The organism is Pseudomonas sp. KCJK8993, assembly GCF_046230915.1.
In the GTDB taxonomy this organism is placed as follows: Bacteria; Pseudomonadota; Gammaproteobacteria; order Pseudomonadales; family Pseudomonadaceae; genus Aquipseudomonas; species Aquipseudomonas piscis.
Genome location: NZ_JBJJLO010000035.1, coordinates 1 through 52,441, shown reverse-complemented (window position 1 = coordinate 52,441; position 52,441 = coordinate 1). Strand labels below are relative to the sequence as shown.

Genomic DNA, 52,441 nt, shown 5'->3' with positions numbered 1-52,441 from the left:
CTTGTCCGAAGGCACCCCGGACAGCGACCTCGCCACTCCCCCGCTCGATGCCGAGGGCCTGCTGCAGCTGATCGCCCGGGAATACGAAAGCCTGCCGCGCCAGCTCAAGCGTATCGCCAGCTACATGAGCCAGCAGCGCGACCGGATCATGGTCGATCGCATCAGCGACATCGCCCGCGAATGCGAAGTGCACCCCTCGGCCATCGTGCGTTTCTCCCAGCGCCTGGGCTTTCGCGGCTTCAGTGACATGCAGGCGTTGTTCCGCGAGGCCTATACCCACAAGGCCACGCCGGTGCAGAACTACCAGCAGCGCATCCGCAGCCTGATCGCCAACAAATCACAGAAGGCCAGTAGCGCCGACCTGGCCCGCGACTGCATCGGCGCCACCCTCTCGGGGATCGAGCGCCTGGAACGGGAGCTGGACGAGGCGGCCCTGGAGCGGGCCGTGGACCTGGTGGTCAATGCCGAGAACATCTACGTGGTAGGGGTGCGCCGCTCCTTCGCGGTGGCCGACTACCTGGTCTACAACCTGCAGCACACCAACAAGCGCATCCACCTGGTCTCGGGGCTCGGTGGCAGCTATCGCGAGCAGATGCGCAGCATCCGCCCCGACGACCTGGTGATCGCCATCAGCTTCACGCCCTACGCCAAGGAAACCCAGCACTGCCTGCGGATTGCCCAGCACCACCAGGCCAAGACCCTGATCATCACCGACAGCACCCTCTCGCCCCTGGCCAGGCGCGCCAACAGCGTGCTGCTGGTCAACGAGGGCAGCTCGTTCGCCTTCCGTTCGCTGAGCGCCACCTTGTGCCTGTGCCAGGCGTTGTTCATCGCCGTGGCCTACCGCCTGGAACTGAAGATGGATGAAATCCACGAGCAGAGCGGCTTCGAGGACTAGCCGCGCGGCGGGCGCCCTATTCGTAGATCCGTTCATGGGCATCGCCTTGTCGCCGATGCTGGCGCCACGGCTGGCCCGGCACGGCCTGCAGCCCCAGCCAGCCCGGAACTAGCGGCCGCGACGCGCCCGTGCGCAGCCTGGCGGCACGAAGCGCATCCACCTCGCACCATCCTGTAGCCGCGGTCGAGGCTGCGCCAAGGCCCGCTGGTCCTTCCAGCCCTGGGTATGCCACCGCGTGGCTACAAGGCATTTCCCGGCGCAGGCAATTGCGCGGTGAAGCGGGCGATGCGCCGGCAGGCTTCGGCCAGCTGCTGGCAATCCAGCACCAGGGCGATACGCACGTGCCCGACGACGCTGGGACCGAAGGCATCCCCGGCCAGCACCGAGACGCCATGGCCCTCCAGCAGGCCATCGGCGAAGGCCTGGGCACCCAGCCCGGTGCGGCGGATATCGACCAGGACGAACATGCCGCCATCGGGGCGCACCGGTTGCAAGCCGGGGCACTCTTGCAGCATCGAACACACCAGGTCGCGGCGCCGGCGGTACTCCTGGCGCATCAGCAGCAACTCCGGCAAATCGCTGGACAGCGCCACCACCGCGGCGTTCTGGATGAACTCGGGCAAGCCGTAGAGCATGCACAGGGCCAGGTTGCCCAGGTGCCCGGCCAACACCGGCGGCGCGATCACCCAACCGATCCGCCAGCCGCTCATGGCATGGGACTTGGACAAGCTGTTGATGGTGGCGGTGCGCTCGCCCATGCGGGGCAGGCTGCCCGGGCTCAGGTGCTGCCCCTCGTAGAGCAAGTCGCTGTAGACCTCATCGCAGATCAGCCACAGGTCGTGCTCCAGGCACAAGCGCGCCAGGGCCTGCCAGTCATCCAGGGACAGGCTGGCGCCAGAGGGATTGTTCGGGCTGTTGAGCAGCATGGCCCGGGTGCGCGGGCCGATCCGCGCGGCGACGTCCAGCGGGTCGACGCAAAAGCCGCGCTCGGCCCGCACCGGCACCGGCACCACGGTCGCGCCGCAGGCGCCGATCACCCCTTCGTAGGTGACGTACATGGGTTCGGCCACCAGCACCTCGTCACCTGGGCCCACCAGGCACTGGGCCACCGAGAACACCGCGCATTGCGCCCCCGGCAGTACCACCACATGCTCGGCATCCACCACCTGGCCACTGCGTTGGCGATGGCAACGGGCGATGCAACTGCGCAAGGCCAGGTTGCCGCGTACGTCCGAATAATGGGTATCGCCGGCCAGCAAGCTGTCGATGGCCGCCTGGACCACCGGGCCCGGAGTATCGAAATCCGGGTCGCCCACCGTCAGCAGCAGCACGTCGCGTCCCTGCTCGCGCAGGGCCAGGGCTCGGTAATGGATGTTCCAGGCCGCGGAACCTGCGCCGACGATCCGCTGGGTCAGGGCTGAGTAGCGCATGGCTTTCTCCTTGAAAGACGCCTCAGCCCAAACCCTAGGTGCTGCAACCCGACTCGTCGAGCGCCGCCCGCGGCGGCCTCAGGTCAGATCACGAAGCGCGCGACCATGGCGTTGAGTTCTACCGCCAGGCGCGACAGCTCATGGCTGGCGGCGCTGGTCTGGTTGGCCCCGGCCGCCGACTGGGTGGCCAGGTCGCGGATATTCACCAGGTTGCGGTCCACTTCGCGGGACACCTGGGCCTGCTCTTCCGAGGCGCTGGCGATCACCAGGTTGCGCTCGTTGATCTGGTTGATGGATTCGGCGATCTGCTCCAGGGCCTCGCCGGCGGCGCGAGCCAGGTCCAGGGTGCTCTGGGTGCGCTGGTTGCTCTGCTGCATCGACTCCACGGCCTGGCCGGTGCCGTTCTGGATGCCAGCCACCATCTTCTCGATCTCCTGGGTCGACTGGGCGGTGCGATGGGCCAGGGCCCGCACTTCGTCGGCCACCACCGCGAAGCCGCGCCCGGCCTCGCCGGCCCGGGCGGCTTCGATCGCAGCGTTCAACGCCAGCAGGTTGGTCTGCTCGGCAATCGCGCGGATCACGTCCAGGACCTTGCCGATGTCCCGGCCCTGGGTGGCCAGGCCCTCGATCATCACCGAGGTGTCCTGCACGTCGTGGGCCATGGTCTGGATCGCCTCGACGGTCTGCACCACCCGGTCGCGGCCGTCACGGGCAGCCTGGGTCGACTGCTGCGAAGCCTCGGAAGTGGACACCGCGTTGCGTGCCACCTCCTCCACTGCCGCGGTCATCTCGTTGACGGCGGTGGCGGCCTGCTCGATCTCGGTGTTCTGCTGCTGGACGCCACGGGAGGTTTCCTCGGTCACCGCGCTCAGTTGCTCCGAAGCCGAGGCCACCTGGGTCGCCGAACCGGCGATCTGCTCGATGGTGCGGCGCAGGCTGGCCTGCATCTCGGCCAGGGCCTGCAACAGGCGCGCCGGTTCGTCCTTGCCGTCGACCTCGATGCTCTGGCGCAGGTTGCCGCCGGCGATCACCTCGGCGGCGTTCAGCGCCTTGTTCAGCGGGAGGACGATGCTACGGGTCAAGAGCAACGCCAGGATGATGGTCAGCGCGGCAGCGATCAGCGCGACGATGACGATCCCGGCGATCGCGCTGCCATAGTGCTCGCCAGCGGCCTTGGAGGCGGCCGTGGCATCGGCGGCGTTGAAGGCGATCAACTGGTTCAGTTGCTCGCCCATCTGGTCGGTGCCGTCCTTGATCCGGGTGTTGATCAACTGGCGCATTTCATCGAGCTTGTCCTGGCGTGACAGTTCGAGCATCTCCTTCTGTGCCTGCAGGTAGTTCTCCAGGGTGGTGGAGAAGGTCTTGTACAGCGCCGCCTCCTGGGGCCCCGCCGGCAGCGCAGCGTAGCTGGCCTGGGCCTGGCGCACCTTGTCCACCAGCGCGCCGATGCGCGTCTGGGCTTCGGCCAGGCCTGCCGGCTCACGGTTGACCAGCACCCGGAACGACAGGATCCGCAGGCGCAGGACGTTCTCCGTCAGGTTGCCGAGGAAGGCGACGCTGGGTAGCTGGTTGCTCTCCATGTCGACCGACGCTTCGCGGATGATCGACATGCGATTGACCGCAAACACCCCCAGCACGATGACCAGCAGGGCGATAAAGGCAAAACCGAGGAAAGCTCGAGGGGCGATATTCAGGTTACGCAGGGTCATAGGGCGACTCTCGAAGGAGAACGGGATGATTGCATCCATGCCATGGGACCACCGGTGCATCGGGGGCTGTACCGGCGAGCAACACTGCGGCACCAAAGTCCGTGGGCCTATTGTGGATATCGGCCGACGTTGCGCTTTCATATGGCTGATCTGCAAAAAAAATCCTGAAAATGACCCGCGATTCAGGACGACAACGAAATAACGCGAAGTGAATCGATAAAGCACCGGCGAGCCGTCCAGGCGCGGGCAAAAAATCGCTGTTCCGGCGTTTTTGTTCCGGTTCGCGGCGGTTCCCTGCCACCCCATGGAAAGTGCAAGCCATTCGCCGAAAAAGCCATTTCTCCCCTGCTTGCCGCTGCCCATCATGGTCCCGGTCAATAAAAACAACGCCGAGACTGGATATGAAACCCGAAGACTTTCGTGCCTCCCCCGATCGCCCGCTGACCGGCTCCGAATACCTGGCCAGCCTGCGCGACGACCGTGAGATCTACATCTATGGCGACCGGGTCAAGGACGTCACCACCCACCCGGCCTTTCGCAATTCGGCCGCGTCCATGGCCCGCCTGTACGATGCCCTGCACGACCCGGCCACCCACGAACAACTGTGCTGGCCCACCGACACCGGCAATGGTGGCTACACCCACAAGTTCTTCCGTTCGGCCAGGAGCCCCGACGAGTTGCGCCAGCAGCGCGACGCCATCGCCGACTGGTCGCGCCTGACCTACGGCTGGATGGGTCGCAGCCCCGACTACAAGGCGGCCTTCGGCAGCGTGCTGGGAGCCAACGCCGAGTTCTACGGGCCCTTCGCCGACAACGCGCGGACCTGGTACAAGCGTATCCAGGAGGCCTGCCTCTACCTCAACCACGCCATCGTCAACCCGCCCATCGACCGCGACAAACCGGTGGACCAGGTCAAGGACGTGTTCATCTCGGTGGACCAGGAAGTCGAAGGCGGGATCATCGTCAGCGGCGCCAAGGTGGTGGCCACCAACTCGGCGCTGACCCACTACAACTTCGTCGGCCAGGGCTCGGCCCAGTTGCTGGGGGACAACACCGATTTCGCCCTGATGTTCATCGCGCCGATGAACACCCGAGGCATGAAGCTGATCTGCCGCCCCTCCTATGAACTCCAGGCCGGCATGAGCGGTTCGCCCTTCGACTACCCGCTGTCCAGCCGCTTCGACGAGAACGACGCGATCCTGATCATGGACAAGGTATTCATCCCCTGGGAGAACGTACTGATCTACCGCGACTTCGAGCGTTGCCGGCAGTGGTTCCCCCAGGGCGGGTTCGGCCGCTTGTTCCCGATGCAGGGCTGCACCCGCCTGGCGGTCAAGCTGGACTTCATCAGCGGCCTGCTGGTCAAGGCCCTGCAATGCACCGGCGCCCTGGAGTTCCGTGGGGTCCAGGCCCAGGTCGGCGAAGTGGTGGCCTGGCGCAACCTGTTCTGGTCCCTGACCGACGCCATGCACGGCAATGCCAGCGAGTGGCAAAACGGCGTCTACCTGCCCAGCGCCCAGGCCCTGCAGGCCTATCGGGTGCTGGCGCCCCAGGCCTATACCGAGATCAAGAAGATCATCGAGCAGGTGGTGGCCAGCGGCCTGATCTACCTGCCCTCCGGTTCCCGAGACCTCAAGGACCCTGTGCTTAACCAGTACCTGGGCACCTATTGCCGTGGTTCGGGAGGCATGGGCCACGAGGAGCGGATCAAGATCCTCAAGCTGTTGTGGGATGCCATCGGCACCGAGTTCGGCGGCCGCCACGAGCTGTACGAGATCAACTACGCCGGCAGCCAGGACGAGATCCGCATGCAGTGCTTGCGCCACGCCCAGGCCAGCGGCTCGATGCAAGCCATGACCGCCCTGGTGGATCGCTGCCTGGCCGATTACGACCTCGACGGCTGGACCGTGCCGCACCTGACCAACCCCGACGACATCAACATGCTCGATCGCATCCGCCAGTAGTCGTGCGCAGCGAGGGCCACGTGCCCTCGCCACCCAGGCCTTCGGAGAACCCTCATGTCCATACTCGACCCCAAGCAACTCGCCTTTCGCAACGCCATGGCGCACATGACCGCGGCGGTCAACGTCATCACCAGCAATGGCCCGGCCGGCCGTTGCGGCATCACCGCCACGGCGGTGTGCTCGATCACCGACAGCCCGCCGACGCTGATGGTCTGCGTCAACCGCAACAGCGCCCTGAACCCGGTGTTCAAGGGCAATGGCCGGCTGTGCGTGAACATCCTCAGCGGCGCCCATGAAGACCTGGCCCGGCACTTCGCCGGCATGACCGGCGTGGCCATGGACCAGCGCTTCGGCCTGCACCCCTGGCGCGACGGCCTGCAGGCCCTGCCGGTGCTGGAGGATGCCCTGGCCAGCCTGCAGGGACGGATCACCGAGGTCCAGGAAATCGGCACCCACTCGCTGATGCTGGTGGAGCTGGACGAGATCAGCGTGCAGGAGCGCGGTGATTCGCTGGTGTACTTCAGCCGCAGCTTCCACCGCCTGCCCCGGCCCTGCCAGGCCGCCTGAACTCGGCCCTCCCGGCCTGGACCTCATGCCGCCTCCTGCATCTGTAGGATGGCGGCCAACGGTCCAGGCGCCGATACTCGACCCAGGCCCTGCCCACGCCTGCCCTGGCGTACCGGCCGTCGATCCTTCAGTGACGAAAACAATAACAACGTCGCCCCGAGGTACCGCGCCATGAGTCGATCCCAGCCCCCTGCGCCCGGCCGCTTGCAGGCCTTCAGCGAACTGGTCCTGGCCTTGCAGCAACTGGCCCAGAACAAGGACATCGAGCAGCTGCACCCGCACGCCCTGGCCCGCATCGCCAGGTTGCTGCCCTTCGACAGCGCCTGGTGGGGCCGCTCGGCCCTGGTGAACGGCGTGCCGGACGAACACAGTTGCTACCTGTACCGCCTGCCCCCCAGCTACCTGCCGGACTGGCAATCGATCCGCCATGTCGATGTCACCGTGAGCCGGGTGCACCAGGTCCCGGGCCGCTCGGTGATCGTCGACATGGCCGATCCGGACAACGGCGCCGGCCTGAACTGGCTGGGGCGCCTGTACAACATCGGCGAACTGCTGTGCGTGGTGCACATCGACCCCCATACCCACCTGAGCAGCCACCTGGCCCTGTACCGCCAACCCGGCGCAGCGCGTTTCACTACCGACGACCGCGAGTTGCTGGACAACCTGATGCTGCACCTGGTGGCGGCGGTCTCGGCCAACCAGATTCGCACCCTGGTGGCCACCCGCGAGCAACTCACCCGGCCACGCAACCTGGCCCTGGCGGTCTGCGACCAGCGCGGCGTGCTGCACTGCGCCGAGAGTGGCTTCGTCGAACTGCTGCTCAACGAATGGCCGCACTGGAGCGGCCCGCAGCTGCCGCAATCCCTGGAGCTGGGCAACTACGAAGGCAAGTGCCTGCACGTGGAGTCCCAGGCGGTGGGCGACCTGTTCCTGCTGGCGGCCCGCAGCCGCACCTTGCTGCCCCAGCTCAGTCCCCGGGAAAACGAGGTCGCACAAAGCTTCGGCGACGGCAAGACCTACAAGGAAGTGGCGCGCGACCTGGGCATGTCGCCCAACACCGTGCGCCATCACATCCGCGCCATCTACAGCAAGCTTGGGGTCAAGGACAAAGCGCGCATCGCCCAGCTGCTGCACGCCCCGCCCGACTGACCCTCGTCGCGCCTTCCCACGCTGATTCGCGCCGTCACCCGTGACGGTCACGGGCAGCCCTTGCCCGGTTTCCAGCCCCTGCCGCCTGCCGGCAAGCCGTGCGCCGCACAACAACGCCAACACGAGACGCATCGCCCATGACCAGGAACCTCATCCGTACCGCGCTCGCCGTGGCCAGCACCCTGGCCAGCCTGTCGCCCCAGGCCGCCGATCTCAACGCCCGGGATTTCTTCGCCGCCCCGGTAGGCACCAGCCTCGGCGTGCTGTACCTGCCCGCCACCCGCGCCGGCAGCTTCCATGGCCCGGCCGACACCACCGGCAAGGCCGACCTGCGGGTCAATGCCATGGCCTACCGCCAGGTGTTCTTCAGCAACCTGTGCGGCACCCTGTGCACACCGCAGTTCATCGTGCCCTTCGTCGACACCGATGCGCGCCTGCCCGGTGCCGCGCGCCGTAGTCGCGAGAGCGGTTTCGGCGATCCCCAGGTGGGCGGCACGCTGTTCTTCATCAACCAGCCGCAAAGTCGCACCTACAGCGGCTTGCTGACCCTGATCACGTTGCCGGTGGGCGAGTACCACAGCCGCGAGCCCGGGGTCTCGCCAGGGGCCAACCGCTGGGGCGCGACCTTCGTCTACAACTACACCCAGGGCCTGGGCGAGAAGTGGGTCCTGGAGGCCAACCTCGAAGCCCAGTTCTACGCCACCAACGATGACTACCTGGGCAGCGACCTCAAGCAGGACCCGCTGTACCGCCTGCAAGCCTTCGCCTCCTACGACTTCACGCCCAGCACCTACGGCGCCCTGCGGCTGATCCAGGCCGATGGCGGCGAACTGCGCATCGACGACCGGCGCATCGACGACACCCACCGGCGCTACACCCAGGTCGGATTCGAGCTGGGCCACTGGCTGGACTCACGCAACCAACTGATGTTCAGCCTGTCGCGCAACGTCGCCACCGACAACGGTTTCGCCGGCACCGACGCCCTGTTGCGCCTGGTCCACGTGTTCTGACCCCCGCCCGAGGAAGCCCGTCCATGCATAGCCATAACCCTGCCCTGAGCGACACCGCGCCATCGGCCCGCCAACCCCTGGGGCTCCTGGCGGCCATCGTGCTGTTCGCCGCCATCACCCCCGCGGTGCTGCTGATGGCCCCGGCCATCGCCGCGCAACTGGCCAGTCAGTGGCAACTGAGCCCGACCCGGATCGGCGACCTGTTCAGCGCCGAGCTGGGGGCCATGAGCCTGGCCACCCTGCCCGCCATCTGGTGGCTCAAGCACCTGGACTGGCGCCGCGCAGCCTTGTGCAGCGCGGTGCTGTTCATCGCCGCCAACCTGCTGTCGATGCTGGTCCATGACTACTGGCTGTTGCTGGTGGCGCGTTTTTGCAGCGCCCTGGCCGGCGGCTCGCTGATGATCATCTGCCTGGCCAGCGCCGCCGCCAGCCCCAACCCCAGTCGCGCCTACGGCTTCTGGGTGATGGGCCAGCTGGTGTTGGGGGCCATTGGCCTGAGCCTGCTGCCGCTGCTGTTCGAGCACTTCGGCCTCGGCGCCTGCTACCTGATCCTGGCGCTGCTGATGGTGCTCTGCCTGCCCCTGGCCCGCTGCTTTCCCGCCGGCGCCGAACCGTCACTGGACGCCGCCACGCCAGCCCCGCCGATCTCCTGGCTCAAGGCCGGCCTGGGCATCCTCGGCATCCTCGCGTTCTACATCAGCCTGAGCGGGGTCTGGACCTTCATCGGCGCCATCGGCAGCCAGGCCGGGCTCTCGGCCCAGGCCAGCGGCGACATCCTGGCCATCGCCACCCTGATGGGCATCGTCGGCGCCCTGTGCGCCACCTTGTTCGGCGACCGCCTGCCCGGCAGCGGCCTGTTGTGGCTGGGCTACGGCCTGATGGCCGGCTCGGTGCTGGTGCTGTACGGCCAACCGCAACTGGCGCGCTTCGCCCTGGCGGCCCTGGTGTTCAAGTTCACCTGGACCTTCATCCTGCCGCTGGTGTTGGCGCGCCTGGCGCAGATGGATCGCAGCGGGCGCCTGATGAACGCCTCCAACCTGGTGATCAGCGTCGGCCTGGCCATCGGCCCGGCCCTGGCCGGACGCCTGATCGAAAGCAGCGGCGGCTTCCACGGCCTGCTGCTGGCCGGCGCCGCCCTCACCCTGCTGTCCCTGGCCCTGGTCCTGGGCTGCCGCCCCACCCGCTCGTCACCATTTTCTTGAACGATGGATGTCACCATGACCTGCAAAACCGCGTTTTTCTTCGATGAACTGTGCCTGTGGCACAGCGCCAGCCCCCACAGCCTGACCCTGCCGGTAGGCGGTTGGGTGCAGCCACCGGCAGCCGCCGGACATGCCGAGTCGCCGGAAACCAAGCGCCGGCTGAAAAGCCTGATGGATGTCAGCGGGCTGACCCGGCAACTGCAACTGCGCAGCGCCGAACCGGCCAGCGACCAGGACTTGCTGCGGGTCCATGGCGCCGCCTACCTGCAACGCTTCAAGGCCCTGAGCGATGCCGGCGGCGGCGAGCTGGGCGACCAGGCACCGGTGGGGCCCGGCAGTTATGAAATCGCCAAGTTGTCCGCCGGGCTGGCCATCGCCGCGGTGGAGGCGGTGCTCAGCGGCGAGGCCGACAACGCCTACGCCCTGTCCCGGCCACCGGGGCACCACTGCCTGGCCGACCAGGCCATGGGGTTCTGTTTCCTGGCCAACATCGCCATCGCCATCGAGGCGGCCAAGGCCCGCCACGGCCTGGGCAAGGTAGCGGTGATCGACTGGGACGTGCACCACGGCAACGGCACCCAGGCGATCTTCGAGGAGCGCGCCGATGTGCTGACCCTGTCCCTGCACCAGGACGGCTGCTTCCCGGCCGGCTACGGCGGCGAGCAGGACCGTGGGCGCGGCCCGGGCCTGGGCTACAACATCAACGTTCCGCTGCTGCCCGGCGGCGGGCACGACGCCTACCTGCAAGCCATGCAGCGCATCGTGGTGCCGGCGCTGGAGCGCTTCGAGCCGCAACTGATCATCGTCGCCTGCGGCTACGACGCCAACGCCGTGGACCCGCTGGCGCGGATGCTGTTGCACAGCGACTCGTTCCGCGAGATGACCCAGTGCCTGCGCGACGCCGCCGCGCGCCTGTGTGGCGGGCGCCTGGTGCTGGTGCATGAGGGCGGCTACTCCGAGGCCTATGTGCCGTTCTGTGGCCTGGCGACCCTGGAGGCACTGTCGGGCATCCGCACCGCGGTCACCGACCCGATGCTGGAGTTCGTACGCCTGCAACAGCCCAAGGAACCGGCCCTGGCCCTGCAACGCCAACTGCTGGAGCGCCAGGCCCAGGCCCTCGAGGCCTTCGCTCGCTGACCCCGCGGGCATTGCACCAACGACGCCACGACAACCAGAGAAACCGACCATGCCTGAAGCCGCCACCCGAGAGTTCTGGAAAGACCTGCAGCCCATCGCCGACTGCTTCAAGCCCGACGCCAGGCCCGAGGTCTACCTGCCCGACGCCGCCAGCGACGACCTGAGCCTGTACGTACCTTTCACCGAGACCGTGTCTTCGCGCCCGCTGTGGATCTCCCCCAGCGAGAACCGCTGGTGCGACATCCTGATGGCCCGCAGCGCCGGGCTGGTCAACCGCCACTATCACCCCCACGAAGTCTTCGCCTACACCCTGTCCGGCAAATGGGGCTACCTGGAGCACGAATGGACCGCCACCGCCGGCGACTTCGTCTACGAGCCCCCAGGCGAAGGCCACACTCTGGTGGCCTACGCACATGAGCAGCCGATGCGGGTGTTCTTCATCGTCAAGGGCCCGTTGATCTGGCTCGACGAACAGGGCGAGCCCGACGGCTACTTCGACGTGCACTCCTACATCGCCCTGTGCCGTGCGCACTACGAAAAGATCGGCCTGGGCGCGGCCCCTATCGACACCCTGTTTCGCTGATCACTGCCTCGACCTGCGTGCGGAGAACCACCATGGCTTGTAAAAACAACCAGGCCAGCGACGAGAACATCTTGCCGGGGGGCTGTTCCTGACCTTCGGCTTCGTATTTTTCGACCGCCTGGCGCTGTCCTTGCTGTACCCCTTCATGGCCGGCGAGTTGCAACTGGGCAACCGCCACCTGGGCTTGTTGTCTTCGGTGCTGGCCCCGACCAGGGTGGTTTCCGCGGCGCTGGTGGGGCCTGGCCGAGGCCTACGGCTGGCGCCATGGGTTCAGCATCTCGCCGGTGCCCGGTTTGCTGATCTGGCGCTACGTCCAGCCGGATGCACCCAGCCGCGCAGCATCTGCAGAGGGTCCGAGCGACCACGGCTTTGTCGTCGGCCTGCAAGTGGCTCTCGATGTCGCCTCGCTGCTAGGTTTGTGAGACGGACTTTCCCTGACTGCCATGAGGCAAGCGCCATGAACAAGACTGCGCCCCACAGCTACGACTACATAGTGATCGGTGCCGGCTCCGCCGGTTGCGTGCTGGCCAACCGACTGTCCGCCGACCCTGGCGTACAGGTGTGCCTGGTGGAAGCCGGTCCCAGCGACCGTACATGGCTGCCGGGAGCCTATGTCCGCACGCCAGCGGGCCTCATCCGCCTGATCGCCAACCCGCGCTGGAACTGGATGCACGCCTTCAGCGCCCAGGCCAGCAGTGGCGACCGACCGATTCCTTGTCCCCGGGGCCGGGTCTGGGGCGGGTCCAGCGCCATCAACGGCATGATCTACATCCGTGGCCACCGCCACGACTACGACCAATGGGCCGCCGCCGGCAACCAGGGCTGGAGCCATGACGAGCTGCTGCCCTATTTCAAGCGCTCGGAACACTTCGAGCCCGGGGACGCGCTCTGGCATGGCCGCGGCGGCGAACTCAACGTCGCCGAGCAGCGCAGCCCGAGTCCGGTCAACCGGGTGTTCTTCGAGGCCGCCGCGCAGTTGGGCTGGAGCTACAACCCGGACTTCAACGGGCCGGAGCAGGAAGGTTTCGGTCCCTTTCACGTTACCCAGATCAACGGTGAACGCTGCAGCTCGGCCCGGGCATTCCTGCACCCGATCCTGCAACGATCGAACCTCACGGTGCTCAGTTCCACCCTGACTCACCGTGTACTGCTGGAGGGCAAGCGCGCCACCGGCGTGGAAGTCAGCCAGGATGGCCAGGCGCGCCAGCTGTTGGCGCGGCGCGAGGTGATTCTCTGCGCCGGGGCGATCAATTCGCCGCAACTGTTGCTGCTCTCGGGGATCGGGCCTGCCGAGGAACTGCAGCGCCACGGTATTGCCCAGCGTCATGCCTTGCCCGGGGTCGGCCACAACCTGCAAGACCACCAGGACATTGTGTTGATGTACCGCTGCCGCCCCGCATTGAGCTATGGCCTGTCGCCCCGGGGCCTGCTGCCCCTGGCCCTTTCGCCCTGGCAATACCTGGCCCGGCGCCGGGGGCCACTGACCTCCAATACCGTGGAATCCGGAGCCTTCCTGCGCCTGGACCCAGACTCGCCAGTGCCTGAGCTGGGCTTGATCGTCGCCCCGGGCCTGAGAAACCAGCCCCAGCGCCTGATCCCGGTGGGCCATGGCATCAGCCTGCACATGGCGGTGATGCATCCACTGAGCCGTGGCCGGGTGCGCCTGGCCTCGGCCGACCCGCAGGCCAAGCCATTGATCGAAGCCAACTTCCTCAGCCATCCGCAGGACCTGCACAAGCTGGTGGAGGGCCTGCGCCTGGTACGCCGGCTGGCGGCGACCCGGGCCTTCGCCCAGCACCTGCAAGGTGAGCTGGTGCCCGGGCCACAGGTGCAGAGCCAGGAACAGATCGAACAGTGGATCCGGCACAACCTGGGCACGGTGTTCCACCCGGTGGGCACCTGCAAGATGGGCCATGACGAATGGGCGGTGGTGGACGACCAGTTGCGGGTCCACGGCCTGCAAGGGCTGCGGGTGGCGGACGCCTCGATCATGCCGCAGCTGATCACCGGCAACACCAATGCCCCGGCGATCATGATCGGCGAAAAGGCCGCCGACCTGGTGCTGGCCGCCCGGCGAGCCGATTCGCAGGCCACGGTTCTGGCACCTGAACCTGAAGCATTGCGATAACGCCAGGACCAGCCGGTGCCCGTGGTTCAGCCGGCACGGGTAGCGCCGCCCATGGACGGCATTCCCCAGGTGCCGGCCCCAGGTTGCCGGGCCTTGCTCTGGCGGTATTCGCCCGGGGTCATCCGTGCATAGCGCTGGAAAAACCGGCTGAAATAGGCCGGATCCTTGAACCCCAGCTGGTAGCAGATTTCGTTGGCCGAGCTGCCGGTGAACAGCAACAGGCGCTTGGCCTCCTGCATCAGGCGCTCGTACACCAGGTGCTTGGACGGCAAGTCGGCGATGCGCCGGCAGACATCGTTGAGCCGCGCCTCGGTCACCCCGATCTGCCCGGCATAGCGCCCCAGGGGCCAGTGCTCCAGGTAGTGCGCCTCGATCAGCTCGTTGAAGCGATGGAAGATCTGCAGGTCTTCGTGGCGCGCCGGGCGGGCTTCCAGGGAGTTGGCCGAGAGCCGCAGCAGGCTGATCAGCAGCAACCGGGTCAAGGCTTGCAGCGCCGGCTCGCGCCCGGCCCCCTGCCCGTCGATTTCCTGCTGCAACTCATGGAACAGGCATTCCAGGCGCCGCACCTCGCCGGCGAACCCGGCACCGAGCCGGCCCAGGGCCACGCACGCCGGCGGCACCTGGGGAGCCGGGGCCAGGGCCGGGTCCGCGCCGATCAACTCCCATACCAGTTGCTGGCGCACCGTGAGCACATGGCCCTCGGCATCGGCCTCGGTGACGAAGGCATGGGCGATGGTCGGCGGCGTGAGGAAGAACATCGGCCCGGACTCCAGGTATTGCCGGTCGTCGAGGTAGACGCGCACCGCGCCGCTTTGCACGTAGTGCACCTGGAAGAACCGGTCATGGCGATGCACCGGCATGTTGCGGCCGAAAAAACCGGCCAGGTTGCTCAGCTTGTCGTAGTGCACCTGGGCATCGGCGTAGCGCTGGTCGTAGACCTGGCCGATGTTGATGTTGGGGATCGGTTGGCGTGGGTGCATGGCGCCCCTCTCTTGTTGTTTTCAGCACGCGGGCCTGGGCCATCCTGGGTGATTCGCCGCGTCCCCGCCAGGGTGCGGCACAACAGGCAAGACAGCTGCTTGACGATCGTTAACATATTAAATATAACGTTAATACATTAACGAATTCATCCCGCGACCGGCAAGCGCCGCACGGGCCCGAGACCCGCAACCAGGAGACGCTCGATGAGCCGAGCCTTGAACGACCACGCTGGCGGCACCCTGTTCGGCGTGGCGCTGAACTACCAGGGGTTGCTGCACGAGCATCTGGAGAGCTTCAACCAGCCGCCCTACCAGAAGCCGCCAGTGAAGCCGGTGCTGTTCATCAAGACCCCCAACACCCGCAACCAGCACGACGGCGCTGTCGAGCATCCGGCCGGCGAACGCCTGCAACCGGGCCCGGCCCTGGCCGTGGTGATCGGCAAGCGCGCCAGCCGGGTCAGCGAGGCCCAGGCCCTGGAACACGTGGCCGGCTATACCATCGCCAACGAATTCAGCCTGCCGGAGGACAGCTACTACCGCCCGGCGGTCAAGGCCAAGTGCCGCGATGGCTTCTGCGCCCTGGGCCCGGTCCTGGTGCCGGCCGCCGAGGTCGCCGACCCGCAGGCACTGACCATCAAGCTGCTGGTCAATGGCCAGGTGGTGCAGGAAAACACCACCGCCAACCAGGTCCGCAGCGTGGCCCGACTGATCGCCGAGCTCAGCGAATTCATGACCCTGGACGTCGGCGACGTGCTGCTCACCGGCACCCCCGAAGGCCGGGTCGACGTGCGGCCCGGTGATCGGGTCGATATCGAGATCAGCGGCCTGGGCCGCCTCACCAACCACATCGTCGCGCCACAGGAGGCCCGCCCATGAAACACGCCCGCATCCTGTTCAAAGGCAAGGTTCACAGGGTTCTGGTCGACGACCAGCACAACGTGCGCCTGGCCGATGGCCGCGTGCTCGGTGAGCACCAGGTCACCTGGCTGCCACCCGCCACCGGCAACATGTTCGCCCTGGGCCTGAACTATGCCGACCACGCCCGCGAGCTGGCCTTCACCCCGCCCACCGAGCCCCTGGCGTTCATCAAGTCGCCGGGCACCTACACCGGCCATAACCAGCGGACCTGGCGCCCGGATGGCGTCGTCTACATGCACTACGAGTGCGAGCTGGTGGCGGTCATCGGCAAGCCGGCGAAGCACGTCAAGCGCGCCGACGCCCTCGACTACCTGGCCGGCTACACGGTGTGCAACGACTACGCCATCCGCGACTACCTGGAAAACTACTACCGCCCCAACCTGCGGGTGAAGAACCGCGATGCCACCACCCCGGTGGGCCCCTGGATCGTCGACGTCGGCGACGTGCCCGATCCCGGCAACCTGACGCTGCGCACCTGGATCAACGGCGAGCTGAAGCAGGAAGGCACCACCGCGGACATGATCTTCGACATTCCCTACCTGATCGAATACTTCTCCAGCTTCATGACCCTGCAACCGGGCGACATGATCGCCACCGGCACCCCCGAGGGCCTGGCCGACGTGGTGCCGGGCGATGAAGTGGTGGTGGAAGTGCAAGGCGTGGGGCGCCTGGTCAACCGAATCGTCAGCGAAGCCGAGTTCTTCGCCCATCCAGCACAAGGGGCAACAGCATGATCAAGCATTGGATCTACGGCCGCGAAGTCGCCAGTCGCGACACCTTCGTCAACTACAACCCGGCCACCGGCGAGGCCATCGGCGAAGTCGCCAGCGGCGGTGCCGAGGAAGTGGCCCGTGCGGTGGCCGCGGCCAAGGAAGCGTTCCCGAAATGGGCCAACACCCCGGCCAAGGAACGCGCGCGCCTGATGCGCCGCCTGGGTGAGCTGATCGACCAGAACGTACCGCAACTGGCGGAGCTGGAGACCCTGGACACCGGCCTGCCGATCCACCAGACCCGCAACGTGCTGATTCCCCGGGCCTCGCACAACTTCGATTTCTTCGCCGAGGTCTGCACCCGCATGGACGGCCACAGCTACCCGGTGGACGACCAGATGCTCAACTACACCCTGTACCAGCCGGTGGGGGTCTGCGCCCTGGTGTCGCCGTGGAACGTGCCGTTCATGACCGCCACCTGGAAGACCGCGCCCTGCCTGGCCCTGGGCAACACTGCGGTGCTGAAGATGAGCGAGCTGTCGCCGCTGACCGCCAATGAACTGGGACGCCTGGCCGTCGAGGCCGGCATCCCCAATGGCGTGCTCAACGTGATCCAGGGCTATGGCGCCACCGCCGGCGATGCCCTGGTGCGCCACCCGGACGTGCGCGCCATTTCCTTCACTGGCGGCACCGCCACCGGCAAGAAGATCATGCAGACCGCGGGCCTGAAGAAGTACTCCATGGAACTGGGGGGCAAGTCGCCGGTGCTGATCTTCGAGGACGCCGACCTGGAACGGGCCCTGGACGCCGCGCTGTTCACCATCTTCTCGCTCAATGGCGAGCGCTGCACCGCCGGCAGCCGGATCTTCATCCAAGAAAGCGTGTACCCGCAGTTCGTCAAGGAGTTCGCGGCCCGGGCCAAGCGCCTGATCGTCGGTGACCCGACGGACCCCAAGACCCAGGTCGGCTCGATGATCACCCAGCAGCACTACGACAAGGTCACCGGCTACATCCGCATCGGCATCGAGGAAGGCGCGACCCTGCTGGCCGGTGGCCTGGAGCGGCCGGCCGGCCTGCCGGCGCACCTGTCGCGCGGGCAGTTCATCCAGCCCACGGTGTTCGCCGACGTGGACAACAAGATGCGCATCGCCCAGGAAGAGATCTTCGGCCCGGTGGTGTGCCTGATCCCGTTCAAGGACGAAGCCCAGGCCCTGGCCCTGGCCAACGACACCGAGTACGGCCTGGCGTCCTACATCTGGACCCAGGACATCGGCAAGGCCCACCGCCTGGCCCGGGGGATCGAGGCCGGCATGGTGTTCATCAACAGTCAGAACGTGCGCGACCTGCGCCAGCCATTCGGCGGCGTCAAGGGCTCGGGCACCGGGCGCGAAGGGGGTGAATACAGCTTCGAGGTGTTCGCCGAGATCAAGAACGTCTGCCTCTCCATGGGCAGCCACCCTATCCCGCGCTGGGGCGTGTAAGGTTCAGGACCGTCCCGGATCCCCCAACAATAAGATGTTTCAGGAGAAGCACCATGGGCGAAGTCGTCATGGCCGCCAAGGTCTGCCACGTTCCATCGATGTACCTGTCCGAGTTGCCGGGCAAGCACCACGGCTGCCGCGAGGCGGCCATCGCCGGGCACAAGGAGATCGCTCGCCGGGCCCGTGAGCTGGGCGCCGACACGGCGGTGGTGTTCGATGTGCACTGGCTGGTCAACAGCGGTTACCACATCAATTGCGGCGAGGTGTTCAACGGCACCTACACCAGCAACGAGCTGCCGCATTTCATCAAGAACATGACCTACGACTACCCGGGCTGCCCGGCGCTGGGGGAATTGATCGCCGCCGAGGCCAACGCCGCCGACGTGCGCACCCTGGCCCATAACATCCCCAGCCTGGAGCTGGAGTACGGGACCCTGGTGCCCATGCGCTACATGCACATGGACGTGCCCGCCGCCGAGCATTTCCAGGTGGTGTCCATCGCGGCCTGGTGCGCCTGGCACACGCTGGCCGACAGCTTCACCTTCGGCGCCGCCGTGCGCCGGGCCATCGAGAAGAGCGAGCGCAAGGTCCTGGTGCTGGCCTCCGGTTCCCTGTCCCACCGGTTTTCCGATGACCGCGAGGCCGAGGCCAACATCCACAACTGGACCCGGGAATTCGACAAGCAGGTCGACCAGCGCGTGGTGGAGTTGTGGCAGCAGGGCCGCTTCCGCGAGTTCTGCGCGATGCTCCCCGACTACGCCGAGCACTGCTATGGCGAAGGCAAGATGCACGACACGGCGATGCTCCTCGGGCTGCTGGGCGGCCCCGAGTACAACCGCCCGGCCGAGATCGTCACGCCGCTGTTCGGCAGCTCCGGCACCGGCCAGATCAATGCCATTTTTCCGTTGTGAAGGCCGTGTAAAGCGGCAAGCTGCAAGAAAACGTCAAGAGCAGCGGTGAGCCGCGAGCCCCAGCCACAAGAGATCCCTCTTGCAGCTTGCGGCTTGCCCCTTGCCGCTGCCTCCAAAGGAGGTTCCCGTGCCGCATTTCATCGCTGAGTACACCGACAACATCGAAGGCCAGGCCGACCTGCCGGGGCTGTTCGAAAAGGTCCACGACTACCTGGGCGCCAGTGGCGTGTTCCCCCTGGGCGGCATCCGCAGCCGCGGGGTGCGCCTGGACACTTGGCGCATGGCCGACGGCAAGCATGACTACGCCTTCGTCCATATGCGCCTGCAAGTGGGGGCCGGGCGCGACCTTGAAACCCGGCGCCAGGTGGCCGAGGGCCTGTTCGAGATCATCAAGGCGCACTTCGCCCAATTGCAGGCTCAGCGCTTGCTGGCCCTGTCGTTCGAGATGAGCGAGTTGGAGGCCGAGCTCAACTTCAAGCACAACAACGTCCACGCCTTCCTCAAGTCGCTGTAGCCGCCGTAACCGGCGGCTTGCGCAACCCACAAGAACAACAACGAGGCCATGCCCATGTCCCGCCCCGCCATTGCCCAGGCCCCGCTGGCCGAGGCCAACGATTGCTATCGCAAGATCACCTGGCACCTGATGCCATTGCTGTTCGTCTGCTACATCTTCGCCCACCTGGACCGGATCAACATCGGCTTCGCCAAGTTGCAGATGACCCAGGACCTGGGCTTCAGCGACAGCGTCTACGGCCTGGGCGCCGGGTTGTTCTTCATCGCCTATGCGCTGTTCGGCGTGCCCAGCAACCTGGCCCTGGAGCGGGTCGGGCCACGGCGCTGGATCGCCCTGCTGATGCTGGTCTGGGGCCTGTTGTCCAGCGCCCTGATGCTGGTCCAGGACGCCTGGGGTTTCTATGTGCTGCGCTTCTTGCTGGGGGTGGCCGAGGCCGGCTTCTTTCCCGGCATCCTGGTACTGCTCAACCGCTGGTTCCCGGCCGAGCGCCGTGGCCAGGCCACCGCGCTGTTCGCCATCGCCGTGCCCATGGCCGGAGTCCTGGGCGGCCCGCTGTCGGGCTGGATCCTGGAGAACTTCCATGACCGCGGCGGCTTGCGCGGCTGGCAATGGATGTTTTTGATCGAGGGCCTGCCGGTGGTACTGCTCGGGCTGCTGGTGCTCAAGGCATTGCCGGACAGCATCGAGCAGGCCACATGGCTCAGCGCCGCGCAAAAGGCCTGGTTGCACAAGGCCCAGCAACAAGAGGAGCAGCGCAAATCCATCAACCGCTTCAGCGACATTCTCAAGGACCGCCACGCCTGGTTGCTGGTGGGCATCTATTTCGCGGTGATGCTGGCGGTCAACACCATCGCCTTCTGGATGCCGAGCCTGATCCATCATTCCGGCGTGGCCGGGGACAGCGACGTTGGCCTGCTCAGCGCCCTGCCCTACCTCGCCGGTTGCCTGTTCATGCTGGCGGTCGGCCGCTCCTCGGACCGCCTGCGCGAACGCCGCTGGCACCTGGCCGTGCCGCTGCTGATGGCCTGCCTGGGCCTGGTGCTGACCGCCCTGGCGCCGCAGAACCCCTGGCTGGTGATGTTCGGCCTGCTGGTGGCGGGCATGGGCGCCAGCGCCGCACTGCCGATGTTCTGGCAACTGCCGCCGGCCTTCCTGGCCAGCAATACCCAGGCGGCGGGCATCGCCCTGATCAGCTCCTTCGGCAGCGTCGCGGCCTTCCTCGCGCCTTACCTGATCGGCGTGGTGCGTGATGCCACCCAAAGCGCCAGCCTGGCGCTGTACGCCCTGGCCCTGCTGATCGCCCTGGGCGCCTGGCTGGTGCTCCGGGTGCCGGCCCCTATCGTCAATCCACAAGAGAAATGAACATGCTCAGCCCCTCCGCCATCCAACAGGCCGCAGCGCGCCTCGATGCCGCCGAACGCAGCCGCGAACAGATCGGCCAGCTGTCCCTGGAATACCCGGATATCCGCATCGAGGATGCCTATGCGATCCAGCGCAGCTGGGTGGAACGCAAGATCCGCGACGGCCGCCGGCTGGTGGGCCACAAGATCGGCCTCACCTCCCGGGCGATGCAGGTGTCGTCGAACATCAGCGAGCCGGACTTCGGCGCCCTGCTGGATGACATGCTGTTCGATGAAGGCAGTGACATTCCCTTCCAGCGCTTCATCGTGCCGCGGGTCGAGGTGGAGCTGGCGTTCATCCTCGGCAAGCCCCTCAAGGGCCCCGGCTGCACCCTGTTCGATGTGCTGGAGGCCACCGACTGGGTGATCCCGGCGCTGGAGATCATCGACGCGCGCATCCAGCAGGTGGACCCGCAGACCCAGGCCACGCGCAAGGTCTTCGATACCATTTCCGACAACGCCGCCAACGCCGGGGTGGTACTGGGTGGCAGGGCCGTGCGCCCCGGCGACGTCGACCTGCGCAAGGTGCCGGCGGTGCTGTACCGCAACGGCGTGATCGAAGAGTCCGGGGTCTCGGCCGCGGTACTCAACCACCCGGCCAAGGGCGTGGCCTGGCTGGCCAACAAGCTGGCGGCCTACGACGTCGGCCTGGAAGCCGGGCAGATCATCCTCGGCGGCTCGTTCACCCGTCCGGTGGCCGCACGCCCGGGGGATGTGTTCCACGTCGACTACGCCCACCTGGGCAGCATCGCCTGCCGTTTCGTCTGAGGAGAACGCCATGGACATGCCGCAGAACCTGTTCAAGCAACGCTTGCAAGGCCACGAGCCACAGATCGGCCTGTGGCTGGGCCTGGCCAATGCCTACTGCGCCGAGCTGGCGGCCAATGCCGGTTTCGACTGGCTGCTGCTGGATGGCGAGCACGCCCCCAACGACTTGCGCAGCTTGCTGGGGCAATTGCAGGCCATCGCCCCCTACGGCGCCCACGGCATCGTCCGCCCGCCGATCGGCGATACCGCGCTGATCAAGCAGTTGCTGGATATCGGTGCCCAGACCCTGTTGGTGCCCATGGTCGAAAGCGCGGCCCAGGCGCGCCAGCTGGTCAGCGCCATGCGTTATCCGCCCCAGGGCATTCGCGGGGTCGGCAGCGCCCTGGCCCGGGCGTCACGCTGGAACAGCATCCCCGGCTACCTGGACCAGGCCGACGAACACATGTGCCTGCTGGTGCAGATCGAGAACCTGGAGGGCTTGCGCAACCTGGACGAGATCGTCCGGGTCGAGGGAGTCGACGGCGTGTTCATCGGCCCCGCCGACCTGTCGGCGGCCATGGGTCATCGCGGCAACCCCGGGCACCCGCAGGTGGTGGCGGCGATCGAGGACGCCATCCTGCGGGTGCGCCAGGCCGGCAAGGCCGCGGGCATCCTCAGCGCCGACCCGGGCCTGGCCCGGCGTTGCATCGAACTGGGGGCCAATTTCGTCGCGGTGGGGGTGGACACCACGGTGCTGATGAAGGGCTTGCAGAACCTGGCCGGGCAATACAAGGCCCAGGACGCCCCCAGCAGCGAGGGTGGGGTCTACTGAGCGGGGCTTGCGCTAGCAGACCGTTGAAAATCTACCTGCGTCGCCATCGCTGCGTTAAAAACAAGCTGGTGCGCCAGCCCGGTCAAAATGCTCATTTACCACTCGTAAACTGCGCTTTTTCGCCTGTTTTTGCCTTGCGCTGGCTGCCTCGCCTACGTTTTTCAACGGCCTGTTAGACACTGGCCTGGCGGGTAGCGGCCAGGCGCCAGAGCCGGGCGATGTCCGCCGCCCGTTCGCGCAACAATCGCGGGGCCTCGGCGCAGGCCTGTTCCAGGCTCATGGGCCCGGAGGTCAGGGCGAAGGCCACGTCCACGCCATGGGCGTACATCTGCTGGTAGCCCTCGCCGAGGGTGCCGGCGATGACGATCACCGGTACCCCTTGCTGGCGAGCGATCCGTGCCACGCCGAAGGGCGTCTTGCCGCGCAGGGTCTGGGCATCGAAGCGTCCTTCGCCAGTGATCACCAGGTCGGCGCCACGCACCGCCTGTTCCAATCCCACCAGCTCGGCGACCACTTCCACACCGGGGCGGAACCTCGCGCCGAGAAACGCCTTGGCGGCGAATCCCAGGCCGCCGGCGGCGCCACTGCCGGGTTCGTCACGCACGTCCCTGGGCAGCACCTGGGCGCAGAGATCGGCAAAGTGCCCCAGGGCCTGGTCCAGGGCCTGGACCTGCTGCGCCGAGGCACCCTTTTGCGGGCCGAAGATGGCCGAGGCGCCCTGCTCGCCACACAGTGGGTTGTTGACGTCGGCGGCGATCTCGAAACGCACCTGGGCCAGGCGCGGGTCCATGGCGTCGAGGTCGATGCTGGCCAGCTCGGCCAGGGCCAGGCCACCCCGGGGCAGCACCTGGCCCCGACGGTCCAGCAGCTTGAGCCCCAGGGCTTGCAGGGCTCCGGTCCCGCCGTCGTTGGTGGCGCTGCCGCCGATGGCCAGGATGATGCGCCGGGCGCCGGCGTCCAGAGCCGCCTGGATCAGTTCACCGGTACCGAAGGTGCTGCTGTGGCAGGCATCGCGCTGGCCTGGCGGCACCCGTTGCAGGCCACTGGCCTCGGCCATTTCGATGATCGCCGTGTGGCTCGATGCCAGCCAGCCCCAGCGGGCCTGCACTTCGCTACCCAGCGGCCCCTGGACCCGGGTGCTGCGCAGTTGCCCCTGGCAGGCGGCGAGTACCGAGTCCACCGTGCCCTCGCCACCATCGGCCATCGGGCACTGCAGCACCTGGGCTTCGGGCCAGGCCTCGGCCAGCCCCTGAGCGATGGCCTGGGCCACGCCTGCGGCACTCAGGCTGTCCTTGAACGAGTCGGGGGCAATGATGATTTTCATGGGGTTTCTCCAGTTCTCATGGCGCCATGCTGCCATTTGCCGCAGCGGCTGACGCCAGTCAGCTGCACAAGGGCGCAGGCACTTTATTGTTCATTGCTACAACCTGAACAGTCGGGATGATGGGGCGCCGTTATCCAGATGGAGCTCATGGGCCGCTTGGCGAGGATGGCGTCCTCGTGCGCAGCCTCGCAGGCTCGGCAGCGGCTACAGGGTCGTCCCGCAGGGGTAGCTGCTGTCGAGCGCCAGCGAGGCCGCGACCGGGGCGCAGCCCCCGTAATAGCGACACCGCCGTTATCCAGGAGGAAATTGGGAGGCGGGTTGCTGAGGCAGCAGTTGCACGGCCAGGTACAGCGACAGCATGCCGTCCAGGCGCAACGGGTCGACGCCGCTGAGTTCGGCAATGCGCTCCATGCGGTAGCGCAGGCTGTTGCGGTGGATGCCCAGGGCGTCGGCACAGGCCTGGCTCTGGCCGTCGTGTTCACACCAACTGCGCAGGGTCGCGAGCAACTGGCCGTTGCCGTCCTTGGCCAGGACCTTGTGCAAGGGGCTGAGCAACTCGTCCAGGGCATCCTCGTTACGGTGGCGCCAGAGCATCACCGGCAGGCGGTAGCGGTCCAGGGTCAGCAGCCGGGTAGCAGGCAGGATGTCGCGCCCATAGGCCAGCAGGTCGCTGACCCGCCGGTAGCCGCGACGCAACCCCGGCAGGCCTTCGGCCGGGCCGCCCACCGCCACCCGCTGGATATCCCAGCCCAGGCCGACGATCCGCTCCAGCAGGCGCGGGTCGTCCAGGGTCAGGCTCGCCGGGCGGCACCAGAGCAACGAGGTTTGTGCGGCACTGACGCACCAGCTGTCCGGATAGCGGGACATCAACCAGGCGCTGAGGGTGTCGACGTTCTGCCCCGCCCCGGCTTCCAGCCCCAGCTCGAACAGATAGGGAATGCGCGCCAGTTGCGGCTTGAGGCCCATCTGCCGCGCCTCGTCCACCAGGCGCGGCGAGTCGCCGCCCTCGCCCAGCAGCAGTGCCAGCAGGTCATCGCAGCGCTGGCGGCGCCATTGCTGTTCGGCTTGCTGATGACGCTGGCTCACCAGCATTTCGGCGGTCATGCGTACCAGCTCGGCGTAGGTGCGCAGCAACGCCGGATCACCGGTGATGCCCAGCACGCCGATCAAGCGCTGGTCGTGCAACAGCGGCAGGTTGATCCCCGGTTGCACGCCCTTGAGCCGGCGAGCGGTGGGCTCGTCGATCTCCACCACCCGGCCGTTGGCCAATACCAGCTGCGCGCCTTCATGGCGGGTATTGATGCGCTCCGGCTCGCCGCTGCCCAGGATCAGGCCCTGGCTGTCCATGACGTTGACGTTGTTGGGCAGGATGGCCATCGTGCGGTCGACGATGTCCTGTGCCAGGTCATGATCGAGTTCGAACATGCTCGGTGATCCTTGGGTTGGCTACGACAGGGACGGGCCACGGCACGCGCGGCGTTGTTCAGTGGCACAGGGGGAGGAGGCATTCGCTGTGCGCCGGCACAAAGACAGCGGCGCCAGGGTGGCCGAGACTCTCGGGGCGGTCAACGTTACCCTTTGCACCGTGCAAAATCATAATAAAGAGAGATCCAGCATGTCACACAGAGCCGCTGCCGCCCTGGCCCAGGCTGACGACAAGAACGCCGTCTACAAGCGCATCACCCTGCGCCTGATCCCCTTCATCTTCATCTGCTACCTGTTCAACTACCTGGACCGGGTCAACGTCGGCTTCGCCAAGTTGCAGATGCTCGACGCCCTGAAGTTCAGCGAAACGGTCTATGGCCTGGGGGCCGGGATCTTCTTCATCGGCTACGTGCTGTGCGGCGTGCCCAGCAACCTGGCGCTGACCCGCTTCGGTCCGCGGCGCTGGATCGCCTTGATGATGATCACCTGGGGCACGCTGTCCACCTGCCTGCTGTTCGTCACTACGCCAACCCAGTTCTACACCCTGCGCCTGTTTACCGGGGCCGCCGAAGCCGGATTCTTCCCAGGGGTGGTGCTGTACCTGTCGCAGTGGTTCCCGACCTTCCGCCGTGGCCGGATCATGGCCCTGTTCATGTCGGCGATCCCGGTCTCGGGCCTGTTGGGCAGCCCGTTCTCCGGCTGGATCCTCAACCATTTCGCCGCCGGCCAGGGTGGCCTCGCCGGCTGGCAGTGGATGTTCCTGCTGCAGGGCATCCCCACCGTGGTGCTCGGCGCCCTGGCCTACTTCCTGCTGAGCGACGGCTTCGCCCACGCCAAGTGGCTGAGCCCGGCCGAGCGCGCCATGCTCGAGGCCGACCAGGCCGCAGACGCCGCCAACCAGCCCAAGACCGCCAGCGACTCCCTGGCCCAGGTGTTCAAGAACCCGGCGATCTGGGCCTTCGGCCTGATCTACTTCTGCATCCAGAGCGGGGTCTATGCCATCAACTTCTGGCTGCCGTCGATCATCAAGAACCTGGGGTTCGCCGATAACCTGGTGATCGGCTGGCTCAGCGCGATTCCCTACCTGCTGGCGGCGGTGTTCATGCTGCTGGTAGGCCGCTCGGCAGACCTGAACAAGGAGCGCCGCTGGCACCTCGTGGTCCCCATGCTGATGGGCGCCGTGGGGCTTTTGATCGCGGTGAACTTCGCCGCCAACCCGGCCATCGCCATCCTCGGCCTGAGTATCGCCACCATGGGTGCCCTCACCGGCCTGCCGATGTTCTGGCCGGTACCCACCGCGCTGCTCAGTGCCGGGGCCGCCGCCGGTGGCCTGGCGCTGATCAACTCCATGGGCCAGATGGCCGGCTTCCTCAGCCCCTACATCGTCGGCTGGGTCAAGGACAGCACTGGCTCCACCGACGCCGCCCTGTACCTGCTGGCGGCCGTGATCGTCGCCGGCGCCCTGTTGGCCCTGCGCATGACCCGCACCTTGCATCGCTGAGCCCCGGCAACGCCAAAAGCCCGTTCGAGCATCGGCTGGAACGGGCTTTTTTCGTGGCGGCTTCAGTCCGGCGCGCCAGGATGCCGGGCGTCATCATGACTGCCGGTCAACGCCCCCGAGGCCGGGGCGTCCAGCTCCAGCAGCAGGCCGCCGGGCAGGCGCACGAAGATCTGCCAGAGGCCATCTTCCGGCACCTGCGCCACCTGGTACTCAAGACCGCTGGCCTGCACCCGCAGCAAGACCGCGGCGGCGGCCTGCTGGGTGCTGAAGGCGATATGGCTCAACTGCGGCGCACGGCAGACGTCTTGCTCGATGACATGCACCAGCGCCTGATCATCCTGGTACAGCCAGCGCCCGGGGAACGGAAACGGCGGACGGCGGCCCGCTTGCAGCCCCAATAGCTCGGCCAAGGCCTGGGGCAGGGTCGAGCCACCATCGGTGTTGAAGGCCAGGTGGTCGAAGCGCCAGTTCATAACAGGCCTCCACCGTCGACATCGATCAGGCTGCCGTTGATGAAGCCGTTCTCCATGGCCAGGATGAAAGCCGCCGCCACCTCCCCCGGCTCCCCGACCCGACCGACCGGCAAGCTCGCGGCCGCCTTGGCGAACATCGCCGCGCGGGCATCGGCGGGCATGCCGGCGTAGGCCTCGGTAGCGGTGATCCCCGGGCTGATCACGTTTACCCGCCGTGGCGCCAGCTCCTTGGCCAGGTGCTTGCCCAGGGCATCGAGGGCGGCATTGAGGGTGGTCTTGAGCACCTGCCCCGGGACCATCTTGCGCGACAACATGCCCGAGGTCAGGCTGATGCTGCCCCGTGCCGCCAGGTACGGCAACGCGGCCTGCACGGCGCGCCAGACGCCCCAGAACTTGACCTCGAAGGCCCGGTGGGCGTCCTGCAGGTCAGTGTCGGCCAAGGGTTTGGGAACGATGGCTGGACCGGCGCTGATCACCAGGTGGTCGAAGCCGCCCACGGCCTGGAACAAAGCCTCCAGGCTGGCGCTGTCGGTGATGTCCACGGCGATGCTGCGGGCGCTTTCCGGCAGACGCGCCTGCTGGCGCTGCAAGGCCTTAAGATCGCGCCCGGCCAGCACCACCCGGGCACCACGGGCGGCGGCCTGGTGCGCCACGGCGGCGCCGATGCCACTGCCGGCACCGATCACCACGACGGTCTGCTGGTGCAAGCCTGGATTGGAAAGAGTCATTGCAATCACCTGTTGTGAAGTAAAGGGATTACATCTTCACCGCTTGCCAATTGCAGAAAAATCCGCTTAAAACGCAAGGATCTTTAAAGGATTTTTATTAATGAGCTCGATCCTCGACCTGGAGATCTTCGTTCGTATCGCCGACGAAGGCAGTATTTCCGCGGCGGCGCGCAGCCTCGGCCTCACCGCGGCGGCGGCCAGCATCGCCCTGAAGCGCCTGGAAACCCGCCTGGGCAGTCGCCTGCTGGCCCGCTCCACCCGCAGCCTGCGCCTGACCCCGGAGGGTCGCCGCTACCTGGACAGCGTGCGCCTGGCCCTGGCCACCCTGGAGGATGGCGAACAGGCGCTCAGGCAGCAGGGCCAGGGCCTGTGCGGGGTGCTGCAGCTGTCGGCCCCTTCGGATTTCGGGCGCAACGCGCTGCTGCCCTGGCTCGACGAGTTCAAGAACCAGCACCCGCAACTGCGCCCGCAACTGCAACTCAACGACCGCCATGCCGACCTGTTCCGCGAGAGCGTGGATGTGGCCCTGCGCTTTGGCGTGCCCGGGGATTCCAGCCTGGTGGCCCTGCCGATCCTGGCCGTGCATCACCGGGTGGTCTGCGCCAGCCCGCAGTACCTGGCCCGCCATGGCACACCTCAGGTGCCCGAGGACCTGGCCCGGCACAGCGCCCTGCTCTACCTGCGCGACGGCCAGCGCTACGACCTCTGGCGCTTCGACCAGGCGGGCCAAGTGCGCGAGGTCCAGGTGCGCGGCGACTACGCGTGCGACGACGGCGAGGTCGCCCGGCGCTGGGCCCTGGCCGGCCATGGCCTGGTCTACAAGGCAAGGCTGGATGTGGCCGAGGACATTCGCGCCGGACGCCTGGTGCCACTGCTCACGGACTGGCAAGGTGAGTCCCTGCCCTTCAACCTGCTGTGCCCGCACCGCTTGCAGGTGTCCGAACGGGTGCGCTTGCTGCACGGCTTCCTGGTCCAGCGCTGCCGCGAACTCTGTCCGTGACAGGCATTGCCCCGGCGTGCGTTTCTGGTATTTGATGGTCGGCCCCGATGGCCGGCCCGGCCACCTCTCCAGCACAAGGATCCCGCCCCATGAGCTATCGCATCCTCGGTCACTCCGGCCTCAAGGTTTCCAGCCTGACCCTGGGCACCATGATGTTCGGCGAGCAGACCAGCACCGAAGACTCGCTGCGCATCATCGACAAGGCCTGGGACCAGGGCATCAACTTCATCGACACCGCCGATGTCTACAACCAGGGCCGCTCCGAGGAGATCGTCGGCGAGGCCATCGCCCGCCACCGCCATGACTGGGTGCTGGCCTCCAAGGTCGGCTTCGGCCCGGCCGACGGCGTACCCAATCGCAGCGGCCTGAACCGCAAGCACATCTTCAACGCCATCGAGGCCAGCCTGACCCGGCTCGGCACCGATTACCTGGACATCTACTACCTGCATCGCGAAGACCACGACACACCGCTGGAGGTGAGTATCGCGGCCATCGGCGACCTGCTGCGCCAGGGCAAGATCCGCCACTGGGGGCTGTCCAACTACCGGGGCTGGCGGATCGCCGAAGCGGTACGCATTGCCGACCAGTTGGGCGTGGAGCGCCCGGTGATCAGCCAGCCGTTGTACAACCTGGTCAATCGCCAGGCCGAAGGCGAACAGATCACCGCCGCCAGGGCCTACGGCCTGGGCGTGGTGCCCTACAGCCCACTGGCCCGTGGCGTGCTCAGCGGCAAGTACGCACCCGACGTGGTCCCGGATAGCAACAGCCGTGCCGGGCGCCAGGACAAGCGCATCCTGGAGACCGAGTGGCGGGTGGAGTCCCTGCGTATTGCCCAGCAAGTCCAGCAGTACGCCCAGGGCCGCGGGGTGGGTATCGTCGAGTTCGCCATCGCCTGGGTGCTGAACAACCAGGCGGTGAGCTCGGCCATCGTCGGCCCGCGCACCGAGGCCCAGTGGGACGCCTATGCCCGGGCGCTGGCCGTGCGCATCAGCGCCGAGGACGAGGCCTTCGTCGATTCCCTGGTGACCCCGGGTCACGCCTCGACGCCAGGCTTCAACGATGTCAGCCATTTCGTCCCGGGACGTTTTGCCCGCCTCGACTAAGAGGTGCCGGTGGCGGCCCGAGGGCCGCCGCCAGCGGTTCCTGGACGCGGCCCTGGGATACAAATGAAAAAATATCCCGCCGGCATGTCGCATACAGAGCAAAAATCTCGCGCCAAAACCTCTATATTGCCCTCGCTTGTTTCCCCCCCAACTCCCGGCGCCCTGCGCATTCGGGTCTTACGAGGACAGTGTGTCTAAAGGTATTGCGTTATCGGTCCTGGCGTCGGTGCTGTTCGCCGTCATGTATTTCTACACGTCGCTGCTGGAACCTCTCACCGGGGTGGAGATCTTCGGCTGGCGAATGCTCCTCACCCTGCCCTGCATGACCCTGTTCATGCTGTTCACCGGCGAATGGCCAAGGGTCGGCGACGTCTTGCGCCGGGTGCGCGCCAGGCCGGCCATGGCCCTGGCGCTACTGTTGTCCTCGGCCCTGATGGGCGTACAGCTGTGGCTGTTCATGTGGGCGCCGCTCAATGGCTACAGCCTGGATGTATCCCAGGGCTACTTCCTGCTGCCACTGACCATGATCCTCACCGGACGCATCGTCTATGGCGAGCGCCTGTCGCGGCTGCAAAAGGTGGCCGCAACGCTGGCCTGCATCGGCGTGCTCAACGAGTTGTACCAGGCCGGCAGTTTTTCCTGGGCGACCCTGGTGGTAGCCGTGGGCTACCCGATGTACTTCGTCCTGCGCCGGCGCTTGCACAGCGATCACCTGGGCGGATTGTGGCTGGACATGGCGCTGTTGATACCGGTGGCGCTTTGGGTGGTGCAAGGCGGCGAACAGGGCTTTGCCGTGCTGGATGCCCAGCCCCGGCTGTACCTGCTGATCCCGCTGCTGGGCCTGATCAGCGCCTCGGCGCTGGTGTGCTACATCATCGCCAGCCGCCAACTGGCTTTCAGCCTGTTCGGCCTGCTCAGCTACGTCGAGCCGGTGCTGCTGCTGATGGTGGCCCTGTTGCTGGGGGAAAGCATCAAGGGGGGCCAATGGCTGACCTACGTGCCGATCTGGCTGGCGGTGCTGGTACTGGTCATCGAAGGCGTGCGCCACCTGCTGCGCCAGCGCCGCAGGTGATGGGCCCGAGGGATAGCCAAAGAGCTTCCGCAAAGCGGCGCGCCGCCTCGCCCTGGCTCGCGCCCGGCTACTTTCGCCCGTGCCGCGTCAGGGCTTGATCTGCTTCAGTTCGTTGAGCAGCGCCAGCAAGGCTTGCATCTTGTCCTCGCCGAACTGCTGCTGGATCCTCTGGTAGTTGACCTCCATGTCGTCGCTCATGGACTCGAAGCAGGCATGGCCTCTCTCGGTCAGGGTGATGAACAGGCGGCGCTGGTCTTCCGGCGACTTGCGCCGGCTGACGTACTCATCGCGCTCCAGGCGCGTCAGTACCCCGGTCATGCTTGGCGGCAAGATGCAGGCCATCTTCGCCAGCTGGTGGCTTTCCAGTTCGCCGTTCTGGCGCAGGATGCGGATCACCCGCCATTGCTGTTCGGTGAGTTCGTGCTGGTTCAGGGAAGGACGGAAAAACGCCATCGCGGCCTCACGGGCCTGCAACAGGGTCAGGGTCAGGGAAGGTCTGGGGGTTTTCATCAAGGAGTCGGTCAGGGCCTGGAAACAAAGGCGAGAACATTAACACATTCACAATCGCCAACCGACAGGCAAAACCAAGCCCGGCCAGGAAAGACCTGGCCGGGCTTGGGCTTCAAGCGCTACACGGCTTATTCGGTGGCGAGCACGCCACGTCGTACCTGGTCACGCTCGATCGATTCGAACAACGCCTTGAAGTTGCCCTCGCCGAAACCATCGTCGCCTTTGCGCTGGATGAATTCGAAGAATACCGGGCCCATCAGGGTTTCCGAGAAGATCTGCAGCAGCAGGCGCTTGTCGTCCGGGTTGGACGAGCCGTCCAGGAGGATGCCACGGGCTTGCAGCTCGGAGGTCGGCTCGCCATGGCCCGGCAGGCGCCCTTCGAGCATTTCGTAGTAGGTATCAGGCGGTGCGGTCATGAAGCGCATGCCGATCTTCTTCAGGGCGTCCCAGGTCTTGACCAGGTCGTCGGTGAGGAAGGCCACATGCTGGATGCCTTCGCCGTTGAACTGCATCAGGAACTCTTCGATCTGGCCTGCGCCCTTGGACGATTCCTCGTTCAGCGGGATGCGGATCATGCCATCCGGGGCGGTCATGGCCTTGGAGGTCAGGCCGGTGTATTCGCCCTTGATGTCGAAGTAGCGGATCTCGCGGAAGTTGAACAGCTTCTCGTAGAAACCGGCCCAGTAGGCCATGCGCCCGCGATACACGTTGTGGGTCAGGTGGTCGATGATCTTCAGGCCCGCACCTGGTGGGTTGCGGTCCACGCCTTCGAGGAACACGAAGTCGATGTCATAGATCGAGCTGCCTTCGCCGTAGCGGTCGATCAGGTACAGCGGCGCGCCGCCAATGCCCTTGATCGCCGGCAGGTTCAGTTCCATCGGGCCGGTGGCGACGTGGATCGGCTGCGCACCCAGTTCCAGGGCGCGGGCATAGGCTTGCTGGGCATTCTTGACGCGGAACGCCATGCCGCATACCGACGGGCCGTGTTCCGCGGCGAAGTAGGAAGCGATGCTGTGGGGTTCGTTGTTGAGGATCAGGTTGATCGCGCCTTGGCGATACAGGTGCACGTCTTTTGAGCGATGGGTCGCGACTTTGGTGAAACCCATGATCTCGAAGATCGGCTCGAGGGTATTGGGGGTGGGCGATGCGAATTCGATGAATTCGAAGCCCATCAGGCCCATCGGGTTTTCAAAGATATCTGCCATGGTTGGCGCCTCATCATATTTTTAGAATTAACGGTTCGTTAGTTGCTATCAATGCTGAGGAAGGCAGGTGGTGCGCAGGAAATGCCCCGCACGCTGCGCGCGAGGAAGTCACCATAGATGAGTTGGAATCCGAGAATCTTCATATCGGTCCTGTCTTGCCGGCTGGCCAGGCTTCTGCTGCCAGAAGACTTTATTATTGTATGCGTAACCAGATTCTACACAGCGTAAAAGCCTTTGTCCGCACTCTTTATGAAATCGCCTTTCTTGTCCCCTTCGCAAGGGGCCGGTTGCACTGGTAGATGCCGCCCAGGATCAGCGCGCCGCCCAGCACCATCACCAGGCTCAGTTGTTCGGCCAGCAGCAGCGCGCCGAGAATCACCGCCGTCAGCGGGTTGAGGGCGATGAACACTCCGGAGCGGGTGGCGCCGATCCGCCGCAGGCCGTCGTAGTACCAGATGTAGGCCAGCGCCGACCCCAGTACACCCAAGTAGAGAAGAGCCAGGCCCTGGGCCAGGTCCAGGCGCAGCACCGCTTGCAGGTCGAATTCGCCGCGCACCAGGGTCGCCGCGCACAGCATCAAGGTCCCCAGCACCACCGAGTAGGTCACCGTCTGCAGCGGTCCCAGGCTCTGGTTCAGTTCCTTGGAAAACAGCGAATACACGCCCCAGCCCAGGACACAGCCGAGGATCAACAGGTCGCCGCGCCAACTCCCCGCCTGGCTGGCCAGGGCCGAAGGATCACGACTGCAGATCACCAGGGCCGCACCTCCCAGGCACAGGCCGATACCCAGCAGCTTGCGCCGGTCCAGGCGCTCCTTGAACAGCGCCCAGGATGCCAGGGCGATCACCGCCGGGTTCAAGGCGACGATCAGCGAGGCCCGCGAGGCGTTGATCCGTTGCAGGCCGAGGAAAAAGCACAGGTTGTAGAAAAAGATCCCGAAGAACCCCAGGAGCGCCAGCTGGCCGAGTTGCCTGAAGCTCGGGCGCGCCAGGGGAATCCGCGCCAGGGCCATGAAGCCCAGCAGGGCCAGGCTGGCCAGGAGAAAACGCAGGCTGGCGGCCAGCAACGGCGACAGCCCCGAGGCCAGGTAGCGCCCGGCGACGAAGGTGCCGCCCCAGATCATGGTGACCGCCGCCAACTTGCAATAGACCCCCAGGTCGTTGTGCCGGGTGTCCAGTGGGGCAAAGAAACTGCTCTCGCTCATGTTGATCGCACTCGAAGAAGATCGGATTTGTCTTGCCGGGATATTCTTTGTCTAATGCCTGATCATCGTAAAATGAGCTTTTACTCATGACCCTGACCCAGCTGGAAATCTTTTCCCGGGTGGCCGAGCTCCAGGGCTTCACCAGCGCCGCCACGCGCCTGGGCATCAGCCAGTCGGCGGTGTCCCACGCCATCAGGTCCCTGGAACAGGAATTGGGGGTCGAGTTGTTCCGTCGACACCAGGCCCAGGTCGAGCTCACCGATATCGGCCGGCAACTGCTGCTACGGGCCCGGGCCATGCTCGGCCTGGCAGCGACGTTGGAACAGGAGGCCGCCGATGCCCGGGGCATGAAGCGTGGCACCTTGCGCATCGGCTCGTTCGGCCCCACCTCCTCCATCCGCCTGCTGCCACCGATCCTGGCGCAATACCACGCCCGGTACCCGGGGATCGAAGTGCATATCGACGAAGGTCCGGACCGCCAGGTCCTGCAGTGGCTGGAGGAGCGGCGTATCGACCTGGGCTTCGTGGTGCTGCCCCAGGAACGCTTCGACAGCTTTCCCCTGGTGCAGGACCAACTGCTGGCCCTGGTTCCCACAGGCCATCCCCTGGCCGGGGAGTCGCAGCTGAGCCTGGAGCAGCTGTGCCAGGATCCCTTCGTCCTCACCGAGGCCGGCTCTGCGGAACTGGTGTCGCGGTTGTTCATTGGCGCCGGGCTGGTCCCCAACATTCGCTATCGCTGCTCACAATTGCTCAGCACCCTGGAAACCGTGGCCCGGGGCGATGCCCTGAGCATCGTCGCCCAATTGTCGTTGCCCCAAGGGGCGGACCCGCGCTATACAAGTCGCCCATTGGTGCCAGCGGTGCAGCGCAAGATCGGTGTCGCGGTGCTGGACCGGCGCCAGTCATCGCCGGCGACCCTGGCCTTCATCGACCTTGCCCAACGTCTCTGTAGCCAGGCAAAGCCTTCTATCCTGCAATGATCCAGGCAATGCGCGGCCTTGACCGGCGCCCTGCCCTCCCCCTTGCCACAGGTCCGCCCCATGCCGCTGTCCGCCAAAGGTCCACTCCAACGCTCTACCCGCACCGTCTGGACCTTGCTGGCGATACTCCTGCCGATCGTGCTCGGAGCCGTCATCCTTTACCTCCAGGCGCAACGGACCCTGCTGCACAACAGCCTGGAAATCGCCGAGGAAGCCATCGGGCAGTTCGACCAGATGCTCGACCATTCCGACAGCGCCGCCCGTGCCCTGTTGCCCCTGGCCGGACAGAAGTGCGACGCCGCCCGGCAACTGGCCCTGCGCGAACAGGTGACCCGGCGCCCGCTGGTGCGCTCCACCAACCTGGTGTGGCGCGACAACAACTACTGCAGTTCATACCTGGGCAACTATGCAGCGGTTCTCGACCCCCGGGACTACGTGGAGGGCCGGCTGCGCCTGATGGACGGCAACCACGTCACTCCCGAGACTCCGCTGCTGGTCTACCGCTTGAGCGACGGCGACGGCGCGGCCCTGGCAGCCATCAACGGCTATCACCCGACCAACACCTTGCGCATGCTCAGCCGTTTCGCCCAGCTGCAGTTGCAAGTGGGCCGGCACTGGCTGTCCAGTGACGGCCAGGTGCGCGAAGGCAATGCGCCCCTGGCAGCGGTCGCCAGCCAGCAGCTGACCTCGTCGCGCTATCCCTACAGCATCAATGCCGGGTTCGCCCAGGGCAGTGTCTGGCGCTATATGAAAAGCCAGTATCCAGTCCTGTTCAGCCTGCTGGTCTTCCTCGGCGCCGCCGCGGGTGGCCTCGCCCACTGGCTGCAACAGCGTGCCGTTTCCCCCAGGCACGAACTGCAGCGGGCGCTGGTGGCGCGGGAATTCATCCCGTACTTCCAGCCGATTGTGCGCGGCGATGGCTTGCACTGGGCCGGCATCGAGGTGCTGATGCGCTGGCAGCATCCCAGGGAAGGACTGGTCCGCCCCGACCTGTTCATTCCCTTCGCCGAACATACGGGGCTGATAGTGCCCATGACCCGTTCGTTGCTGCGCCAGACCCGGGAGGTACTGGCGCCCTGGGCCGGGAACTTCACCGACGGTTTTCACATCGCCATCAACATCACTGCGCGCCATTGCCAGGACCTGCAATTGCTGGAGGACTGCCGGGAGTTCCTGGCGGCATTCGAGCCGGGCAAGGTAGTCCTGGTGCTGGAGTTGACCGAACGCGAACTGATCGAGCCCACTGCCGTCACCCAGCAGCTGTTCGCTGAACTGCGTGAGCTGGGGGTGATGATCGCCATTGATGACTTCGGTACCGGCCACTCCAGCCTGGGTTACCTGCGCACCTTCAACGTCGACTACTTGAAAATCGACAAGAGCTTCGTGGCCATGATCGGTGCCGATGCACTGTCGCTGCATATACTCGACAGCATTATCGAACTCTCACTCAAACTCGACCTGAGCATAGTCGCCGAAGGTATTGAAACTGCCGAACAACGGGATTACCTGACAGCCAAGGGCGTGCACTTGCTCCAGGGTTACTTGTTTGGAAAGCCCATGCCCAGCTCAGAATTTGTTACAGCTATAGCGCGCCATTAAATAGCCATGCCAGAAAAAATAATGCTCGACAGCTAACTCCGGACATGAGCAGCTTTGCATCAATTTGCAAATATGGCCTGGAACAAGAACAACACGATTTACTCCCGACGCGTTAACTACTACAATTTTTCACGCCTGTATAAGATTCACAGGTAGGCCAGTTAATCGAACCTTAACCAGTTCATGGCTTATAGCTTTGTTTGTGCTGTGTATTAGCCAAAATAGACTATTGGAGTGAAGATATTGTCCAGACTTGCTGAATTCCGTGCTGCCGAGAAAGCACTTCAAGAACAGCTCGCCCAGCTTGAATCCCTGAAGAACGACGCCGGGCTCAAGAAGGAAATCGAGTTCGAGGAAAAACTCCAGGCTCTGATGAAGTCCTACGACAAGAACCTGCGTGACATCATCGCGATCCTCGATCCAAACCTGGGCAAGGCCAGCCTGCCACAGGCCAGCGCCCCTAAACAGCGCCGCGCCCGAGTGGTCAAGGTCTACCAGAACCCGCACACCGGCGAGCTGATCGAAACCAAGGGCGGCAACCATCGCGGCCTGAAGGCTTGGAAAGAACAATACGGCGCCGCCACTGTAGACTCCTGGCTGCGTGCTTGAACAAAGCCGCACCTGAAAAAGGCCCTGCACATGCAGGGCTTTTTATTGAGTGGAATAATTTTATTGCCCCCAGGGTCAAAGGAAATATCTTACGTACATTGCGGGTAGGCTGCTGCATCGCATCCGCCCTCTCGCGAGCTACAGCCAGCGTGCAATAAGGGCCGGGCATGCCCAACTTCACGCTTAATGCCTTTCGATAACGAACCTGCAACACGCGAAAAGCAAATGACGAGCCTTAAACCCGCTTAAAGTTTCAGGTTATTTCGAATAGCTAGCACTTCGTCCCGACTATCGGCATAAGCCGCTGCCTGGCCAGCGTATGAAAGTACATAAGCCTTATCCCCATCCAATGCGGCCACCAATGTTTGTGACAGCACATGCCGACCATTCTGGGTAATAGTGCAAGTGGTTTCCAATGCTTCGAGGCGACTCAACTGCGCGGTATGGATCTTGTTGCACACGCTCTGGTAACCACCTTGGGCAAAGTCCTTCTGTACAGACTTGCGCATCTCCAGCAGGACCCCCGGAAGATTGACTACATGCCCGGGCTCGACCTGGCTCACGGTCAACTCCATGACCAGTTGCGGATTACCCGCGGCGTCGTTCTTCACCGCCCGCTGGCGCGACACCTGGGCAATCTGGTCGGTCTCCTGGGAGGGCACCGGCTCCACCGTCCAACCCTGGGGCCAATTGATTTCGGGAGCAGCCTGGGCGGCACCGGCAACCATTGCCAGCAACAGGACTACAACGGGGCTTCTGAACGACAGGATCATGTTTTGCACACTGGAAAAGGGAGCCTGGAGTCTGAGCCCGGCGCCAGGAATGGGCAATAGATCAAGAGCTTTGGGTTTGGCCCATCCCAGGCACTTGCGTATCATTGGTCAATCCCAAGGATGTCCGAACCAACGCCCCGGCAAGCCGCTGCCCGAGCCTTCGATCAGCCCTTGCCGCCTCATTTTCCCGGAGGGCCCATGAGCCTCAACGAACTCAATGCTTTTCCCGGCGTAACCGCCCAGCCTGACGCCGCCACCGCCCGCTTCGTGTTCAACCACACCATGTTGCGCGTCAAGGACATCACCCGCTCCCTGGACTTCTACACCCGGGTCCTGGGTTTCTCCCTGGTTGAGAAGCGTGATTTCCCCGAGGCTGAGTTCAGCCTGTACTTCCTCGCCCTGGTGGACAAGGCGCAGATCCCGGCCGACGCCGCGGCGCGTACCGAATGGATGAAGTCGATCCCCGGCATTCTCGAGCTGACCCACAACCACGGCACCGAGAACGACCCGCAGTTCGCCTATCACAACGGTAATACCGACCCCCGCGGTTTCGGCCACATCTGCATCTCGGTACCGGACATCGTCGCCGCCTGCGAGCGCTTCGAAGCCCTGGGCTGCGATTTCCAGAAGCGCCTGAACGACGGCCGCATGAAAAGCCTGGCCTTCATCAAGGATCCGGATGGCTACTGGGTCGAAATCATCCAGCCAGCCCCGCTGTAAGGCCGCAGCCAGCCGGACCTGGTTCGCCAGGCAAGAAAAAACCCCATGGGCCATGGCTCATGGGGTTTTGTTGTTCCAGGAGGCGGCTCAGTCCGGCGCCGAGGTCCGGATCAGGTGGTCAAAAGCACTCAGGGATGCCTTGGCGCCCTCGCCCACCGCGATCACGATCTGCTTGTACGGCACCGTGGTGACGTCACCTGCCGCAAACACTCCAGGCAAGGAAGTCTCGCCGCGAGCATCGACGATGATCTCGCCACGTGGCGACAATTCAACCGTGCCCTTGAGCCAGTCGGTGTTGGGCAGCAGGCCGATCTGCACGAAGATGCCTTCCAGCTCGACGTTGTTGAACTCACCCGACTGGCGATCCTTGTAGACCAGGCCAGTGACCTTCTGCCCGTCACCCTTGACTTCGCTGGTCAGGGCGCTGGTGATGACCTTGACGTTGGGCAGGCTGAACAACTTGCGTTGCAGCACAGCGTCGGCACGCAGTTGGCTGTCGAACTCCAGCAGGGTCACATGGCTGACGATACCTGCCAGGTCGATGGCCGCTTCGACACCGGAGTTGCCGCCGCCGATCACTGCCACGCGCTTGCCCTTGAACAGCGGGCCATCGCAGTGCGGGCAGAAGCACACACCCTTGGCCTTGTACTCTTGCTCACCGGGCACGCCCATTTCACGCCAGCGCGCACCGGTGGCCAGGATCACCGACTTGGCCTTGAGGCTGGCGCCACTCTCGAACCGCACCTCATGCAGGCCACCCGCATCCTTGGCTGGCACCAGGGCACTGGCACGCTGCAGGTTCATGATATCGACGTCGTATTGCTTGACGTGCTCTTCCAGGGCCGCGGCCAGCTTCGGGCCTTCAGTCTCCTGCACCGAGATGAAGTTCTCGATGGCCATGGTGTCCAGCACTTGTCCACCGAAACGCTCGGCGACCACGCCGGTGCGGATCCCCTTGCGCGCAGCATAGATGGCTGCCGCAGCGCCGGCCGGGCCACCGCCCACCACCAGCACGTCGAAGGCTTCCTTGGCGCTGAGTTTCTGCGCTTGTTTCTCCACTGCGCCGGTGTCGAGCTTGGCCAGGATTTCTTCCAGACCCATGCGGCCCTGGCCGAAATTCACGCCATTGAGGTAGATGCTGGGCACGGCCATGACTTTGCGCTCGTCAACCTCGGCCTGGAACAGCGCGCCATCGATGGCCACGTGGCGAATATTGGGGTTGAGCACCGCCATCAGGTTCAGTGCCTGGACCACGTCCGGGCAGTTCTGGCAGGACAGCGAGAAATAGGTTTCGAAGTTGAACTCGCCCTTGAGCGAGCGGACCTGCTCGATCACTTCCGCGCTGGCCTTGGATGGATGGCCACCCACTTGCAGCAGGGCCAGTACCAGGGAGGTGAACTCGTGGCCCATGGGGATACCGGCGAAACGCAGGCTGATATCACTCCCCGGGCGATTCAACGAGAACGACGGCTTGCGCGCATCGGTACCGTTGTCGAGCAAGGTAATTTGAGTGGAAAGACTGACGATGTCTTTGAGTAGCGCGAGCATTTCCTGGGATTTCGCACCGTCGTCGAGGGAGGCGACGATCTCGATCGGCTGTGTGACCCGCTCCAGGTATGACTTCAACTGAGATTTAAGATTGGCGTCCAACATACGGGCGATTTCCTTTGATTCGGTAAAAAAACAACGCCCGGGCGAATCTCGCCCGGGCGTTATTTGAGGGCGGTGCGGCTTACTTAAGTGCGGATGACCGCCTCTGGATGACGCATGGACTTAGATCTTGCCGACCAGGTCCAGGGACGGAGCCAGGGTGGCCTCGCCTTCTTTCCACTTGGCTGGGCAGACTTCGCCTGGGTGGGCAGCGACGTACTGGGCGGCCTTGATCTTGCGCAGCAGTTCGGAAGCGTCACGGCCTACGCCGCCATCGTTGATTTCAACGATCTTGATCTGGCCTTCCGGGTTGATCACGAAGGTACCGCGGTCAGCCAGGCCGGCTTCTTCGATCAGCACGTCGAAGTTGCGCGAGATAGCCAGGGTCGGATCGCCGATCATGGTGTACTTGATCTTGCCGATGGCTGGCGACGTGTTGTGCCAGGCAGCGTGGGCGAAGTGGGTGTCGGTGGAAACGCTGTAGATCTCAACGCCCAGCTTCTGGAATTCGGCATAGTTGTCGGCCAGGTCTTCCAGTTCGGTCGGGCAGACGAAGGTGAAGTCGGCTGGGTAGAAGAACACGACAGACCACTTGCCTTTGAGGTCGGCATCCGATACTTCGACGAACTCACCGTTTTTGAATGCAGTAGCTTTGAACGGTTTAACTTGGCTGTTGATGATAGGCATCGTTGACTCTCCATCAGTGGTTGAAGACATTGGGTGAAAACTTGATGGGGAGAATCCTAGCCAATGAGTCGCCATCTGGCTCATTGGTAAACCTGATGCTCTCGATTGGTTTTGGCTATGAGCCCTGAGTATTAATAGAAAAAACCTTGCCTAAGGATCGACTGCCTTCTCCCTGAGCTGCGCCATGCCCGCGAAGGGCTCTGCCTCGACATAGCGCATGGCCGATTTCAGGTCCTTCCAGCCCACGTAGGCCATCAGCGACTTCAGATCCCAGCCGATGCGCTGGGCCCAGGTGGCGAACCCGCGGCGCAGGGAATGGCTGGTGTAGCGCTCGGCGGCGATACCCGCGCGCTCCAGCACCTGGCGCAGCAGGGGAATCACGCTGTTGGCATGCAGCCCCTGCTCGCCCAGGTTGCCCCAGCGATCGATGGCGCGAAATACCGGCCCGCGCACCAGTGCGGCGGTATTGATCCATTCGATGTAGGCCTGTACCGGGCACAGCCGCAGCAAGGCGGGCGTGCTGTAGGTACGGCCCAGGTTGTCGCGATCACCCTTGCTGCGCGGCAAGTACAGGCTGATGCCGGAGCCGGCGTGGGCCTGCACATGCTCGACCTGCACACGACAGAGCTCGTCGCTGCGAAAGCCACGCCAGAACCCCAGCAGGATCAACGCCCGATCCCGCCGCGCCCGCAGCAGGCCGGCCTGGCAACGCTCGACCAGAGCCTGCGACGCCTGTTCATCGAGCCAGCTGGCCACCCGCTCCAGATCCTGCAACTGCAAGGGTACGGCCTGCTTCTCCTGGGCCGGATGCAGGGCCCGAATGCCCTTGAGCACCTGGCGCACCACCGGGGCCTTGGTCGGGTCGACGAAACCCTGGCTGTTATGCCACTGCGCCAATGCCGACAACCGCAGCTTCAGGGTGTTGATCGACAACTCACCGGCATAGGCCGCCAGATAACGGGCGACGCCTTCCGCCGTCGCCGGGAGGAAGCCTCCCCACTGCACCTCGAAATGCTCGATGGCCGCTCGATAGCTGCGGCGAGTGTTATCGCGGGTGGCCGCTTGCAGATAACGATCCAGTTCACTCATGGCGCCTTGACTCCAGCACGTACAGGGCAAAATCGGCAGGAAAACCCGATGCAGGTCACTGAGATTGGATAATACTAAAATATCCATTGCCATGATCCTGCTATCTGGCATTTCAGTTCACGTGTACAATTACGTGAATTACATACCACGTAACACAGTACTAAATCGTTGGAGGAAAGATGGCTCGCGGAGGCATAAACAAAGCGGTGGTGAAAAAGGCGCGCCAAGCGATCCTTGCCCGCGGCGGACACCCCAGCATCGATGCAGTACGTATAGAAATGGGCAATACCGGCTCGAAAACCACCATCCACCGCTACTTGAAGGAACTGGATGACGGAGCCGGACAACGGGATTCCGGCCCGGCACCACTGGACGAAGAGCTGGCGGAGCTGGTCGGGCGCCTCGCCCGGCGTCTTTCGGAGCAGGCCCAGGAGCCACTGGAACAGGCCCTCGCCCACTTCCAGGAGCAAAAGCGGGCGCTGGAACAGCAACTGGAGGAAATGCGCCGTCACGAAGAGCAACTGCAGCAGCAAATACAGGACAAGGTCACGGCCCTGGCCAGCGAAAGTGCCGCGCTACACGACACCCGCAACATGCTGCAGGGCGAACGGACCCACAATGCCGAACTCGGCCAGGCCCTCAAGGATTACGACCTGCGCCTGGCCGACAAGGAGCAACAGATCCGTTCCCTGGAAGAAAAGCACCTGCATGCCCGCGACGCCCTGGAGCATTACCGCGCAGCCAGCAAGGAGCAGCGCGACCAGGAACTGCGCCGTCACGAGGGGCAAATGCAGCAAGTCCAGATAGAGTTGCGCCAAGCCCAGCAGAGCCTCCTGGTACGCCAGGATGAGATCACCCAGCTGCACCGCGACAACGAGCGCCTGCTCAGCGAGCAACGCACCACTCTCAAGGAGCTCAAGCAGGCCCAGCAAGCGCTGAGCCAGGGCAGCGCCCTGCAGGCGCAACTCAATGAGCAATTGGCCCGCCAGGGCAACGAAGGCACCCTGCTTCAGGAGCGCTTGCGCGTAGCTCAGGAAGAGATCCAGGCACTCAAGGAAGAGAATCGGCAACAAACCCGGACGGGCAAGGAACTGGAAGCACGCGCCACCAAGGCCGAGGCCAGCCTGGAGGCACTGCGCCTGGCTGCCGACAAGACCCAGCCAGGCACAGCAACGGACGCCTGATCAGCCGGCGATCGGGGTCCGCATGGTGACGAACTCTTCAGCGGCGGTCGGATGCACGCCGATGGTTTCGTCGAAGTCACGCTTGGTCGCCCCGGCCTTCAGTGCAATGGCCAGGCCCTGGACGATCTCGCCGGCCTCCGGGCCGACCATGTGGCAGCCCAGCACCTTGTCGCTCTCGGCATCCACCACCAGCTTCATCAGGGTGCGCTCCTGACAGTCGGTCAGGGTCAGCTTCATCGGCCGGAAACGGCTTTCGAAAATCTGCACCTGGTGCCCGGCCTCGCGCGCTTGCTCTTCGGTGAGACCGACGGTGCCGATGTTCGGCAGGCTGAACACGGCAGTAGGAATCATCCGGTAATCCACCGGGCGATACTGCTCGGGCTTGAACAGCCGGCGAGCCACGGCCATGCCTTCGGCCAGGGCCACCGGGGTCAACTGCACCCGGCCGATCACATCGCCAATGGCCAGGATCGACGGCTCGCTGCTCTGATACAGATCGTCGACCTCGATGAAGCCGCGCTTGTCGAGCTTGACCGCAGTGTTCTCCAGGCCCAGGTTGTCGAGCATCGGCCGGCGCCCCGTGGCATAGAACACGCAGTCGGCCGCCAGCCTGCGACCATCCTTGAGGGTAACCTCGAGGCTGCCGTCGGCCTGCTTGTCGATACGCTCAATGTCGGCATTGAATTGCAGCCCCAAGCCACGCTTGGTCAGCTCTTCCTGCAGATGCTTGCGCACCGCGCCATCGAAGCCACGCAGGAACAGGTCGCCGCGATACAGCAACTGGGTGTCCGCCCCCAGGCCGTGGAAGATCCCGGCGAACTCCACCGCGATGTAGCCGCCACCCACCACCAGGATGCGCTTGGGCAGCTCCTTGAGATAGAAGGCTTCGTTGGAACTGATGGCATGCTCGCGTCCCGGGATGTCCGGAATCTGCGGCCAGCCGCCAGTGGCGATCAGGATGTGCCTGGCGGTATAGCGCTGGCCATTGACCTCCACCTGATGCGGATCGATCAACTTGGCATGCCCTTCGTGCAGGGTCACGCCGCTGTTGACCAGCAAGTTGCGGTAGATGCCGTTGAGGCGATGGATTTCCCGGTCCTTGTTGGCGATCAGCGTCGCCCAGTCGAAACTCGCCTCGCCCAGATCCCAGCCGAACCCGGAGGCCTGCTCGAAGTCTTCGGCGAAGTGGGCGCCGTACACCAAGAGCTTCTTCGGCACGCAGCCGACGTTGACGCAGGTGCCCCCCAGGTAACGGCTCTCGGCCACCGCGACCTTCGCCCCGAAACCGGCGGCGAAGCGTGCGCAACGTACACCGCCGGAACCGGCGCCAATTACATACAGATCAAAATCGTAGGCCATTTCACTCTCCCAGGCAGGCTGACAAGCATAATCGCAGACGGCGAAGCGGTCAGCGCAGTGGATGGATATATGGGCGATAAATGAAAAAGCCACCCGCAGGTGGCTTTTCCGGAGGAAACCGTACAGCGGCTATCAGTAGGCCTTGCCGGTCTTGTAGAAGTTCTCGAAGCAGAAGTTGGTCGCCTCGATGTAGCCTTCGGCGCCACCACAGTCAAAACGCTTGCCCTTGAACTTGTAGGCCATCACGCAACCGTTTTGCGCCTGCTTCATCAGGGCGTCGGTGATCTGGATCTCGCCGCCCTTGCCTGGCTCGGTCTGCTCGATCAGGTCGAAGATATCCGGAGTCAGGATGTAGCGACCGATGATCGCCAGGTTCGACGGAGCATCCTCGGGCTTTGGCTTCTCGACCATGCTGTGGACGCGATAGATATCGTCGCGGATCATCTCGCCGGCGATCACGCCGTACTTGTTGGTTTCCTGCGGGTCGACTTCCTGGATGGCCACGATCGAGCAGCGGAACTGCTTGTACAGCTTGACCATCTGGGTCAGCACGCCGTCGCCTTCGAGGTTGACGCACAGGTCGTCAGCCAGCACTACGGCGAAAGGTTCGTCACCGATCAGCGGGCGGCCGGTGAGGATCGCATGGCCCAGGCCCTTCATTTCGGTCTGGCGGGTGTAGGAGAACGAGCACTCGTCCAGCAGCTTGCGGATACCGACCAGGTATTTTTCCTTGTCGGTGCCCTTGATCTGGTTTTCCAACTCGTAACTGATGTCGAAGTGGTCCTCGAGGGCGCGCTTGCCACGACCGGTCACGATGGAGATTTCATTCAATCCGGCATCCAGCGCTTCTTCAACGCCGTACTGGATCAGTGGCTTGTTCACCACCGGCAGCATTTCTTTGGGCATGGCCTTAGTCGCTGGCAGGAAGCGAGTACCGTAACCGGCTGCAGGGAACAAGCATTTCTTGATCATATGAGTCCTTAAATAAGGCTGTGCGTACGAGTTTCGGCGCAGTCTAATCAGGCGGCGAGCACCTTACAATGCCCCGCACTGGCTAACCGCTGCCATCATAGAGAAATAAAGCGCCAGATAGTTCCGCTGCGCCCATCGGATCGCTTGCGTCCTGACCCTAGAGGCTTGCAGTGCGCTGCTTCCAGCCCTGCCAGAGAGATTGCCGATAGTCCGTTTCTCGGGCATCCCCTCCCTGTTCGAAGCCTTTTCGGATACCCGGTGATGGCACCTGGCAGGAGGCCTCCGCTACCGATCTCGCGACATCGCCTGCAAGCAGCTACAACAAGGCCAAGAGCGATCAGCAATCCGTGTACGGTCATGGCCATTAGCTATAGCATCGCCAACAGATGTTCCCCCCTCTCAAGACGAAGAAAACCCCATGAACAAACTGCTGGCAATCTCGGCAATCCTGGCCCTGGGCGGCTGCGCCACCGTCTCCGACACCTACCTGGCCAATGGCGAACAGGCCTTGAGCATAGACTGTTCCGGAGAAGCCGGATCCTGGGCCAGTTGCTATGAAAAAGCCGAGGCCTCCTGCGCCGGCACCGGCTATCGGATCATCGGTACGCAAGGCACTCCCGCTCCCAGTGAAAGCGACAAGACCCTGGGCGCCGATGTCGGCAACTACAAAAGCCGCAGCGTGGTGGTGGTTTGCAAATAGCTAGACCTAGATGTGGATCTCGGCAAACTTGATCCCCAGGCCGCGAATGGTCTCGATCAAGTCATCCAGGCGCGCGAAGGACTCCACCTCGTCGCTGTCATCCACCAGGAAGTAGCTGCGCCCTGCGCTTTTCTTGAAAAACACGATCCATTCCCCGGAGTTTGCGGGGTTCTGGATCACATGAGTGGCAGAGATCAAGCCCTCTGCATGCTTTTCCCTGACGTGTTCCCGCTTCATGCTTTCTCCCCAAAAGACGATGCCGCCAGGGCAGGAGCCCGGACGGCATCGGTGACGATAGAAGACAGTTTATCGGATGCCTTGGCCGATCAGTACGCCATCTACCGTCTGCCCGTAGAGATTCACCCCATCGTTGGCGTGGAACTTGATGCGGGTCTTCTCGATCGAGCCGTCCACCAGGCGCGGATCCTGAGGCCGCTCATGACTGTTGACGAAGGCCGCGACGTCCCAGGCCTGCTCATCGCTCAGGCTGCCGCCCTTGCCCAAAGGCATGTTGTGCTTGATGAAGGAGGCCGCGGTATTGATCCGGTGCATCCCCGCTCCCCAGTTGTAGGAGTCCTTGCCCCAGAGCGGCGGCATCACGTAGCCCTCCCCTGACCTCTGTCCCTGGCCCTGCTCGCCATGGCAGACCGAGCACTGCGCCTGGTAGACCGCGGCGCCACGCTTGAGGTCATACCCCTTGGCCGGCTGTGGCACGTCGGGATAACCACGGCCCGGCAACTCGGTGCCCAACGGCGCCTTGCTCGCCAACCAATAGGCATATACCGACAACGCGGTGATTTCCGGGCTGTCCGCCGCCGGCGGCTGGCCGCCGTTCATGCTGAACTGGAAGCAGCCCTGCAAGCGTTCGGCGAAAGTATTGACCTTGTCGTTTTTCTTGCGATAAGCGGGATACATCGGGTAGGCGCCCCATAGTGGAGCGGAGTTGGCCAAGCGCCCCTGGTCCAGGTGGCAGTTGCTGCAATTAAGGCCGTTGCCCACATATTTCGGCGCCAGGCGCTTGGTATCGACGAACAGCGCATGCCCCTCGCGCACCAGCTTGCCGTAAGCGTTGTCCGGCAGTTCGCTCTCGGCCGGTGCCTGGAAATACTGGGTATGGGCGGACGCGCTCGGCGCCTGGATCTGCGACTGGTCTTCCATGGCGATCTCGGCCGCTTGCACCTGGACCGCCAGCGCCGCCAGCATCGCCCCTGCAATCATTGGCTTCATGGACGTACCTCCTTCTGAGTCAGGTTGGCGAAGTAGTCCGCCACCGCGGTCACTTCCTCGGCACTCAGCGACTTGGCGATATGCCCCATCAGGTCATTGGGGTCATTGTGTCGAGTCCCCTCGCGCCAGGCGTTCAACTGCGCCGCCAGGTAGGTAGCAGGCTGCCCGGCCAGCGGTGGAAAAGCCTGGCCGACACCCGCACCGCCCGGGCCATGACAACTGACGCACTCAGGTACCTGGCGCTCCCAGGCTCCGCGCAAGGCCAGGCGCTCGCCCACCCCGACCGCCGGCTGGGCACGGCTGGTAGCAAGGGTTTTCGAGGCAGGCATGGCCGCGAGGGTGGCGGTCACGGCGGAGATTTCATCTTCGGTCAGGGCCTTGGCCAGCGGCTGCATGACCGGGCTGGTACGAGCACCACTGCGAAAATCATGCAGTTGCTTGCTCAGGTACCCCGCCGACAAGCCGGCCAGACGCGGAAAACCGGCGGGCGCCAGGCCCATGGCATCGGCACCATGACAGGCCATGCAGGCCGTCGCCCCCGGTTGGGAGCCGCCCTGGGTGAAGACTTTCTGCCCGTCCACGGCATGGGCAGATTGCACAAGAAGCAGCATCAGGCCACTCAATAGCATTCGATCCAGTGGGATCATATGAACTCCATTATTCTAGTTATATGCTTAGACTTACTTGATATAAGCAGCAGAATAGTAGGTCAATAGATCCACAGCGACAACGCCCAATTACCCTCGGCAGCCCGGATAGCCGGGGTTGCCCGGTCTTTCCAGCAGGCAAAAAAAAACCTGCCGGCTTCCTGTCGAGCAGAGCAGGAAACCTTGCAGGCGTGCCGTTACGCGTCCCTTCAACCTGAGATACAGCGCTCCCCGGCCTTGAGCACATCCCCAGGACGCAACGGATTATTGGACATCTGCTCGTGCAGCTTGATGCTGCTGCCACCGGAGCGTTCGTCGATATAGAAAATCGCTGCCGGGGCCGACGACAAGCTTTGCGGGACTATCACCCGGTAACCGCCGGACTTGTTGGACTCAAGCTGCAAGGCACCACGGCTGTCGGCCAGTTTTGCGCTCAAGCACTTGGCGTACTCCTCGGGCTTCTTGCCGGAAATGACGTTCAGGGTCGGTGGCGTCTGGTTAATATCCGAGACGGTAGAGCAGCCACCGATTGCCAATGCCAGTAACCACACCCACCGCTTCATACGAAATCTCCAATAAAAATCCCTCCGACAGTCAGCACGTCGTTTTTCTCCGGAGGCACGACGTTATCGCCGATAAAAATCCAAATAACTGTTTTAAATTGTCAAAGCCCGACGGCGGCGCCGGATAATAAACCCTTCAGCCTGATAAACTGCAGCACCGCCCACGCAAACGTTTTTTGCTTTAGCCATCATCGGCTTCCTGGAGTCCCCCCAACATGAAATTCATCCACCAGCGCGAGCACCTCAACGAGGACGACATCGTCGTCATCGAATGCTCCCAGACCTGCAACATCCGCCTGATGAACGACGCCAACTTCCGCAGTTTCAAGAACGGTGGCCGGCACACCTACCACGGCGGCGCTTTCGACAAGTTCCCGGCGAAGATCACCGCCCCCAGCACCGGCTTCTGGAACATCACCATCGATACCGTTTCCCGGCGTGCCATCAGCGTGACCCGCAAGCCGCACCTGACCCACTCGATCCGCATCGTTCGCCGCTCCACTTCGAAACTGCGCTAGTTTGCGCTTTCCCCTCCTTGTGACAAACAGGTAGCCCCGTGCCCAACACCACCAAGTACGTCATCAAATACAAGCTCAACGGCGAGCGCCGCTTCGAATTCGCCCAGCTCGAGACAGGAACGGCAGAGGAAGCCCTGACCGCTCTGCTGGCCTTGCATGGCCAGAGCGACGACGTCATCAGCGATGTCAGCGTGAGCAAGGCCCTCTAATCGGATTCAAGCGCAAGCAGCGGAGTGCCCGTTACTTTCCGGGGCCGCAGACTGACCGCAGTCCGCCTTCTGTCCGGGAAACCTGCGCCATGACCGTCATCCCCCTGCCCCATCGCCTGCAACGACTGGATTGGGCCTGCATCGAACAGGCCCTGGACCAGGAGGGCTGCGCCCGCCTCGAAGGGCTGCTGAGCGTCGATGAATGCCAAGCCCTGAGCGGACTCTACCCCCACAGCGAACTGTTTCGCTCCAAGGTGCTCATGGCCCGCCATGGCTTCGGACTCGGCCAGTACCAGTACTTTCGCCATCCGCTGCCCGAGCTGGTGGTCCAGTTGCGCCAGCAGCTGTATCCACGCCTGGTGGCGATCGCCAATCGCTGGAACCTGGCCATGGACATCGACACCCGCTACCCCGACCAGCACACCCAGTTCCTGCAGCGCTGCCATGAGGCCGGCCAGCAACGCCCCACGCCGCTGTTGCTGCAATACACCGCAGGGGACTACAACTGCCTGCACCAGGACCTCTATGGCGAACATGTCTTTCCCTTGCAGGTGGTGTTCTTGCTGTCCCAACCCGAGAGAGACTTCACAGGTGGCGAGCTGGTGCTCACCGAACAGCGTCCACGGATGCAATCGCGTCCCCAGGTCATTGGTCTGAAGCAGGGTGATGGGCTGGTATTCGCCGTGCATCATCGACCGGTCAAAGGCTCGCGCGGTCATTACCGGGTGACCATGCGCCATGGCGTCAGCCGTGTGCACAGCGGCCAACGCCATGCTCTGGGAGTGATTTTCCACGATGCGCTCTAGCGATACCGCCCCTGCTAGCCTCGGCCTGTTCAGCGAGGAAGAACTGCAACAGCCTCCACGTGTGGAGCATCTGGGCCCACAATCCAGAGCGTTGCGCGGGTTCGCCTTGCCCTGGATCGAACGCCTGCTGCCGGCGCTGGAGCAGGTGCTGGCCCAGGCGCCCTTTCGCCAGATGCTCACCCCCGGCGGCTTCACCATGTCGGTGGGCCTGAGCAGTTGCGGGCAACTGGGCTGGACCACTGACTTGACTGGCTACCGCTACAGCGCCACCGACCCGCAGAGTGGACATCCATGGCCGACGATGCCCGAAGTCTTCCGCCAACTGGCCGTGGCGGCGGCGCACGCCGCAGGCTTCGCCGACTTCACCCCCGACTCCTGCCTGATCAACTGCTACCGTCCTGGGGCAAAGATGTCCTTGCACCAGGACAAGAACGAGCACGACTACAGCGCGCCCATCGTCTCCCTGTCCCTGGGCCTGCCGGCGGTCTTCCTGTTCGGCGGCCTGCAACGCAGCGATCGCAGCCTGAGGGTGCCCTTGCTGCACGGCGACGTGCTGGTCTGGGGCGGCGTGGATCGCCTGCGCTATCACGGCGTACTCCCCGTGAAGGATGGCAGCCATCCCTTGCTCGGCCAGCAACGGATCAACCTGACATTTCGCCAAGCCGGCCCGACCCCGGAATTGGACCGCAAGCGGCGGAGTGCCGAGCAAGGGGTACAGGGTTAAGCTGGCCACCATTCCCAGCCGAGAACCGACCATGAATGCTCCGTCGCGCAAACAGCGTATCGAACAGGACCCCCGCTGGCAGGCCGTGCTCAACCGCGACGCCAGCGCCGACGACCGCTTCGTCTATGCCGTCAGGACCACCGGCGTGTATTGCCGGCCCAGCAGCCTGTCACGCCTGCCGAAGGCGGAAAACGTCGAGTTCTTCGACAATGCCGAGCAGGCCGAGGCCGCAGGCTATCGCCCGAGCAAGCGCCAGGCCGGCGACCAGACCCAGCTCGCGGCGCACCATGGCGCACTGGTGGCGGCGGCCTGCCGGCAGATCGAGAGCGCCGAGTCGGCGCCCAGCCTGGAGCAACTGGCACAGCAGGCGGGGATGAGCAGCTACCACTTCCACCGGGTCTTCAAGGCGGTCACCGGCTTGACCCCGCGGGGCTATGCCAATGCGCAGCGCTCGCGCAAGGTCCGCTCGCATTTGCAGCAGGGTCAATCAGTGACGGATGCCCTGTACGACGCCGGCTTCAATTCCAACAGCCGCTTCTACGAGGCTGCGGACCAGGTCCTGGGCATGAAACCCAGCGACTATCGCGCAGGCGGCTCCAACCGCGATATCCGCTTCGCCGTGGGCCAGTGCTCGCTGGGAGCGATCTTGGTGGCCCAAAGCGAGCGCGGGGTCTGCGCCATTCTCCTGGGAGACGATCCCGAGCGGTTGGTGCAGGAACTGCAGGACAAGTTTCCCCGGGCCAACCTGATCGGCGCCGACCAGCAGTTCGAGCAACTGGTAGCCCAGGTGGTGGGTTTCATCGAGGCACCGGCCATCGGCCTGAACCTGCCCCTGGACCTGCGCGGCACTGCTTTCCAGGAGCGAGTCTGGCAGGCCCTGCGGGCTATCCCGGCCGGCAGCACGGCCAGTTATTCCGAGATCGCCCAGCGCATCGGTGCCCCGCGTTCGTACCGGGCGGTGGCGCAGGCTTGTGGTGCCAACAGCCTGGCCGTGGCGATTCCCTGCCACCGCGTGGTACGCAGCGACGGCGACCTCTCGGGCTATCGCTGGGGCGTGGAACGCAAGCGTCAGTTGCTGGAACGAGAAAGCTCGCCCGAGGCATGAACGCCAATATAGATGGCCACCGAGTCGGCGCCGGTATAGACCTCGAAGTCGGTGGCATAGGCGCGGCGTAACTGGGGGTTGTCCTGGAAGTAGGCCCAGATGAACTCCCAGGCCCGGATCACGCACTCCGGCATTTCCCCCCTGGCGCTGAACACCAGGTAATCCCCTCCCTGGATATCCACCATCGGATAATCGGCGCAGGCCGCGTCCAGCGCCACGCCGGCGGTCACGTCGAAATACCCCGAGGCATCGGATTCGTAGTTGGAATACACCCCGTAGACGAAGGAATCCATCTGCCTTGGGGCAATCTTGTCGTACAGGTTCTCGACGTAGAAACGCTGCCACATTGGACCGATCCGCGCGGTATCCGCCTGTTGTTCCAGGGTGTTGAGGGTACGCACCTGCAATCCCGCCACCCTGAAAGGCAGCACTTCCCGCAGTTTTACTTCCATGCTTGGCCTTCCTTAACGAAACGATGAGTGGAAAATCCCGGCGCAGTCTAGCG

Annotated in this window: 53 protein-coding genes and 2 pseudogenes; 33 read left to right on the top strand and 22 right to left on the bottom strand. The window is 64.6% G+C overall.

Annotated elements, in window-relative coordinates; translation table 11 throughout:
- Position 1 precedes the first annotated feature (1 nt).
- Entirely contained in the window at positions 2–898 is an 897-nt protein-coding gene (locus tag ACK6AU_RS13855; RefSeq protein WP_409299625.1) for a MurR/RpiR family transcriptional regulator, read from the top strand.
- A gap of 239 nt (positions 899–1,137) precedes the next feature.
- Here the strand turns inward: ACK6AU_RS13855 and ACK6AU_RS13850 are convergent, their stop codons facing one another.
- From ACK6AU_RS13850 to ACK6AU_RS13840, 3 genes and pseudogenes are all read right to left on the bottom strand, one after another.
- Entirely contained in the window at positions 1,138–2,328 is a 1,191-nt protein-coding gene (locus tag ACK6AU_RS13850; protein ID WP_409299624.1) for a pyridoxal phosphate-dependent aminotransferase, read from the bottom strand.
- A gap of 83 nt (positions 2,329–2,411) precedes the next feature.
- Positions 2,412–3,275, bottom strand: coding sequence for a methyl-accepting chemotaxis protein (locus ACK6AU_RS13845; RefSeq protein ID WP_409299628.1), 864 nt, complete (start codon positions 3,273–3,275; stop codon positions 2,412–2,414).
- Positions 3,270–4,037, bottom strand: a pseudogene (locus tag ACK6AU_RS13840) (MCP four helix bundle domain-containing protein); the annotation flags it as partial. The gene ACK6AU_RS13845 and the pseudogene ACK6AU_RS13840, both read right to left, overlap by 6 nt.
- A 401-nt stretch (positions 4,038–4,438) precedes the next feature.
- Here ACK6AU_RS13840 and hpaB point away from each other — a divergent pair.
- From hpaB to ACK6AU_RS13795, 9 genes and pseudogenes are all read left to right on the top strand, one after another.
- Positions 4,439–6,001, top strand: a complete 1,563-nt coding sequence (gene hpaB / locus ACK6AU_RS13835; RefSeq protein ID WP_185699347.1) for a 4-hydroxyphenylacetate 3-monooxygenase, oxygenase component — start codon at positions 4,439–4,441, stop codon at positions 5,999–6,001.
- A 54-nt stretch (positions 6,002–6,055) separates the two neighbouring features.
- A complete protein-coding gene (gene hpaC / locus ACK6AU_RS13830) occupies positions 6,056–6,568 on the top strand; it encodes a 4-hydroxyphenylacetate 3-monooxygenase, reductase component (protein WP_185699348.1) in 513 nt (170 codons plus the stop codon).
- Between the two features lie 171 nt (positions 6,569–6,739).
- Complete coding sequence (locus tag ACK6AU_RS13825; protein ID WP_185699349.1) at positions 6,740–7,717, top strand: helix-turn-helix transcriptional regulator; 978 nt, start codon at positions 6,740–6,742, stop codon at positions 7,715–7,717.
- Between the two features lie 137 nt (positions 7,718–7,854).
- Positions 7,855–8,727 carry a transporter gene (locus ACK6AU_RS13820; protein WP_409299623.1) on the top strand — a complete coding sequence of 291 codons (873 nt, stop codon included), beginning with the start codon at positions 7,855–7,857 and terminating at the stop codon, positions 8,725–8,727.
- A 23-nt stretch (positions 8,728–8,750) separates the two neighbouring features.
- Positions 8,751–9,929 carry an MFS transporter gene (locus ACK6AU_RS13815; protein WP_185699351.1) on the top strand — a complete coding sequence of 393 codons (1,179 nt, stop codon included), beginning with the start codon at positions 8,751–8,753 and terminating at the stop codon, positions 9,927–9,929.
- A gap of 15 nt (positions 9,930–9,944) precedes the next feature.
- The gene (locus tag ACK6AU_RS13810; protein WP_185699352.1) at positions 9,945–11,066 is read left to right on the top strand and encodes a class II histone deacetylase; all 1,122 of its coding nucleotides are present in this window, start codon (positions 9,945–9,947) and stop codon (positions 11,064–11,066) included.
- Between the two features lie 49 nt (positions 11,067–11,115).
- Positions 11,116–11,649 (top strand): 2,4'-dihydroxyacetophenone dioxygenase family protein, encoded by a 534-nt coding sequence (locus ACK6AU_RS13805; protein ID WP_409299622.1) that lies wholly within the window; start codon positions 11,116–11,118, stop codon positions 11,647–11,649.
- A gap of 32 nt (positions 11,650–11,681) precedes the next feature.
- Positions 11,682–11,887, top strand: a pseudogene (locus ACK6AU_RS13800) (MFS transporter); the annotation flags it as partial.
- Between the two features lie 219 nt (positions 11,888–12,106).
- Positions 12,107–13,777: a GMC family oxidoreductase gene (locus ACK6AU_RS13795; RefSeq protein ID WP_409299627.1), complete on the top strand. Its 1,671-nt coding sequence runs from the start codon at positions 12,107–12,109 to the stop codon at positions 13,775–13,777.
- 26 nt (positions 13,778–13,803) lie between these two features.
- Here the strand turns inward: ACK6AU_RS13795 and hpaA are convergent, their stop codons facing one another.
- On the bottom strand, positions 13,804–14,757 hold the full coding sequence (hpaA, locus tag ACK6AU_RS13790) for a 4-hydroxyphenylacetate catabolism regulatory protein HpaA (RefSeq protein ID WP_409299621.1): 954 nt from the start codon (positions 14,755–14,757) through the stop codon (positions 13,804–13,806).
- Between the two features lie 204 nt (positions 14,758–14,961).
- On the opposite strand from hpaA, the gene ACK6AU_RS13785 reads away from it, so the two are divergent.
- The 8 genes from ACK6AU_RS13785 (at position 14,962) to hpaI (ending at position 22,270) form a co-directional block, all read left to right on the top strand.
- On the top strand, positions 14,962–15,633 hold the full coding sequence (locus tag ACK6AU_RS13785) for a fumarylacetoacetate hydrolase family protein (RefSeq protein WP_409299620.1): 672 nt from the start codon (positions 14,962–14,964) through the stop codon (positions 15,631–15,633).
- The gene (locus ACK6AU_RS13780) at positions 15,630–16,409 is read left to right on the top strand and encodes a fumarylacetoacetate hydrolase family protein (RefSeq protein ID WP_409299619.1); all 780 of its coding nucleotides are present in this window, start codon (positions 15,630–15,632) and stop codon (positions 16,407–16,409) included. Before ACK6AU_RS13785 ends, ACK6AU_RS13780 begins: the two co-directional genes overlap by 4 nt.
- Positions 16,406–17,866, top strand: a complete 1,461-nt coding sequence (gene hpaE / locus ACK6AU_RS13775) for a 5-carboxymethyl-2-hydroxymuconate semialdehyde dehydrogenase (RefSeq protein ID WP_409299618.1) — start codon at positions 16,406–16,408, stop codon at positions 17,864–17,866. Before ACK6AU_RS13780 ends, hpaE begins: the two co-directional genes overlap by 4 nt.
- A 53-nt stretch (positions 17,867–17,919) precedes the next feature.
- Positions 17,920–18,777 (top strand): 3,4-dihydroxyphenylacetate 2,3-dioxygenase, encoded by an 858-nt coding sequence (hpaD, locus tag ACK6AU_RS13770; RefSeq protein WP_185699359.1) that lies wholly within the window; start codon positions 17,920–17,922, stop codon positions 18,775–18,777.
- A 127-nt stretch (positions 18,778–18,904) separates the two neighbouring features.
- The gene (locus ACK6AU_RS13765; RefSeq protein WP_185699360.1) at positions 18,905–19,291 is read left to right on the top strand and encodes a 5-carboxymethyl-2-hydroxymuconate Delta-isomerase; all 387 of its coding nucleotides are present in this window, start codon (positions 18,905–18,907) and stop codon (positions 19,289–19,291) included.
- Between the two features lie 54 nt (positions 19,292–19,345).
- A complete protein-coding gene (locus tag ACK6AU_RS13760; RefSeq protein WP_185699361.1) occupies positions 19,346–20,653 on the top strand; it encodes an MFS transporter in 1,308 nt (435 codons plus the stop codon).
- Between the two features lie 2 nt (positions 20,654–20,655).
- On the top strand, positions 20,656–21,459 hold the full coding sequence (gene hpaH, locus ACK6AU_RS13755) for a 2-oxo-hept-4-ene-1,7-dioate hydratase (protein ID WP_409299617.1): 804 nt from the start codon (positions 20,656–20,658) through the stop codon (positions 21,457–21,459).
- A gap of 10 nt (positions 21,460–21,469) precedes the next feature.
- Entirely contained in the window at positions 21,470–22,270 is an 801-nt protein-coding gene (gene hpaI, locus ACK6AU_RS13750) for a 4-hydroxy-2-oxoheptanedioate aldolase (protein WP_185699363.1), read from the top strand.
- Between the two features lie 172 nt (positions 22,271–22,442).
- Here the strand turns inward: hpaI and ACK6AU_RS13745 are convergent, their stop codons facing one another.
- The gene (locus ACK6AU_RS13745) at positions 22,443–23,594 is read right to left on the bottom strand and encodes a glycerate kinase (RefSeq protein WP_409299616.1); all 1,152 of its coding nucleotides are present in this window, start codon (positions 23,592–23,594) and stop codon (positions 22,443–22,445) included.
- A 291-nt stretch (positions 23,595–23,885) separates the two neighbouring features.
- A complete protein-coding gene (locus ACK6AU_RS13740) occupies positions 23,886–25,019 on the bottom strand; it encodes a sugar diacid recognition domain-containing protein (RefSeq protein WP_185699365.1) in 1,134 nt (377 codons plus the stop codon).
- A gap of 190 nt (positions 25,020–25,209) precedes the next feature.
- On the opposite strand from ACK6AU_RS13740, the gene ACK6AU_RS13735 reads away from it, so the two are divergent.
- Positions 25,210–26,520 carry an MFS transporter gene (locus ACK6AU_RS13735; RefSeq protein ID WP_409299615.1) on the top strand — a complete coding sequence of 437 codons (1,311 nt, stop codon included), beginning with the start codon at positions 25,210–25,212 and terminating at the stop codon, positions 26,518–26,520.
- Positions 26,521–26,582: 62 nt separating this feature from the next.
- Here the strand turns inward: ACK6AU_RS13735 and ACK6AU_RS13730 are convergent, their stop codons facing one another.
- The gene (locus ACK6AU_RS13730) at positions 26,583–26,993 is read right to left on the bottom strand and encodes a hypothetical protein (protein WP_409299614.1); all 411 of its coding nucleotides are present in this window, start codon (positions 26,991–26,993) and stop codon (positions 26,583–26,585) included.
- Positions 26,990–27,721, bottom strand: coding sequence for an SDR family oxidoreductase (locus tag ACK6AU_RS13725; protein WP_409299613.1), 732 nt, complete (start codon positions 27,719–27,721; stop codon positions 26,990–26,992). Before ACK6AU_RS13725 ends, ACK6AU_RS13730 begins: the two co-directional genes overlap by 4 nt.
- Before the next feature lie 100 nt (positions 27,722–27,821).
- Here ACK6AU_RS13725 and ACK6AU_RS13720 point away from each other — a divergent pair, with 100 nt between their 5' ends.
- The 3 genes from ACK6AU_RS13720 (at position 27,822) to rarD (ending at position 30,896) form a co-directional block, all read left to right on the top strand.
- Entirely contained in the window at positions 27,822–28,721 is a 900-nt protein-coding gene (locus ACK6AU_RS13720) for a LysR family transcriptional regulator (protein ID WP_409299612.1), read from the top strand.
- Between the two features lie 89 nt (positions 28,722–28,810).
- A complete protein-coding gene (locus ACK6AU_RS13715) occupies positions 28,811–29,824 on the top strand; it encodes an aldo/keto reductase (RefSeq protein WP_409299611.1) in 1,014 nt (337 codons plus the stop codon).
- Positions 29,825–30,014: 190 nt separating this feature from the next.
- Positions 30,015–30,896 (top strand): EamA family transporter RarD, encoded by an 882-nt coding sequence (gene rarD / locus ACK6AU_RS13710; protein WP_409299610.1) that lies wholly within the window; start codon positions 30,015–30,017, stop codon positions 30,894–30,896.
- An 87-nt stretch (positions 30,897–30,983) separates the two neighbouring features.
- Here rarD and hpaR read toward each other — a convergent pair whose 3' ends face one another.
- The 3 genes from hpaR to ACK6AU_RS13695 form a co-directional block, all read right to left on the bottom strand.
- A complete protein-coding gene (hpaR, locus tag ACK6AU_RS13705; RefSeq protein ID WP_185699372.1) occupies positions 30,984–31,406 on the bottom strand; it encodes a homoprotocatechuate degradation operon regulator HpaR in 423 nt (140 codons plus the stop codon).
- 128 nt (positions 31,407–31,534) lie between these two features.
- Complete coding sequence (gene hppD / locus ACK6AU_RS13700; RefSeq protein WP_185699373.1) at positions 31,535–32,611, bottom strand: 4-hydroxyphenylpyruvate dioxygenase; 1,077 nt, start codon at positions 32,609–32,611, stop codon at positions 31,535–31,537.
- Positions 32,612–32,858: 247 nt separating this feature from the next.
- Positions 32,859–33,815, bottom strand: coding sequence for a DMT family transporter (locus ACK6AU_RS13695; protein ID WP_185699374.1), 957 nt, complete (start codon positions 33,813–33,815; stop codon positions 32,859–32,861).
- An 86-nt stretch (positions 33,816–33,901) separates the two neighbouring features.
- Here ACK6AU_RS13695 and ACK6AU_RS13690 point away from each other — a divergent pair, with 86 nt between their 5' ends.
- The 3 genes from ACK6AU_RS13690 (at position 33,902) to ACK6AU_RS13680 (ending at position 37,003) form a co-directional block, all read left to right on the top strand.
- Entirely contained in the window at positions 33,902–34,795 is an 894-nt protein-coding gene (locus ACK6AU_RS13690) for a LysR family transcriptional regulator (protein WP_185699375.1), read from the top strand.
- 60 nt (positions 34,796–34,855) lie between these two features.
- Positions 34,856–36,394, top strand: coding sequence for an EAL domain-containing protein (locus ACK6AU_RS13685; protein WP_409299609.1), 1,539 nt, complete (start codon positions 34,856–34,858; stop codon positions 36,392–36,394).
- 243 nt (positions 36,395–36,637) lie between these two features.
- The gene (locus ACK6AU_RS13680) at positions 36,638–37,003 is read left to right on the top strand and encodes a histone-like nucleoid-structuring protein, MvaT/MvaU family (RefSeq protein ID WP_185699377.1); all 366 of its coding nucleotides are present in this window, start codon (positions 36,638–36,640) and stop codon (positions 37,001–37,003) included.
- A 245-nt stretch (positions 37,004–37,248) separates the two neighbouring features.
- Here ACK6AU_RS13680 and ACK6AU_RS13675 read toward each other — a convergent pair whose 3' ends face one another.
- A complete protein-coding gene (locus tag ACK6AU_RS13675) occupies positions 37,249–37,776 on the bottom strand; it encodes a DUF4946 domain-containing protein (RefSeq protein ID WP_409299608.1) in 528 nt (175 codons plus the stop codon).
- 198 nt (positions 37,777–37,974) lie between these two features.
- Here ACK6AU_RS13675 and gloA point away from each other — a divergent pair, with 198 nt between their 5' ends.
- The gene (gloA, locus tag ACK6AU_RS13670; RefSeq protein ID WP_185699379.1) at positions 37,975–38,496 is read left to right on the top strand and encodes a lactoylglutathione lyase; all 522 of its coding nucleotides are present in this window, start codon (positions 37,975–37,977) and stop codon (positions 38,494–38,496) included.
- Between the two features lie 87 nt (positions 38,497–38,583).
- Here gloA and ahpF read toward each other — a convergent pair whose 3' ends face one another.
- The 3 genes from ahpF to ACK6AU_RS13655 all read right to left on the bottom strand — a co-directional run bounded on the left by ahpF (position 38,584) and on the right by ACK6AU_RS13655 (position 41,922).
- The gene (gene ahpF, locus ACK6AU_RS13665) at positions 38,584–40,149 is read right to left on the bottom strand and encodes an alkyl hydroperoxide reductase subunit F (protein ID WP_185699380.1); all 1,566 of its coding nucleotides are present in this window, start codon (positions 40,147–40,149) and stop codon (positions 38,584–38,586) included.
- A gap of 120 nt (positions 40,150–40,269) precedes the next feature.
- Entirely contained in the window at positions 40,270–40,833 is a 564-nt protein-coding gene (ahpC, locus tag ACK6AU_RS13660) for an alkyl hydroperoxide reductase subunit C (RefSeq protein ID WP_017907017.1), read from the bottom strand.
- A gap of 150 nt (positions 40,834–40,983) precedes the next feature.
- Entirely contained in the window at positions 40,984–41,922 is a 939-nt protein-coding gene (locus tag ACK6AU_RS13655; protein ID WP_409299607.1) for a site-specific integrase, read from the bottom strand.
- Between the two features lie 179 nt (positions 41,923–42,101).
- Here ACK6AU_RS13655 and ACK6AU_RS13650 point away from each other — a divergent pair, with 179 nt between their 5' ends.
- The gene (locus ACK6AU_RS13650; RefSeq protein WP_409299606.1) at positions 42,102–43,106 is read left to right on the top strand and encodes a DNA-binding protein; all 1,005 of its coding nucleotides are present in this window, start codon (positions 42,102–42,104) and stop codon (positions 43,104–43,106) included.
- On the opposite strand, the gene gorA is transcribed toward ACK6AU_RS13650, so the two are convergent.
- Entirely contained in the window at positions 43,107–44,465 is a 1,359-nt protein-coding gene (gene gorA / locus ACK6AU_RS13645; RefSeq protein WP_185699383.1) for a glutathione-disulfide reductase, read from the bottom strand. It lies immediately after the preceding gene.
- Between the two features lie 132 nt (positions 44,466–44,597).
- On the bottom strand, positions 44,598–45,437 hold the full coding sequence (galU, locus tag ACK6AU_RS13640; protein ID WP_022639112.1) for a UTP--glucose-1-phosphate uridylyltransferase GalU: 840 nt from the start codon (positions 45,435–45,437) through the stop codon (positions 44,598–44,600).
- Between the two features lie 418 nt (positions 45,438–45,855).
- On the opposite strand from galU, the gene ACK6AU_RS13635 reads away from it, so the two are divergent.
- Positions 45,856–46,137 (top strand): hypothetical protein, encoded by a 282-nt coding sequence (locus ACK6AU_RS13635; RefSeq protein WP_185699384.1) that lies wholly within the window; start codon positions 45,856–45,858, stop codon positions 46,135–46,137.
- 6 nt (positions 46,138–46,143) lie between these two features.
- Here the strand turns inward: ACK6AU_RS13635 and ACK6AU_RS13630 are convergent, their stop codons facing one another.
- The 4 genes from ACK6AU_RS13630 to ACK6AU_RS13615 form a co-directional block, all read right to left on the bottom strand.
- Positions 46,144–46,374 (bottom strand): hypothetical protein, encoded by a 231-nt coding sequence (locus ACK6AU_RS13630; RefSeq protein ID WP_022639115.1) that lies wholly within the window; start codon positions 46,372–46,374, stop codon positions 46,144–46,146.
- A 69-nt stretch (positions 46,375–46,443) separates the two neighbouring features.
- Complete coding sequence (locus ACK6AU_RS13625; protein ID WP_409299626.1) at positions 46,444–47,295, bottom strand: c-type cytochrome; 852 nt, start codon at positions 47,293–47,295, stop codon at positions 46,444–46,446.
- Positions 47,296–47,360: 65 nt separating this feature from the next.
- Complete coding sequence (locus tag ACK6AU_RS13620) at positions 47,361–48,011, bottom strand: c-type cytochrome (protein WP_409299605.1); 651 nt, start codon at positions 48,009–48,011, stop codon at positions 47,361–47,363.
- 209 nt (positions 48,012–48,220) lie between these two features.
- Positions 48,221–48,574 (bottom strand): hypothetical protein, encoded by a 354-nt coding sequence (locus tag ACK6AU_RS13615; RefSeq protein ID WP_185699387.1) that lies wholly within the window; start codon positions 48,572–48,574, stop codon positions 48,221–48,223.
- Positions 48,575–48,789: 215 nt separating this feature from the next.
- On the opposite strand from ACK6AU_RS13615, the gene ACK6AU_RS13610 reads away from it, so the two are divergent.
- From ACK6AU_RS13610 to ada, 5 genes are all read left to right on the top strand, one after another.
- Positions 48,790–49,092 (top strand): DUF1883 domain-containing protein, encoded by a 303-nt coding sequence (locus tag ACK6AU_RS13610; RefSeq protein WP_409299604.1) that lies wholly within the window; start codon positions 48,790–48,792, stop codon positions 49,090–49,092.
- Between the two features lie 38 nt (positions 49,093–49,130).
- Entirely contained in the window at positions 49,131–49,301 is a 171-nt protein-coding gene (locus ACK6AU_RS13605) for a hypothetical protein (RefSeq protein ID WP_022639120.1), read from the top strand.
- Between the two features lie 89 nt (positions 49,302–49,390).
- On the top strand, positions 49,391–50,107 hold the full coding sequence (locus ACK6AU_RS13600; RefSeq protein ID WP_409299603.1) for a 2OG-Fe(II) oxygenase: 717 nt from the start codon (positions 49,391–49,393) through the stop codon (positions 50,105–50,107).
- Positions 50,097–50,831: a DNA oxidative demethylase AlkB gene (gene alkB / locus ACK6AU_RS13595; RefSeq protein WP_409299602.1), complete on the top strand. Its 735-nt coding sequence runs from the start codon at positions 50,097–50,099 to the stop codon at positions 50,829–50,831. Before ACK6AU_RS13600 ends, alkB begins: the two co-directional genes overlap by 11 nt.
- A gap of 31 nt (positions 50,832–50,862) precedes the next feature.
- A complete protein-coding gene (gene ada, locus ACK6AU_RS13590) occupies positions 50,863–51,936 on the top strand; it encodes a bifunctional DNA-binding transcriptional regulator/O6-methylguanine-DNA methyltransferase Ada (protein ID WP_409299601.1) in 1,074 nt (357 codons plus the stop codon).
- Here ada and ACK6AU_RS13585 read toward each other — a convergent pair.
- Positions 51,900–52,388 (bottom strand): GyrI-like domain-containing protein, encoded by a 489-nt coding sequence (locus ACK6AU_RS13585; protein WP_185699392.1) that lies wholly within the window; start codon positions 52,386–52,388, stop codon positions 51,900–51,902. The genes ada and ACK6AU_RS13585 overlap by 37 nt on opposite strands.
- Between the last annotated feature and the right edge of the window lie 53 nt (positions 52,389–52,441).

Coding starts and splice junctions, on each gene's coding strand:
- ACK6AU_RS13850 (WP_409299624.1), bottom strand. CDS start 2,328: ATGCGCTACTCAGCCCTGACCCAGCGGATCGTCGGCGCAGGTTCCGCG.
- ACK6AU_RS13845 (WP_409299628.1), bottom strand. CDS start 3,275: ATGCAGGCCAGCCTGCGCCGCACCATCGAGCAGATCGCCGGTTCGGCG.
- hpaB (WP_185699347.1), top strand. CDS start 4,439: ATGAAACCCGAAGACTTTCGTGCCTCCCCCGATCGCCCGCTGACCGGC.
- hpaC (WP_185699348.1), top strand. CDS start 6,056: ATGTCCATACTCGACCCCAAGCAACTCGCCTTTCGCAACGCCATGGCG.
- ACK6AU_RS13825 (WP_185699349.1), top strand. CDS start 6,740: ATGAGTCGATCCCAGCCCCCTGCGCCCGGCCGCTTGCAGGCCTTCAGC.
- ACK6AU_RS13820 (WP_409299623.1), top strand. CDS start 7,855: ATGACCAGGAACCTCATCCGTACCGCGCTCGCCGTGGCCAGCACCCTG.
- ACK6AU_RS13815 (WP_185699351.1), top strand. CDS start 8,751: ATGCATAGCCATAACCCTGCCCTGAGCGACACCGCGCCATCGGCCCGC.
- ACK6AU_RS13810 (WP_185699352.1), top strand. CDS start 9,945: ATGACCTGCAAAACCGCGTTTTTCTTCGATGAACTGTGCCTGTGGCAC.
- ACK6AU_RS13805 (WP_409299622.1), top strand. CDS start 11,116: ATGCCTGAAGCCGCCACCCGAGAGTTCTGGAAAGACCTGCAGCCCATC.
- ACK6AU_RS13795 (WP_409299627.1), top strand. CDS start 12,107: ATGAACAAGACTGCGCCCCACAGCTACGACTACATAGTGATCGGTGCC.
- hpaA (WP_409299621.1), bottom strand. CDS start 14,757: ATGCACCCACGCCAACCGATCCCCAACATCAACATCGGCCAGGTCTAC.
- ACK6AU_RS13785 (WP_409299620.1), top strand. CDS start 14,962: ATGAGCCGAGCCTTGAACGACCACGCTGGCGGCACCCTGTTCGGCGTG.
- ACK6AU_RS13780 (WP_409299619.1), top strand. CDS start 15,630: ATGAAACACGCCCGCATCCTGTTCAAAGGCAAGGTTCACAGGGTTCTG.
- hpaE (WP_409299618.1), top strand. CDS start 16,406: ATGATCAAGCATTGGATCTACGGCCGCGAAGTCGCCAGTCGCGACACC.
- hpaD (WP_185699359.1), top strand. CDS start 17,920: ATGGGCGAAGTCGTCATGGCCGCCAAGGTCTGCCACGTTCCATCGATG.
- ACK6AU_RS13760 (WP_185699361.1), top strand. CDS start 19,346: ATGTCCCGCCCCGCCATTGCCCAGGCCCCGCTGGCCGAGGCCAACGAT.
- hpaH (WP_409299617.1), top strand. CDS start 20,656: ATGCTCAGCCCCTCCGCCATCCAACAGGCCGCAGCGCGCCTCGATGCC.
- hpaI (WP_185699363.1), top strand. CDS start 21,470: ATGGACATGCCGCAGAACCTGTTCAAGCAACGCTTGCAAGGCCACGAG.
- ACK6AU_RS13745 (WP_409299616.1), bottom strand. CDS start 23,594: ATGAAAATCATCATTGCCCCCGACTCGTTCAAGGACAGCCTGAGTGCC.
- ACK6AU_RS13740 (WP_185699365.1), bottom strand. CDS start 25,019: ATGTTCGAACTCGATCATGACCTGGCACAGGACATCGTCGACCGCACG.
- ACK6AU_RS13735 (WP_409299615.1), top strand. CDS start 25,210: ATGTCACACAGAGCCGCTGCCGCCCTGGCCCAGGCTGACGACAAGAAC.
- ACK6AU_RS13730 (WP_409299614.1), bottom strand. CDS start 26,993: ATGAACTGGCGCTTCGACCACCTGGCCTTCAACACCGATGGTGGCTCG.
- ACK6AU_RS13725 (WP_409299613.1), bottom strand. CDS start 27,721: ATGACTCTTTCCAATCCAGGCTTGCACCAGCAGACCGTCGTGGTGATC.
- ACK6AU_RS13720 (WP_409299612.1), top strand. CDS start 27,822: ATGAGCTCGATCCTCGACCTGGAGATCTTCGTTCGTATCGCCGACGAA.
- ACK6AU_RS13715 (WP_409299611.1), top strand. CDS start 28,811: ATGAGCTATCGCATCCTCGGTCACTCCGGCCTCAAGGTTTCCAGCCTG.
- hpaR (WP_185699372.1), bottom strand. CDS start 31,406: ATGAAAACCCCCAGACCTTCCCTGACCCTGACCCTGTTGCAGGCCCGT.
- hppD (WP_185699373.1), bottom strand. CDS start 32,611: ATGGCAGATATCTTTGAAAACCCGATGGGCCTGATGGGCTTCGAATTC.
- ACK6AU_RS13695 (WP_185699374.1), bottom strand. CDS start 33,815: ATGAGCGAGAGCAGTTTCTTTGCCCCACTGGACACCCGGCACAACGAC.
- ACK6AU_RS13690 (WP_185699375.1), top strand. CDS start 33,902: ATGACCCTGACCCAGCTGGAAATCTTTTCCCGGGTGGCCGAGCTCCAG.
- ACK6AU_RS13685 (WP_409299609.1), top strand. CDS start 34,856: ATGCCGCTGTCCGCCAAAGGTCCACTCCAACGCTCTACCCGCACCGTC.
- ACK6AU_RS13675 (WP_409299608.1), bottom strand. CDS start 37,776: ATGATCCTGTCGTTCAGAAGCCCCGTTGTAGTCCTGTTGCTGGCAATG.
- gloA (WP_185699379.1), top strand. CDS start 37,975: ATGAGCCTCAACGAACTCAATGCTTTTCCCGGCGTAACCGCCCAGCCT.
- ahpF (WP_185699380.1), bottom strand. CDS start 40,149: ATGTTGGACGCCAATCTTAAATCTCAGTTGAAGTCATACCTGGAGCGG.
- ahpC (WP_017907017.1), bottom strand. CDS start 40,833: ATGCCTATCATCAACAGCCAAGTTAAACCGTTCAAAGCTACTGCATTC.
- ACK6AU_RS13655 (WP_409299607.1), bottom strand. CDS start 41,922: ATGAGTGAACTGGATCGTTATCTGCAAGCGGCCACCCGCGATAACACT.
- ACK6AU_RS13650 (WP_409299606.1), top strand. CDS start 42,102: ATGGCTCGCGGAGGCATAAACAAAGCGGTGGTGAAAAAGGCGCGCCAA.
- gorA (WP_185699383.1), bottom strand. CDS start 44,465: ATGGCCTACGATTTTGATCTGTATGTAATTGGCGCCGGTTCCGGCGGT.
- galU (WP_022639112.1), bottom strand. CDS start 45,437: ATGATCAAGAAATGCTTGTTCCCTGCAGCCGGTTACGGTACTCGCTTC.
- ACK6AU_RS13635 (WP_185699384.1), top strand. CDS start 45,856: ATGAACAAACTGCTGGCAATCTCGGCAATCCTGGCCCTGGGCGGCTGC.
- ACK6AU_RS13630 (WP_022639115.1), bottom strand. CDS start 46,374: ATGAAGCGGGAACACGTCAGGGAAAAGCATGCAGAGGGCTTGATCTCT.
- ACK6AU_RS13625 (WP_409299626.1), bottom strand. CDS start 47,295: ATGGAAGACCAGTCGCAGATCCAGGCGCCGAGCGCGTCCGCCCATACC.
- ACK6AU_RS13620 (WP_409299605.1), bottom strand. CDS start 48,011: ATGATCCCACTGGATCGAATGCTATTGAGTGGCCTGATGCTGCTTCTT.
- ACK6AU_RS13615 (WP_185699387.1), bottom strand. CDS start 48,574: ATGAAGCGGTGGGTGTGGTTACTGGCATTGGCAATCGGTGGCTGCTCT.
- ACK6AU_RS13610 (WP_409299604.1), top strand. CDS start 48,790: ATGAAATTCATCCACCAGCGCGAGCACCTCAACGAGGACGACATCGTC.
- ACK6AU_RS13600 (WP_409299603.1), top strand. CDS start 49,391: ATGACCGTCATCCCCCTGCCCCATCGCCTGCAACGACTGGATTGGGCC.
- alkB (WP_409299602.1), top strand. CDS start 50,097: ATGCGCTCTAGCGATACCGCCCCTGCTAGCCTCGGCCTGTTCAGCGAG.
- ada (WP_409299601.1), top strand. CDS start 50,863: ATGAATGCTCCGTCGCGCAAACAGCGTATCGAACAGGACCCCCGCTGG.
- ACK6AU_RS13585 (WP_185699392.1), bottom strand. CDS start 52,388: ATGGAAGTAAAACTGCGGGAAGTGCTGCCTTTCAGGGTGGCGGGATTG.